The sequence below is a fragment of the Novosphingobium sp. genome, assembly GCF_030699305.1.
In the GTDB taxonomy this organism is placed as follows: domain Bacteria; phylum Pseudomonadota; class Alphaproteobacteria; order Sphingomonadales; family Sphingomonadaceae; genus Novosphingobium.
On the sequence record NZ_JAUYNB010000034.1, the window covers coordinates 57672 to 115342 of the forward strand.

General features: G+C 64.7%; 48 protein-coding genes and 1 tRNA gene (1 of these 49 only partly in view). 26 read left to right on the forward strand and 23 right to left on the reverse strand.

What is annotated here, in order from left to right; translation table 11 throughout:
* From Q8Q53_RS13615 to Q8Q53_RS13625, 3 genes are all read right to left on the reverse strand, one after another.
* Positions 1-778, reverse strand: the 5' portion of a protein-coding gene (locus tag Q8Q53_RS13615) for an amidohydrolase family protein (protein WP_305702326.1). It extends 473 nt beyond the left edge of the window; only the first 778 of its 1251 coding nucleotides appear in the window; its start codon is at positions 776-778; the stop codon falls past the left edge of the window.
* A 1-nt stretch (position 779) separates the two neighbouring features.
* On the reverse strand, positions 780-2195 hold the full coding sequence (locus Q8Q53_RS13620) for an amidohydrolase (protein WP_305702327.1): 1416 nt from the start codon (positions 2193-2195) through the stop codon (positions 780-782).
* Positions 2196-2273: 78 nt separating this feature from the next.
* The gene (locus Q8Q53_RS13625) at positions 2274-5354 is read right to left on the reverse strand and encodes a TonB-dependent receptor domain-containing protein (RefSeq protein ID WP_305702328.1); all 3081 of its coding nucleotides are present in this window, start codon (positions 5352-5354) and stop codon (positions 2274-2276) included.
* A 246-nt stretch (positions 5355-5600) separates the two neighbouring features.
* Here Q8Q53_RS13625 and Q8Q53_RS13630 point away from each other — a divergent pair, with 246 nt between their 5' ends.
* The gene (locus Q8Q53_RS13630; RefSeq protein WP_305702329.1) at positions 5601-7415 is read left to right on the forward strand and encodes an amidohydrolase family protein; all 1815 of its coding nucleotides are present in this window, start codon (positions 5601-5603) and stop codon (positions 7413-7415) included.
* 131 nt (positions 7416-7546) lie between these two features.
* Here Q8Q53_RS13630 and Q8Q53_RS13635 read toward each other — a convergent pair whose 3' ends face one another.
* Entirely contained in the window at positions 7547-9049 is a 1503-nt protein-coding gene (locus tag Q8Q53_RS13635; RefSeq protein ID WP_305702330.1) for an alkaline phosphatase, read from the reverse strand.
* Positions 9050-9090: 41 nt separating this feature from the next.
* On the reverse strand, positions 9091-9225 hold the full coding sequence (locus Q8Q53_RS13640) for a hypothetical protein (RefSeq protein WP_305702331.1): 135 nt from the start codon (positions 9223-9225) through the stop codon (positions 9091-9093).
* On the opposite strand from Q8Q53_RS13640, the gene Q8Q53_RS13645 reads away from it, so the two are divergent.
* From Q8Q53_RS13645 to arsB, 3 genes are all read left to right on the forward strand, one after another.
* On the forward strand, positions 9224-9616 hold the full coding sequence (locus Q8Q53_RS13645) for a helix-turn-helix transcriptional regulator (protein ID WP_305702332.1): 393 nt from the start codon (positions 9224-9226) through the stop codon (positions 9614-9616). The genes Q8Q53_RS13640 and Q8Q53_RS13645 overlap by 2 nt on opposite strands.
* 115 nt (positions 9617-9731) lie before the next feature.
* The gene (arsC, locus tag Q8Q53_RS13650; RefSeq protein WP_305702333.1) at positions 9732-10166 is read left to right on the forward strand and encodes an arsenate reductase (glutaredoxin); all 435 of its coding nucleotides are present in this window, start codon (positions 9732-9734) and stop codon (positions 10164-10166) included.
* 3 nt (positions 10167-10169) lie between these two features.
* A complete protein-coding gene (gene arsB, locus Q8Q53_RS13655) occupies positions 10170-11258 on the forward strand; it encodes an ACR3 family arsenite efflux transporter (RefSeq protein ID WP_305702334.1) in 1089 nt (362 codons plus the stop codon).
* 111 nt (positions 11259-11369) lie between these two features.
* On the opposite strand, the gene Q8Q53_RS13660 is transcribed toward arsB, so the two are convergent.
* The 5 genes from Q8Q53_RS13660 to Q8Q53_RS13680 all read right to left on the reverse strand — a co-directional run bounded on the left by Q8Q53_RS13660 (position 11370) and on the right by Q8Q53_RS13680 (position 15546).
* Positions 11370-11945, reverse strand: a complete 576-nt coding sequence (locus Q8Q53_RS13660) for a S41 family peptidase (RefSeq protein ID WP_371136566.1) — start codon at positions 11943-11945, stop codon at positions 11370-11372.
* A gap of 664 nt (positions 11946-12609) precedes the next feature.
* Entirely contained in the window at positions 12610-13008 is a 399-nt protein-coding gene (locus Q8Q53_RS13665; protein ID WP_305702335.1) for a very short patch repair endonuclease, read from the reverse strand.
* A gap of 2 nt (positions 13009-13010) precedes the next feature.
* Complete coding sequence (locus tag Q8Q53_RS13670) at positions 13011-13946, reverse strand: DUF4928 family protein (protein ID WP_305702336.1); 936 nt, start codon at positions 13944-13946, stop codon at positions 13011-13013.
* Positions 13943-15106, reverse strand: a complete 1164-nt coding sequence (locus Q8Q53_RS13675; protein WP_305702337.1) for a DNA cytosine methyltransferase — start codon at positions 15104-15106, stop codon at positions 13943-13945. Before Q8Q53_RS13675 ends, Q8Q53_RS13670 begins: the two co-directional genes overlap by 4 nt.
* A 347-nt stretch (positions 15107-15453) precedes the next feature.
* A tRNA-Ser gene (locus Q8Q53_RS13680) sits at positions 15454-15546 on the reverse strand.
* Between the two features lie 224 nt (positions 15547-15770).
* Between Q8Q53_RS13680 and Q8Q53_RS13685 the strand changes: the two genes are divergently transcribed.
* Positions 15771-16535 (forward strand): DUF1134 domain-containing protein, encoded by a 765-nt coding sequence (locus Q8Q53_RS13685; protein ID WP_305702338.1) that lies wholly within the window; start codon positions 15771-15773, stop codon positions 16533-16535.
* 45 nt (positions 16536-16580) lie between these two features.
* On the opposite strand, the gene Q8Q53_RS13690 is transcribed toward Q8Q53_RS13685, so the two are convergent.
* The 3 genes from Q8Q53_RS13690 to lptB form a co-directional block, all read right to left on the reverse strand.
* Entirely contained in the window at positions 16581-18596 is a 2016-nt protein-coding gene (locus Q8Q53_RS13690) for an amidohydrolase family protein (RefSeq protein WP_305702339.1), read from the reverse strand.
* Between the two features lie 137 nt (positions 18597-18733).
* Positions 18734-20215, reverse strand: coding sequence for an RNA polymerase factor sigma-54 (gene rpoN / locus Q8Q53_RS13695; RefSeq protein WP_305702340.1), 1482 nt, complete (start codon positions 20213-20215; stop codon positions 18734-18736).
* Between the two features lie 41 nt (positions 20216-20256).
* Positions 20257-21036 carry an LPS export ABC transporter ATP-binding protein gene (gene lptB / locus Q8Q53_RS13700; protein WP_305702341.1) on the reverse strand — a complete coding sequence of 260 codons (780 nt, stop codon included), beginning with the start codon at positions 21034-21036 and terminating at the stop codon, positions 20257-20259.
* Between the two features lie 187 nt (positions 21037-21223).
* On the opposite strand from lptB, the gene Q8Q53_RS13705 reads away from it, so the two are divergent.
* Positions 21224-21631 (forward strand): hypothetical protein, encoded by a 408-nt coding sequence (locus tag Q8Q53_RS13705; RefSeq protein ID WP_305702342.1) that lies wholly within the window; start codon positions 21224-21226, stop codon positions 21629-21631.
* Positions 21632-21717: 86 nt separating this feature from the next.
* Positions 21718-23064, forward strand: coding sequence for a TldD/PmbA family protein (locus Q8Q53_RS13710; protein WP_305702343.1), 1347 nt, complete (start codon positions 21718-21720; stop codon positions 23062-23064).
* Positions 23065-23305: 241 nt separating this feature from the next.
* Here Q8Q53_RS13710 and ppa read toward each other — a convergent pair whose 3' ends face one another.
* Both ppa and Q8Q53_RS13720 read right to left on the reverse strand, forming a co-directional pair.
* Positions 23306-23845, reverse strand: coding sequence for an inorganic diphosphatase (gene ppa / locus Q8Q53_RS13715; protein WP_305702344.1), 540 nt, complete (start codon positions 23843-23845; stop codon positions 23306-23308).
* 55 nt (positions 23846-23900) lie between these two features.
* Positions 23901-25862: a M61 family metallopeptidase gene (locus Q8Q53_RS13720; protein WP_305702345.1), complete on the reverse strand. Its 1962-nt coding sequence runs from the start codon at positions 25860-25862 to the stop codon at positions 23901-23903.
* Between the two features lie 99 nt (positions 25863-25961).
* On the opposite strand from Q8Q53_RS13720, the gene hisS reads away from it, so the two are divergent.
* The 6 genes from hisS to metK all read left to right on the forward strand — a co-directional run bounded on the left by hisS (position 25962) and on the right by metK (position 33184).
* A complete protein-coding gene (gene hisS, locus Q8Q53_RS13725; RefSeq protein WP_305702387.1) occupies positions 25962-27398 on the forward strand; it encodes a histidine--tRNA ligase in 1437 nt (478 codons plus the stop codon).
* The gene (gene prfA, locus Q8Q53_RS13730) at positions 27395-28459 is read left to right on the forward strand and encodes a peptide chain release factor 1 (RefSeq protein ID WP_305702346.1); all 1065 of its coding nucleotides are present in this window, start codon (positions 27395-27397) and stop codon (positions 28457-28459) included. Before hisS ends, prfA begins: the two co-directional genes overlap by 4 nt.
* Entirely contained in the window at positions 28456-29310 is an 855-nt protein-coding gene (gene prmC / locus Q8Q53_RS13735) for a peptide chain release factor N(5)-glutamine methyltransferase (protein WP_305702347.1), read from the forward strand. Before prfA ends, prmC begins: the two co-directional genes overlap by 4 nt.
* Before the next feature lie 226 nt (positions 29311-29536).
* Positions 29537-30361: a DUF4167 domain-containing protein gene (locus Q8Q53_RS13740; RefSeq protein ID WP_305702348.1), complete on the forward strand. Its 825-nt coding sequence runs from the start codon at positions 29537-29539 to the stop codon at positions 30359-30361.
* An 8-nt stretch (positions 30362-30369) separates the two neighbouring features.
* Positions 30370-31941, forward strand: coding sequence for an apolipoprotein N-acyltransferase (lnt, locus tag Q8Q53_RS13745; protein WP_371136565.1), 1572 nt, complete (start codon positions 30370-30372; stop codon positions 31939-31941).
* Positions 31942-31978: 37 nt separating this feature from the next.
* Complete coding sequence (metK, locus tag Q8Q53_RS13750; protein WP_305702350.1) at positions 31979-33184, forward strand: methionine adenosyltransferase; 1206 nt, start codon at positions 31979-31981, stop codon at positions 33182-33184.
* A gap of 195 nt (positions 33185-33379) precedes the next feature.
* Here metK and Q8Q53_RS13755 read toward each other — a convergent pair whose 3' ends face one another.
* The 4 genes from Q8Q53_RS13755 to Q8Q53_RS13770 all read right to left on the reverse strand — a co-directional run bounded on the left by Q8Q53_RS13755 (position 33380) and on the right by Q8Q53_RS13770 (position 36684).
* Positions 33380-34096 (reverse strand): glutathione S-transferase family protein, encoded by a 717-nt coding sequence (locus Q8Q53_RS13755; RefSeq protein ID WP_305702351.1) that lies wholly within the window; start codon positions 34094-34096, stop codon positions 33380-33382.
* Positions 34096-35232 carry a nitronate monooxygenase family protein gene (locus tag Q8Q53_RS13760; protein WP_305702352.1) on the reverse strand — a complete coding sequence of 379 codons (1137 nt, stop codon included), beginning with the start codon at positions 35230-35232 and terminating at the stop codon, positions 34096-34098. The genes Q8Q53_RS13755 and Q8Q53_RS13760 overlap by 1 nt, the downstream gene beginning before the upstream one ends.
* An 82-nt stretch (positions 35233-35314) precedes the next feature.
* Positions 35315-35974: a 3-oxoacid CoA-transferase subunit B gene (locus tag Q8Q53_RS13765; protein ID WP_305702353.1), complete on the reverse strand. Its 660-nt coding sequence runs from the start codon at positions 35972-35974 to the stop codon at positions 35315-35317.
* Complete coding sequence (locus tag Q8Q53_RS13770) at positions 35974-36684, reverse strand: CoA transferase subunit A (RefSeq protein ID WP_305702354.1); 711 nt, start codon at positions 36682-36684, stop codon at positions 35974-35976. The genes Q8Q53_RS13765 and Q8Q53_RS13770 overlap by 1 nt, the downstream gene beginning before the upstream one ends.
* 89 nt (positions 36685-36773) lie before the next feature.
* Here Q8Q53_RS13770 and Q8Q53_RS13775 point away from each other — a divergent pair, with 89 nt between their 5' ends.
* Entirely contained in the window at positions 36774-37643 is an 870-nt protein-coding gene (locus tag Q8Q53_RS13775; RefSeq protein ID WP_305702355.1) for a LysR family transcriptional regulator, read from the forward strand.
* A 7-nt stretch (positions 37644-37650) separates the two neighbouring features.
* On the opposite strand, the gene Q8Q53_RS13780 is transcribed toward Q8Q53_RS13775, so the two are convergent.
* Positions 37651-38313 (reverse strand): HAD-IA family hydrolase, encoded by a 663-nt coding sequence (locus Q8Q53_RS13780; protein ID WP_305702356.1) that lies wholly within the window; start codon positions 38311-38313, stop codon positions 37651-37653.
* A 121-nt stretch (positions 38314-38434) separates the two neighbouring features.
* Here Q8Q53_RS13780 and Q8Q53_RS13785 point away from each other — a divergent pair, with 121 nt between their 5' ends.
* Together Q8Q53_RS13785 and Q8Q53_RS13790 are read left to right on the forward strand one after the other, a co-directional pair.
* The gene (locus tag Q8Q53_RS13785; RefSeq protein ID WP_305702357.1) at positions 38435-39220 is read left to right on the forward strand and encodes a universal stress protein; all 786 of its coding nucleotides are present in this window, start codon (positions 38435-38437) and stop codon (positions 39218-39220) included.
* A gap of 379 nt (positions 39221-39599) precedes the next feature.
* The gene (locus Q8Q53_RS13790) at positions 39600-41909 is read left to right on the forward strand and encodes a CDC48 family AAA ATPase (RefSeq protein WP_305702358.1); all 2310 of its coding nucleotides are present in this window, start codon (positions 39600-39602) and stop codon (positions 41907-41909) included.
* Positions 41910-41932: 23 nt separating this feature from the next.
* Here the strand turns inward: Q8Q53_RS13790 and Q8Q53_RS13795 are convergent, their stop codons facing one another.
* Both Q8Q53_RS13795 and polA read right to left on the reverse strand, forming a co-directional pair.
* On the reverse strand, positions 41933-42976 hold the full coding sequence (locus tag Q8Q53_RS13795; RefSeq protein WP_305702359.1) for a mechanosensitive ion channel family protein: 1044 nt from the start codon (positions 42974-42976) through the stop codon (positions 41933-41935).
* A complete protein-coding gene (gene polA, locus Q8Q53_RS13800; protein ID WP_305702360.1) occupies positions 42976-45810 on the reverse strand; it encodes a DNA polymerase I in 2835 nt (944 codons plus the stop codon). The genes Q8Q53_RS13795 and polA overlap by 1 nt, the downstream gene beginning before the upstream one ends.
* A gap of 379 nt (positions 45811-46189) precedes the next feature.
* Between polA and Q8Q53_RS13805 the strand changes: the two genes are divergently transcribed.
* The 5 genes from Q8Q53_RS13805 (at position 46190) to rplL (ending at position 50493) form a co-directional block, all read left to right on the forward strand.
* Positions 46190-46591, forward strand: a complete 402-nt coding sequence (locus Q8Q53_RS13805; protein WP_305702361.1) for a hypothetical protein — start codon at positions 46190-46192, stop codon at positions 46589-46591.
* Positions 46564-47907, forward strand: a complete 1344-nt coding sequence (locus Q8Q53_RS13810; RefSeq protein WP_305702362.1) for a phosphotransferase — start codon at positions 46564-46566, stop codon at positions 47905-47907. The genes Q8Q53_RS13805 and Q8Q53_RS13810 overlap by 28 nt, the downstream gene beginning before the upstream one ends.
* A 1-nt stretch (position 47908) precedes the next feature.
* Positions 47909-49201 carry an acyl-CoA dehydrogenase family protein gene (locus Q8Q53_RS13815; RefSeq protein WP_305702363.1) on the forward strand — a complete coding sequence of 431 codons (1293 nt, stop codon included), beginning with the start codon at positions 47909-47911 and terminating at the stop codon, positions 49199-49201.
* A 329-nt stretch (positions 49202-49530) separates the two neighbouring features.
* The gene (gene rplJ, locus Q8Q53_RS13820; protein WP_305702364.1) at positions 49531-50043 is read left to right on the forward strand and encodes a 50S ribosomal protein L10; all 513 of its coding nucleotides are present in this window, start codon (positions 49531-49533) and stop codon (positions 50041-50043) included.
* Positions 50044-50121: 78 nt separating this feature from the next.
* Positions 50122-50493: a 50S ribosomal protein L7/L12 gene (gene rplL, locus Q8Q53_RS13825; protein ID WP_305702365.1), complete on the forward strand. Its 372-nt coding sequence runs from the start codon at positions 50122-50124 to the stop codon at positions 50491-50493.
* A gap of 162 nt (positions 50494-50655) precedes the next feature.
* Here the strand turns inward: rplL and Q8Q53_RS13830 are convergent, their stop codons facing one another.
* Entirely contained in the window at positions 50656-51117 is a 462-nt protein-coding gene (locus Q8Q53_RS13830; protein ID WP_305702366.1) for a cytochrome c family protein, read from the reverse strand.
* Between the two features lie 171 nt (positions 51118-51288).
* On the opposite strand from Q8Q53_RS13830, the gene Q8Q53_RS13835 reads away from it, so the two are divergent.
* The 5 genes from Q8Q53_RS13835 (at position 51289) to Q8Q53_RS13855 (ending at position 57619) form a co-directional block, all read left to right on the forward strand.
* On the forward strand, positions 51289-52668 hold the full coding sequence (locus Q8Q53_RS13835; RefSeq protein WP_305702367.1) for an MATE family efflux transporter: 1380 nt from the start codon (positions 51289-51291) through the stop codon (positions 52666-52668).
* A gap of 135 nt (positions 52669-52803) precedes the next feature.
* Positions 52804-53091 carry a co-chaperone GroES gene (gene groES / locus Q8Q53_RS13840; protein WP_305702368.1) on the forward strand — a complete coding sequence of 96 codons (288 nt, stop codon included), beginning with the start codon at positions 52804-52806 and terminating at the stop codon, positions 53089-53091.
* Positions 53092-53144: 53 nt separating this feature from the next.
* The gene (gene groL, locus Q8Q53_RS13845) at positions 53145-54788 is read left to right on the forward strand and encodes a chaperonin GroEL (protein WP_305702369.1); all 1644 of its coding nucleotides are present in this window, start codon (positions 53145-53147) and stop codon (positions 54786-54788) included.
* 152 nt (positions 54789-54940) lie between these two features.
* The gene (locus Q8Q53_RS13850) at positions 54941-56437 is read left to right on the forward strand and encodes a DUF2235 domain-containing protein (RefSeq protein WP_305702370.1); all 1497 of its coding nucleotides are present in this window, start codon (positions 54941-54943) and stop codon (positions 56435-56437) included.
* A 186-nt stretch (positions 56438-56623) separates the two neighbouring features.
* A complete protein-coding gene (locus Q8Q53_RS13855; protein ID WP_305702371.1) occupies positions 56624-57619 on the forward strand; it encodes a serine hydrolase in 996 nt (331 codons plus the stop codon).
* Positions 57620-57671: the final 52 nt, after the last annotated feature.

Below are 57671 nucleotides of genomic sequence, written 5' to 3' on the forward strand. Positions count from 1 at the left end.
GGCGGAAATCCCTGGCAAGGCTGAGCACCTGCCTGATGTCGGCAGCGCGACGAACCACGACAACCAGCGGCATAGCCCCCGATACAACCGGCGCAAGCGCCCGGTGATCGGCCTCTGACAGGCCCCAGTTGTTGTCGGTGGTCCACGTTTTCCGCAGGCTGGCGAACAGCTCGCGCAGCTGGACAAACTCCGACCCGCGCGATCCGCCGAGACGGGCCGCGCCGTCTTCACCCAGTTCAAGCACCATGCCTGCGCCTGCTCTGAACAGGATGTCCGGGCCTTCGCCAAGCGAAATGAGCGCGGCCTTGCCGGCGAAGAGCGCTTCGCGTTCCTTGTTGCTGTCATCATAGTCGGGCATCACCACCGCGCGGGTGATCCCGCCCAGCCGTGCGACCGGCAGCAGCGTCGATGCCGGGTTGAGCCCATACTGCACGTCGAATGCGGCGCTGATCCTGGTGCTGCTGGTTCGGGCATCCATTGTCCCGCTGACCGAGTTGACTTCGACCAGCCCCAGCGCTGTGTTCACGGCAATCAGGCCCGGCGTGACATAGCCGCCCCTGGCATCGACAATCGTGATGCCATCAGGCAGCGCCACATTGGCACCGGCGGCACTGATCTTGCCGTCGCGAACAACGATTGTCCCGCGTTCCACCTCACCGATCGGGCCGGGCGAAAGGATGTGCGCGTTCGTTATCGCAAAGGTCTGCGCTTGGGTTGCAGTGGAGCAGGCAAGGCCGGCCAATCCGGCCAGAACGAGTGAAAGCGGTCCGAACTTCATCTCACTGCGCTCCCACTGGCTGGCCAAGCTCGAAATCGCTGCGATAGATCGAGCCGGGATCAGACGTGTCGTGCATCAGCGCACCGTCGATGAACACCTTTTCAGCCACGGCATAGACACTGAAGGGGTTGCGGCTCCACAGCACGACGTCCGCCATCTTGCCTGGTTCCAGCGACCCCGTCCGGTCCGCGACGCCCATGATTCTGGCGGGATTGAGCGTGATCCACTTGATCGCTTCTTCCTGCGGGATGGCGATTCCCGCCCGCCGCCCGGCCGCAAGCGCAACTGCGGTTTCAACGTTGAGGCGCTGGATCAGGCCCTGCTCGTCCGAATGGATGGCAACGCATACCCCGCGGGCGGCAAGTATCGCGGCGTTCTCCTCGATCGCATCGAAGGCCTCCATCTTGAAGCCCCAGCGGGTAGCCCAGGTGGCGACGCAGGTTCCTTCGGCAGCAAGGAGATCGGCGATCTTGTATGCTTCCACGGCGTGGTGGAACGCGGCGGTCCTGTAGCCGAACTCGTGGCCGACATCGATCATGACGGCCATTTCGTCGGCCCGGTAACAATGGTTCTGCGTCAGGATTTCACCCTTCAGAACACCGGCCAGGGTTTCCAGCGCAAGCTCGCGCTTGGGCGCTTCGGCTGCATCGCCTTTGGCGCGCTTGCGGTCGTAGGTATCCCACTTGCGGGCATATTCGGCCGCATCGATCCAGCTGCGCCGGAACCCGGCGACATTGCCCATCCGCGTGGCCGGCGCCCGACCGCGGCTGCCATACCGGCCCTTCGGATTTTCGCCGCACGCCATCTTGAGCGTGTAGGGCGCGCCGGGAAACTTCATCTGCGCCACGGTCACGGCGGGAACGTTCTTGAGCGTCACCCCCCGGCCGCCGAACAGGTTTGCCGAACCCGGCAGGACGAGCAGGCTGGTAACCCCGCCTGCGCGTGCCTTGGTAAAGACCGGGTCCTGCGGCCAGACGGAATGTTCGGCCCAGACATTGGCGGTGTAGGGATCGATATTCTCGTTCCCGTCGGCGTGGCCGGCTACGCCCGGTGCGGGAAAGACCCCCAGATGCGAATGCGAATCGATGATGCCGGGCGTTACCCACTTGCCGGTGCCATCAATGCTGCGCGCGCCGGCGGGGACCGGGACATCCTTGCCAACGGCCACGATCCGGCCCCCCGACATCAGGATCGTGCCATTGTCGATCCGCACCCCGGTCGCCGTCAGGATCGAGGCATTGACGATCGCGGTGTCCGCCTCGGCGCGGGGGCGATAGGTGCTGGGGTATGCCGCCGGAGCCGGAGGGGCCGGACTGGCGGCTGTTTCACCGGAAGGGGCCGCTCCCAGGGGAGCGCTGATACAGATCGCCAGCGCCAGTGCCGGTTGCCCCAAAACGCGTCGAACGATGCTCTTCACAAAACCACCTTCCTGGACTGGAACCGTCTGGTCAGGCAGCCCCGTCGACCGACCAGGCCGAAGGGACTGCCTGGGCGCTCAGAAGTCCTTGCGGATGCTGGCGTACCAATACCGGGGGTTGGGCGAATCCAGCGAGCCCATATAGCCGAATGAGCCGGAATCGATCGGCGGACGGGAATTGGCGATGTTGCGAACGCCCAGGCGGATGGTGGTCCGATCGGCAATGCCGCCCATCAGATCATACTGCACATACAGGTTCGCCGTCGTGTAGCTCTTGACCGTCCAGTTCTGGCCGCTGACCGAAATGTCATCGTCGATCACGCTGCCGCGATGGCTGACGAACACACCGGTCGTGAACTGACCCAGCTTCCAGGTCAGCGAACCGGATGCGCGCCACTTCGGGAAGCCGTCGTTCCGGACCAGATCGCCGCCTTCCGGAATGATCGTGTCCTGATTGATCGTTCCGGCCGCGCGGGCATCGATCAGCACCTGGATGTCCGGCGAAGCATCGCGGTAATACTTGAGCAGATAGGCGACATTGGCGGACAGGGTGAAGTTGCCGATGCCGGTATCGCGCAGTCCGATATTGAGCCCGAAATCGAGCCCGCGCACGGTTTGCGGTTCAAGGTTGCGATAGAGATCGTCAACATAGGTCACGCGGCCGACCGGGGTCAGCCCGGTCCCGGCGAACAGGGCGATGTCATCAGCGGTTGGCGCGGCGCGGGTGACGTTCGGATCGTTCGACCCTTGGACGCGCTGCAGGTAGTCGTTGATCAGCGCATTGCCTTCGCCATAGACGCCTACAATCCCCTTCTGCTTCACCTGCCAGAAATCGGCCGTGAAGGTGGTGCGCAGCTTTCCGGTGTTGAGGAACGAAGGTTGCAGCACCGTGCCGAAGGTCCAGGTTTCCGAGGTTTCGGGTTCAAGGTTCGGGTTGCCGGCCCGCCGCGCGGTCGTGACAAATGCCTGGCCGCAGCTGCTGAAATTGGCAATCCGTCCGGCCCGCAGGTCGGCTTCGCAGCGGATGTAATCGGTCCGGGTGTTGCCGCGCGTGACAATCGTGGCATTGGTCTGTTCCAGGTTCGGCGCCCGGAAGCCCTGTGCCCACGAACCACGCAGGCGCAACCCTTCAACCACATCCCATGCGGCGGCGACCTTCGGCTTGGCGATGCTGCCGAAGTCGGAGTAGTGCTCATAGCGCCCCGCCGCCTGGAGCGTCAGGCTGCGGATCAGCGGCACGTCCATTTCTGGCGAAATGACCGGAATGGCGAGTTCGGAATAGGCTGCAAAGACAGTGCGTGCGCCGCGCGTGTCAGGCGTCGGGCTGACCCCGAACAGGTCGCTGTCCTGAACCACGCCAGTTACCGTGTCGGTCCACTTGATCGTGCCATCGACGCGCGGATCGCGGTCATCCAGCTGTGTGTCCCGGCGAATTTCAGCGCCGAATGCCATCCCGACGTCGCCGCCGGGCAGCGAAAACAGATCCGGCCGCGATGCCCGGAAATCCCATTCCGCCAGCGTCGATTTGCCCTTGCGGGTCGTCTTGATGCGAATGGCATCAAGTGCGGCCTGGCTGCTGACCGAGGTGTCCGGCCCGGTCGGATTGGTTGCGCTACCGCCGTTGAACGGGTTGTAGGCGTCAGGGGTCGACAGTGCCAGGTTCTTTTGCAGCAGGGTCGAGCTGATGCCGTCCTGCACGTCATTCACACTGGCTTCGGAATAGACCCCGGCGGTTTCCCACTTGAAGCCCAGCGCCTCGCCGCGCAGGCCCAGCACGGCCCGGAACTGCCGGTTGGTCACATCGACCACCGTCGGCCCCATGTCGACGAAGCGATAGCTCGACATGAAAATCGGCAAACCGGCCACAGGCGCATCGATCCCGGCCAGGCGGTTGGGATTGGCACTGCCGTTGGCAAACGTCACCGGACCGAACGGATTCCAGTAGTTCGACGCCGGAATGGTCATCTGGATCGACCCGATCGAGAACACGCTGTCCTGGATGCTCTTGGTCTTGCCGTAATAGTAACCCAGTTCGGTGAACATCGTCACGTCATCTGTCAGGTCATAGTGGCCCGATGCATAGAGATTGATCCGGTCAAGACTGGGCGAGATCGAGATCGGGAAATTGGCCTGCCCGTCCCAGCGGGTGTTGCGGTCAGCCCCGGTGGTCGCGCGGTTGCCGTCATCGATGCAGATGCCGGTGCCCAGATCGTAGGAACAACCGCCGTTGGCGGTCGGCTGGATCGAGAACACCCCGCCTGCCGTGGTGACATTGGTCGTGCCCCGGCGGACCCGCACCCCGCCCACGGTCGCAAAGTTGCCCCAGTGTGCCAGCGTGCTGGTGTCATCCAGGCTGTTCGATCCCGCAAAGATGGTGCCGGCGAACTCAGCGAACGCCCGGTGATCCGACGTGGCGGTAAAGGGCAGGTCCTGCGACGTCAGCGCGGTCCGGTTGGTATAGTTGAACAGGACCGAAAAGTTGCCGCGCCCGTTCGAGAAATCCGAGCCGAGATAGCCCGAAGCGTTGAATTCGCGCAGGCCGGTGCCTTCGGCCCCGCCATACTGGAGCGAGAGGCTGCCGCCGTTGATGTTGTCCCGCAGCACGGTGTTGACCACACCGGCCACCGCATCGGTGCCGTACAGCGCAGCGGCGCCATCGCGCAGCACTTCAACCCGCTTTACGCCGAACACCGGGATGGCGTTGGTGTTGTAGGTGGTGACCGGGGCGAGCGATGCGCTTGCCTGGCTGCTCGGGTGCTGGACGACCCGGCGACCGTTCAGCAGGACCAGGGTGTTGCCGACCCCAAGTCCGCGAAGGTCGATCGAGCCAACATCGCCGCGCGCGAAGTTGCTGCTGGTCTGACCGTTGCTGGTATTGAACGAAACGTCGCTCATTTGCGGGATCGAGCGGATCAGGTCATCACCGGAAACTGCCGCCGTCGCCGCAATCTCTTCCTCGCTGACCACGGTAACCGGCAGGGCTTCGGTGATCTTGGAACCGGCGATGCGGCTCCCCGTAACCACAATCTCGCTGCCTTTCGCGGTTTCTTCTGGCTGCGGCGGTGCCTCCTGCGCGGCCGCCTGCTGCGCGACAGCCAGGCCGATGAGCGATGCCGCGCACAGCACCTGCCTGCGGATGGAGTGTGATTTGCTGACCATTGAGAACCCCCTGTTCGTGCTGAGCCGTCCCTGACGCGGCCACACTTGTTGCCGCACCTGCCATGTTTGACGCAATGCAGCAATGAAACCCCACTTTAAATTTCCGGCGACGGCTGCGGGGTTAAAAGTCGGCCAATTCTGCCAGTTCTGCCGCCGCACCGGCTTGAACGGGGAAATGATGGGGTAAGCAGACAACGCTGCGTCATTGCGTTACGAACCCGGATTATCGGTTGATGGAGGTGCGGTGTGATCGCTCGCAAGTGTGGACTTTGTTCGGGGATGCTGGCGTCGAAGGCGCTGGCCGTGCTTGCATTCGGGATCGGCAGCCCGGCGCTTCTGGCGCAGACCAATGACCGGCCAGTGGCGATAACCGATGCCACCATTTTCGACGCCACCGGCAGAGAGCCGTTTCGCGGCACCGTCGTTATCCGCAGCGGCCGGATCGAAGCTGTCGGGCCGAATGTCCGGATTCCCAAAGGGGCAGTGGTCATCCGCGCCGAGGGCAAGGCCTTGCTGCCCGGCTTTGCCGACGTTCACACCCATTGGTCACCCAGCGGATCGCCCGCAGCGCTGCCCCAGATTGCCAGCGCCTATGTCGCCAGCGGCGTAACGACGGTGAACGATTTTCACCAGCAGCCCGAAGCTTTCGAACCGCTCCGCGCCTGGCTTCGGGGGATCGTTGCGCCGCATGTCAACTTCGTCGCCAGGATCAGCACCCCGGGTGGTCACGGTGCGGACTGGGCCGATACCAATACGACAAAATGGGTCGCCACCGCCGAAAGTGCCCGGCGCGCGGTGCAGGCGCTCCAGCCGTATCGCCCCGATCACATCAAGGTCTTCACCGACGGCTGGCGTTACGGCACCTTGCCCGAAGAAACCTCGATGAATGCAGAGACGCTGGGCGCGCTCACGGCTGAGGCGCGCAAGTACGGCCAGCGTGTGCTGACCCATACCGTGACAGTGGAGCGCGGGAGAATCGCGGCGAACGCATCGGTCGACATCATTGCCCACAGCATCCAGGACGCGCTGCTGGATGAAGCGACAGTCGCGGCGATCAAGGCGGCTGGCACCTTTTACGCGCCGACGCTGGCCATCTATCAGCTGAAGCCGGACGATCTTGATCCCGGCCGCAAGGACGATCCGGTCACCCGGCAGCGCATCCGCAAATGGGGCTTTGCGCAAGCGAACCTCAGAACGCTGTTTGCGGCTGGCGTGCCGATTGCGCTGGGTACCGATGCCGGGATCGGGGGCGCACGCCACGGCTATTCGAGCTTGCAGGAAATGGAACTGATGGTCGAGGCCGGGCTCAGCCCCAGGGCGGCGCTGCTGGCTGGCACGGCAAACAGTGCGCTCGCGCTGGGGATGGCCGATGATCGCGGCACCATCGAACGCGGCAAGCGCGCCGATCTTCTGCTGATCGATGGCAAGCCGTGGGAAACGATCGCCGATGTCCACAAGATCGACCGCGTGCTGATCGATGGCCGGGTTGCCTTCGGCGGCGGGGTCAAGCTGCCCGGCGGCAATTTCGAGACGGCGTTGCCCGCCGCGCTGGCTCCGCAACTGATCGACGATTTTGAGCGCGCCGATGGGCGCAGCGCGCTGGATACGCTGCGGCTGGCTGACATGGATGGCGGTGTCGAACGGTCCGCGGTGGTGGCCAACCGGGTGCCAGGGGCAGGCGGCGGCGCAGCGCTGGCGTTTGCCGTGCAGATGTCGCCCAAGGACAAGCCAGAGGGCGGCGTGCTGGTGCCGCTCTCACGCGGATCGGTGCGCCCCGCCGATGCCCGCCGCTTTGCCGGGATCCGGCTCAATCTGCGCGGCGCAGGCCAGTATGCGGTCGTGATCAACACGCTGGCGGGCAAGTGGACCGCACCGGTTGACGCGACCGGAACCTGGTCCGAGGTGCGCGTGCCGTTCAGCGCGTTCGCTCCGGTCAGGAACCGCGACGGCGCAGCGGCATGGCGCGGCGACAACCTGCTTGAAGTCGGGGTTGTCGCACGGCGCGAAGCTGGCGCGTCGGCCTGGGCCGAAGTCGACAATCTGGGCTTCTACCCGGATTGATCGCCGCCTGCGGGCGCGGTCAGCGCAGCGCCAAGCGCCACTGCCAGATCCCGCGCGGTCCGCGCCGCGCCGGTCCGTCAGCTCGCAGCCGCAATGCTCATCCGCGTCCGGCGCGATGCTGGATCTGAAATTTACTTCTGGGCCGCGCCGAACAGTGCTTCGCGGATCACATAGAAGATCGTGTGCTGTTCGATCGTGCCGCGCAGCAAATGCGCTCCCGGCCCGGACGCGCGCACCGCCACGTCCTCACCGGCATGCGTCTCGCTCGACAGCGGAACGGTGGCCTGCTGGCGGTAATCCGGCGCAGCGGTATCCACCGCGACCGGATCGTGCCGCGCGTGATCATGTCCGGCGCCCGGTCCGTTGGCATAGCCGAGCGTCGTATAGCCCTTGCCGTCCATGGCGAGCTGCGGCTTGCCCGGTGCTTCCGCGACGGCCCCGAGAATCGGATTGCCGCGCACCGGATAGCCACTGATCGTCAGGGTGTGACTGTGATCCGCCGTGGTCACGATCAGGGTGTCGTTGGCGCTGGTCAGGCGCAGCGCCGCGGCGACCGCTTCATCAAACGCCTTGGCATCGGTCAGCGCGCGAAACGCGTTGCCGGCGTGGTGGGCATGATCGATCCGGCCACCTTCGATCAGCAGCACATAGCCCTTGTCGCTGCGGGACAAGGCCCGAATCGCGGTCTCGGTCATTTCCACCAGCGACGGTTCACCCGCCGGATCCTTTGCGCGATCCGCTTCAAACTGCATGTGGTTCGGTTCAAACAGGCCCAGCAGACGCGTATGCCGGGCTGGATCGAAGGTCAGAAACTGGGCGCGGTTCCAGGCATAATGCCCGTTCGGATTGGCGCGCTGCCAGGCCGCGATCAGATCGCGGCCATCGCCGCGCGCACCCGATTTCCCGGCATGTTCCGGGTCGCGTACGGATTTGGGCAGGAAGTGCGTCCGGCCCCCGCCCAGCACCACGTTGAGCCGTGCGCCGGTGCTGCCCTCGATCAGTTGCCGGGCGATATCGGTGCAGCCCTGATCTTTCGCGGCTTGCGGCATGTCAGCGTCGGATTCCCAATCGCGCTGGACCGTTTGGGCATAGGCGGACGCGGGCGTGGCGTGGGTGATGCCGGTGGTGGTGACCACGCCCGTGGCGAGGCCGCGGTCCTGCGCCAGGCCGATCAGCGACGGGACAAGCTGGCCCTTGCCCGAAGCGCAGTTGCCGACCTGGGCTTCGGGGCCAACCCCGATCATGCCGTTGCGCGTTTTGATCCCGGCCATGATGGCGGTCGCCGTGGGCGCGGAATCGGACACTTGCGCATCGTGCGAGTAGGTCTTGACCAGCGCCGCATAGGGCAGGGCGTCCATCGCGGTTTCAAAGGATTCGCCGTCTTTGCCAGCCGCTTGCCCGGCAAAAATCCGCGCGGCGGTGATCGTCGATACACCCATCCCGTCACCGATGAAGATGATGACATTACGCGCTCTGGAGGGCGGGACCGGTTCGCGCTTGAGCCGCTCCAGCGCCGCCTCGCCCTGCGCGCGGTAGGCTGCGGTATCTGCCGCCGCATCTGCTGCCGTCTGGGCATAGGCGGGAACGGCAAGGCACACAGCAGCAATCAGGCAGGCAGGACGGTAAAGGCGCATGGGACACTCCGGTTTTGCGGCTCCCTAGCAGTCACCTCGTGTCACTTGCGTGACAAGCCGCCAGCGCCGCCAGCGCCGCCATCCGCGCCATCAACCGGTTCAGCGCCGCGCCGAATTACCGTTTGACTATCCGGCCGGGTTTCGTATTTCGATATTTCTAGAAGGATGCCGTTCATGAATAGTCCGGAGTCGCAGGATTGGGCGATCGACGCGCTGGGTGCGCTGGCCCATGAAACCCGGCTATCGGTGTTCCGCGCGCTGGTGAAAGCCGGTCCGGACGGTATGATTGCCGGCGCAATTGCTGAATCCCAGAACGTCCCGCCGTCCACCTTGTCGCACCATCTGGCGACGCTTGAGCGGGCCGGGCTGGTGCAGTCAGAGCGGGAAAGCCGGCTGATCCATTACCGCGCCGATTTTTCCGGCATGCGCCGCCTGCTGACGTTCCTGATGCAGGATTGTTGCCAGGGAGCGCCGGAAATGTGCGGCGACCTGCTTGGTGAACTGGTCTGCAACCCGCCGCAGCGCCGGGACGCCGCAAGGTCTGGAGCGCCGGGAGCCAGCCCATGACCGCGCACCGGGGGAGCGAACACCCCGCAGCGGCCTGAAGCATCGGCAAACTGGCGATGCCCCAGCAACTCAACACAATTGGCAGGGCCGCAGCGGCCAGCACAGGAGCAAGCGCATGACCGACATGATTATCTACCACAACCCGGCGTGCGGCACGTCGCGCAATGCGCTGGCCATGATCCGCAATGCGGGGATTGAGCCGCATGTCGTCGAATACCTCAAGACGCCGCCGTCGCGGGCGCTGCTGGAAAGCCTGATCGCCCGCGCCGGAACCACCGCGCGCGCGCTGCTGCGCGAAAAGGGCACGCCCTATGCCGAACTGGGGCTGGACAACGCGGACCTGACCGACGCTCAGCTGATCGACGCGATGATGGCGCATCCGGCGCTGATCAACCGCCCGTTGGTGGTCTCGCCGCTGGGGGTGAAGCTGTGCCGCCCTTCGGAAGAAGTGCTGGATCTGATCCCGGCAGACCAGCGCGCCGCCTTTGCCAAGGAAGACGGCGAACAGGTGATCGACGCCAGCGGCAACCGCGTGAAGCAGGAAGGCTGAACCATGGCCGATACCGCGACCGCCCCGCCGCCCGCACTGTCGCCTGCCCCGTCGCCATTAGGCATTTTCGAACGCTGGCTGTCGCTGTGGGTGGCGCTCGCCATTGTCGCGGGCATGATCCTTGGCAACCTGGCACCGGACGCCATTTCCGCGCTCGCCGCGCTGGAAGTGGCATCGGTCAACCTGGTCGTGGCCGTGCTGATCTGGGCGATGATCTACCCGATGATGGTCGGGGTCGATTTTGCCAGCATCCGCGATATCCGCCGCAAGCCGCGCGGGTTGATCATCACGCTGGTGATCAACTGGTTGATCAAGCCGTTCACGATGGCCGCTATCGCGGTGCTGTTCTTCGACACCCTGTATGCGGGGCTGCTCCCCCACGATGATGCGCAGCAATATATCGCGGGGCTGATCCTGCTCGGCGCGGCGCCCTGCACCGCGATGGTGTTTGTCTGGTCGCAGATGACCAGGGGCGATCCGGCCTATACGCTGGTGCAGGTCGCGGTGAACGATCTGGTGATGATCGCGGCGTTTGCGCCGATCGTGGCCCTGCTGCTGGGCGTGACCGACATCGTGGTCCCGTGGGAAACCCTGCTGCTGTCGGTCGTGCTGTATGTGGTGATCCCGCTGGCCGCCGGAGCGTTCACCCGGCGGCGCGTGATTGCGGCGCACGGCGGGGCTGTAACCGCCGTCGATGCGTTCACCGCGCGGCTCAAGCCCTGGTCGGTGATCGGCCTGCTTGCCACCGTGGTGTTGTTGTTCGCGTTTCAGGCGGAAACGATCGTGGCCAATCCGCTGCTGATCGTGCTGATTGCGATCCCGATCATCATCCAGTCCTATGGTATTTTCGCGATTGCCTATGCCTGGGCCTTTGCGTGGAAAGTGCCGCACAACATCGCCGCACCTTGCGCCATGATCGGCACGTCCAACTTCTTCGAACTGGCCGTGGCGGTGGCGATCGGGTTGTTCGGCCTGTCGAGCGGGGCCGCGCTGGCAACCGTGGTGGGCGTGCTGGTGGAAGTGCCGGTGATGCTTTCGCTGGTGGCCTTTGCCAATGCCACACGGCACCGCTTCACCGGGAACGCGGCATGACCGGCAGCGAAGCGCACCAGCGCGCTGGGCCTGGGCAATGGCCGGGCCGACCGCTGCATGCTCCAAAGCCCCGCCGCCGCCCATGACGGCTCCCCGGCGAGCAGCCTGGAATCAGACTCCGCCCCCGTTGTGAATCGTTTTTGCCGACACGGTCTTGCGCTTGTCTGGCATGATCGTGGGCAGCGCTGCGGCCCGTTGCATCAGCGCCAGCAGGTCAGCCGGCCCGGATTCGGCCCCGAGCGGCAGGTCGGGTATGACCGGTCCGACCCGCAAGTCGCCGCTCGGGCGGACGAATTCGCGGGTCGCGATGTAGGCGGTGAAGCCGGTATTCGGCAATCGGCTCGGCATCATGTTGCCGGTCTGGTTGGCAAATCCGCCGGTCGGTCGGCCTGCGAGCACCGCCAGACCGTGATCCTGCAGGGTGGTGGCAAACAGGATCCCGGCCGAATAGGTCAGCTCGTCGATCAGGACAGCGACCGGGCCGCTGAAGTGTTTCTGCGGGTCAGCCGGTTCGATTACCTTGTCGGTCAGGTCGAATGCGACCATTTTTCCCGGCTGACCACGATAGCCCAGCAGACCGTTGTTGTCTGCGTTAAGCCGCTCGCGGGCCTGCGCCACCTGCGCGACCGGCTGACGCAGAAGGTAACGGATGACCTGCGCACCAGCATCGCTCTGCCCGCCGGTGATCGACGCAGGCGAGTAGAGGCAATGCGGCTAGAACGCTTCAACGATAAAGCGCACGTTATCCTACAGGACATGCTCGATTACGCCGAAGAAGAGGTCGTACGGCTTGGCCTGTGCGAACGCTGCAACGCCGTCGAATATCTCGCGCTTGACTACATCAAGACGTGCGCCGAATTCATCGAACACAGCGCGCAATATCTCGAAAACGACGAACGTATCGGGGCGGACCTGTTTCTAGCGAAGCTGGCGAAGGGACCGCTTGCCGCACGCTTCGAACGGAACAAGAGCATGTGCGCGTTACAGCTATCGACGAACACCCGCATGTACTTCCCAGAGTATCCGAAGCTGTTGCGGCTCGCCATGATGCACGTAATCCAGTCGGCAGCGGACGCGCAGGCGGTGCGTTGGAACGGCGTCGTACTGCTAGCCGCCGCGTCGCTGCCGAACGTGCGTACCGACGTTCGCCGCGAACTTCGCAGGCGGGGCATGAATTACGACGTAACGCTAGTCGGCGATGCAACCGTAGCGCGGCGGATCGGACGCAACACAGGGTTTCTTATCAAGAATTTGTAGGTAGGATTGTAGTATGATCATTTCGCAATCCCTAAATAGACGTATTATCAGCAATTTAGTGGACATAGGCGGCGGAACCGTGCTCCGCTTGTCTCTATCCAAGGAACGCCGATAGCCGTTGGGAAAGCGCATCGCCGTCGCGCGTTTCGCATTCCCAAATAACGAGTGTTTCCCAACCGCTCGTTTCCAGCGCAGCAATCGAACGCGCGTCGCGCTCGCGATTCCCCCCGACCTTGGCGTACCAGTAATCTGCATTAGTCTTCGGCTGTCGTGCGCCCCGCTTGCAGTCGTGCCCATGCCAGAAACAGCCGTGTACGAAGATCACTTTTTGACGCGACGCGAAAACAAGATCGGGCTTGCCCGGCAATGTCGCCTTGTGAAGCCGATAACGGTATCCGAGTGCAGTAGCGGCACGCCGAACGATCATTTCGGGCTTTGTGTCGCGAGACTTCACAGCGCGCATTACACGGCTGCGCTGTTCGGCCGTTTCCATCGCTAGGTTTTGAATTCGATCTTTAGGCTTGGATCGGTTTCGTATTCTTCGACGACTTCGTTGTAGCGCGTGACAAGATCGCCAACCGCGACGCGCCGCCCTTCCGCTGCAAACTTACCCAATTCATACAGGTTCAAAGCGATGAACTGTTCGATTTCGAACACGTCAACCCGGTCGCCAATGCCCGCGTTATCGGCAAGCGCTTCGGCAACGGTAAGCCCGCGCTGCATCGTAACAAGGATTGGCCTGTAGCCATCGTTCAAATTGTCGCGGCAGCGCTCGATAACCGCTTCGCCCGGCGACGTGGTGACGTGAATTGCTACGTCGCCGATAAAGAAATCGCCCGCCCGTCCCGATTGTGCGTCGGAAGTCGAATAGCTGTTGTGCGAAAAGCCACCTGCGCCAAGCGCGCAATCGAGTTTCGCGCCGACTAAGTGTTGCAGGACAGCGCCAGCGTATTGAGTGCCCGGCGTAGTTTTTTGGCGTTCCTCCGCCTGTGCGATAACGTCGCGAACGACGGTGCGTAAGCTGCGCGAGGCATCCAGCCGGATTTTGAACGGCTTTGCGGCGAAGAATTCATGAACGCGCTCGATCCAGTAGCGTTCGATTGCGTCAAGATCGGAAGCACCTTGCGTCGCTAGATCGTTCAGAAACGCGACGTAGCTTTGCATGTTGCCAATGCTGCCCCGGCTCGTACGTCCGCCTTCGGAAGCAAGTACGCGCGTTATGCCGTGGCGGTTCAAAATGCTTTGAACTGCACCTTTCCCCAATCCAAGCACCTGCCCGCCGCCGTCCGTTAGCAGCTTTGTCGAATCGAGCGGCAAAGTGGTGCGAGCGTGATTTGTGACCACTAGAGCCACGCAAAGCGGACCTTTGCCTATGAAACGCCGATCTTTGGCAAACGTCGAAAGTGCGTCCTTCAATTCGTCGGCCGTCACGCGGCGGCTCGCGCTTCGACGTTAAGCCCTAGAATTGGTTCGATAAGCTGTGCGGCAATGTGCCGAACAACGGGCACGCATACGCCGTCGCCCGCGACGTGGTATGCATCATTGTAACGATCCGGCAGTACGTATTCGTCGTCCAGCCCCATGAGGCGCGCCGCTTCGCGTGGCGAAAGCAAGCGGGATCGGATCGACTGCCCCTCGACGACGACGATAGCTTGCCGACTAGACCCGCCTGCGGGCGTACGTAGGCAACCGGCAATGTCATCGAACCGCACTTCGGCACGCTGGCGCTTCACGCCATTTTCGTCCGGCCGCGTGCGCTTGTACACGCCGCCGACGCAGCGCTTTCCCGTCGCGCGGGCCTGTTCGATCTTCGCAAGGTGAAGCGGTGCCATCATTGCAAGAAGGCGGTTTGTTTCGGCCTTCGAATGCCAGCGGCAGTGCGTCGGCTTTTCTTCGATTATGTCGGCAAAGCCAATGTTACGTGCGGGCGGCTTCGCTATGCTCCACCAAACCCATTGCGACTTAGCTTTGCCGCGAAGGCGCGCTTGTGCAGTGCGTAGCGCGGCCGGGTGCCACGTCTCGTCCGGTTCGCTCCGCTTCAACCCTGTGGGCACTGTAACGTCGTCCGCGACAGCCACGAAAAACAGGCGCGGGCGGCTTTGCGGTACGAAGTGCTTGGCGTCGATCACGACAGCACCGTAGCGATAGCCTGCGTCTGAAAGTGCCGCGCAGATCGCTTCGAAATCTTTGCCATCGCGCGACGTAATTGCGCCAGTGACGTTTTCGAGAATGATGGTGCGAGGCGCGCGGCCTTCCGTGCGAAGCTGCGTCATTAGCCGCCAGAACGGCCAAAACGTGCCGGATCGCGTCATTACGGCCGACGACGCTTCGCCTAGCCCGCGATACTTGCCCGCAAGCGATAAATCTTGGCAAGGGAACGACGCCCACGTGAGATCGGCGCGGCCGGGGAGATCGGCGGTTGTTACCTTTCCTACGTCACCGGGTACGAAATCGCCTTCGCCCCAATTTTCGATATAGGTCCGGGCTTTCATTTCGCTGAAATCATTCGCGAACGCGCAGTGCCAGCCTTCGCCAAGGCCCGCTCGCGCCATTCCGCCGCCTGCGAAGAACTCGTAAAACGTAGGGTTCAAGCGCGGCCTCCCTTTCAACGTCGAACACGAAGTCGTTTCATGTTCTCCGTGTGTTCTCATATGTCGAAACGTCGTCGCGATCAACGGCGTTCATCGCAGATTCGTCGCACCCTAGCCCGTACGTGCTACCGAAGGGAATCCCCTTTATCGACGGGACGGCTCGACGAACCGAACCCGTTCGGCAGTGGCAGGGATAACCGCACGGCATATTTCGTGTTCGACGTTGCCGAACGGACACACAGCAAAAACCCCGTTGAACGGCAAATTCGATTGTAGGTAGCTTTGCTGATCGCCCTTGCCCCTTCGGGCGATTTCGTTGCGAAATCAAGCTTTTAGGGGGGTGAAATTGGCGGAGACGGAGAGATTCGAACTCTCGGTACCGGATTTACCAGTACGACGGTTTAGCAAACCGTTGGTTTCAGCCACTCACCCACGTCTCCGGATCGCTGCGGCGAAGCGCGGCTATAGCGACGGGTTTTTGAGCGGGCAAGGGGGGCGGCGCGGAATCTTTGCCGGGGCGGTTGGGGGCTGTGTGGGGGTGAGGGGGACTCGTCTGGCCGCAAATGCGACTCGACTCATCGCCGGTTCATTGTGGCGGGGCCAGCGTTGGATTCTGGTAGGATGCGGATCGCCGCGCGTCGGCAATGGTGATGGGACGGATATGATGACGGCAGGTTTCACTTCGGCACTGCGCGGCGCGCTGTTGGCGGTGCTGGGGGCAGCGGCGCTGATCGGCGGGGTGCCGGTGGCGGCGCAGGTCCAGGCGATCGATCCGGACAAGGCGATTGACGCCGATCTGACGAAGACCGCTGTTCCGGCGCCGACACCGGTGCAGGCACCGACCCCGTCTGACGCCCCCGTGGCGGTGCAGGCGCCCGCTGCGGTCCCGGCCGAAGCGGTGCCGGGGGGCGGAATGGCCGATCCGGCGCCGACCGAAGCCCCGCCCGGCACCTACAAGCAGGACGATCTGATCGGCGCGGCCGAAGGGGTGTTCGGCAAGGGGGCCAAAGGGCTGGCGCAGATGATTGAGGACCTGCTGAAAAAGCAGGGTGAGCCGAACGGTTACATCGTCGGGCGCGAAGGCGGCGGGGCGCTGGTGATCGGGGTGCGCTATGGCTCCGGCACACTGCACCACAAGGTTGAGGGGCAGAAGCCGGTCTACTGGACCGGGCCGTCGATCGGGTTCGATGCCGGGGCGAACGCGGGCAGCACGTTCGTGCTGGTCTACAACCTCTACAACACCGAAGACCTCTACAAGCGGTTCCCGGCGGGCGAGGGGCAGGCCTATCTGGTCGGCGGGTTCAACGCCAGCTACCTGCGGCGCGGCGACACGGTGCTGATCCCGATCCGGATGGGCGCGGGCCTGCGGCTGGGCGTCAATGCGGGCTACATGAAGTTTTCAAAAAAGCAGAAGTGGCTGCCGTTTTGATGGCGCGGTCCGAAACCAGGGTTCCGGACCGCACAACCTATCTTCTTACTTAACCTGCGGCGCGGTGGCGAAGGGCTTGATGCCCAGGCGCGGGTAGATTTCGGGCGGGTAATAGAACGCGCCGTCCTTCACCACCATGCGGATCGCCTTGATCGCTTTCAGGTCCTTGGTCGGATCGCCGGGGATCAGGAAGAAGTCGGCCAGCTTGCCGCGTTCAATGCTGCCCAGCTGCTGATCCTGATCCAGCAATTGCGCCATTTCCAGCGTCGCGCGGGACAGCACGTCAGCCGGGGTCATCCCCAGCTGGCCGAACAGTTCCAGTTCGCGGTGATAGGTGAACGCGCCGCCGGTATCGGTGCCGGGGATCAGCAGGATGCCCTTGCGGTGCATTTCGCTGAGCGTTTCGATGATCTTGGCATAGGCGGCGACATATTCGGCGCGCTGCTGGGGCGTGTCCGCGCCGAACAGGGCCTGCTTCAGCTGGCGCTGCTCGGCCGGCGGCATATGGTCGATATAGTCGATCGCGCCGGGGTTGGGCTTGCCGTCGAGCGCGGTCAGGCCGAGTTCGTGGATGCCGATGGTCGGCTCATGCGCGACTTTGTTTTTCACCATCGCATCGAGCGTGGCCTGCACTTTGGCCGATTTCACATCGAGCGCGGGGAAGCGTCGCATCGCGGTGAAGCGGAACAAGGTGCGGGTGTCCTCGCCCGGGTTGAGCACCCAGCCCAGCATCAGCTGGTTGACGTGGGTGATTTCGTCAAATCCGGCGGCGATCATCGCGTCGGCGGATGAAAAGGCAGGGACGTGGCCCGCCACTTTCAGGCCCAGCCGGTGCGCCTCGGCGGTGACGGCCGGCGACCATTCGGGGTTCATCGAGTTGTAGAGCTTGGCCTGCCAGAACCCGCGCGCGGCGTATTTGCGCACCGCGTCCAGAGCCTCGACCTGCGTTGCCACCAGCGAGCCGGTCATCGAGCTGAACGGGCTTTTGCCTTCGATAAAGCCGCTGCGCACGATCCGCGGTCCGGCCACTTCGCCCGCTTCGATCCGGGCGACCAGCTTATCGAGCACCGCGTCGTCGTTACCCATGTCGCGGGTGGAGGTAACGCCCGCCAGCACGTTGAGCAGGGCGTCTTCCTGCCCGATGTGGCCGTGCATTTCATAGAGGCCCGGAACCAGCGTGCCGCCCGCGCCGTCCACGGTGGTTTCGCCCGGCGTGGCGATGCTGCCCGTGGGGACGATTTCGGAAATCTTCTGGCCGAACACCACGACGTCGCGCGGCTCGGTCAGCGCCTTGGCTGCAGGGTCGAACAGGCGGACGTTGCGAATCCGGACCGGACCGGCGTAGCGTTTCGCGCCGTCCTTTTGCAGCATCGCAAAGCGGTCCGACGCCAGCTTTTCGGACAGTTCACGCAGCGGCTGGTCGGCGGCCTTTTCATAGCCTGCGCGGGCGATGATGAACCCGGCGCTGGCCAGCGCGAACAAGTCGCCTTGCGCATCCAGCGTGATGTAGGCCGGGTTGAGCGAGAGGCCCGACAGCTCATAGGTGACGACATCGAGCTTGCCATCCGGGCCGTCAAAGCTGCTGCGCGCGCGTTCGGTCAGGGTCGCCGTGCCGCCGGGGGCGACGGGCATGGTCTTGTCCGGATCGGCCAGCAGCGCCTTGGCCAGCGCGGCGACATCGAACGGCGATCCGTTCTGCGTGGCATAGTAACGCGGCGCGTCCTTGCCCCTGATGCTGCCGGGACCGGCCAGATCCTTCCATTCCACGCCCTTGCCGGTGCGGCGGAAGCTTTCGCTGACCGCGTTGCCGAACGTGGTGCGCCCGGTGATCGTCCAGTCGAGCGGCGCGCCGTCCTGGTCGAGCCGGATCGTTTCCTTGATCGTCGGACCGCGCCCATTCTGCTTGAAATCGTAATCGATGCTGACGGCGGTGCCCTCGCGGTCGACCTTGAAGTGGCCGATGTCGCGGCTTTGGGTGAGGACGCGGTATTCGACCGGCTTGGCGGCGAGCGGCGCAGCGCAGGCGGCCACCGCGACGGCGGCGAGCAAACGGAACTTCATGGATATTCTCCCCCTGGGGTTATGGGAGGCAGCTTAGAGCAACGTTGCGAAAATCGTAAACACATCCGTTCGTGTCTCGACTTCGCTCGACACGAACGGGAAGTTTGTGAGTAGTTCCAACATCTTGATCGAATGGATCAGCGCCCGCCCGCCAGCGCCTTTTGCCGCCGCCGCTGGACCGAACTGCCAAGGCCAATCGCCTCGCGGTATTTGGCCACGGTGCGGCGGGCCAGATCATAGCCGCGCGCTTTCAGCAGATCGACCAGCGCATCGTCCGACAGGATCGCCTTGGCGTCTTCCGCGTCGATCAGCTGCTTGATCGCGGCTTTGACCGCCTCCGCCGATGCGCCGCCTTCGCCATCGGCCCCGCCGACGCCGGAGGTGAAGAAGTATTTCAGCTCGAACGTCCCACGCTCACACAGCAGGTATTTGTTCGATGTCACGCGGCTGACGGTCGATTCGTGCATGCTGATCGCCTCGGCGACGGTGCGCAGGGTCAGCGGCCGCAGCTGCGATACGCCGTGGCGGAAGAACCCGTCCTGCTGCTTCACCAGTTCGCTGGCGACTTTCAGGATGGTCTTCTGCCGCTGGTCGAGCGCCTTCACCAGCCAGTTGGCATCGGCCAGCTTGTCCGACAGCCAGCCGCGCGCGGCCTTGTCATCGCAGGCGCCGCGCATTTCGACGTAATAGCTGCGGTTGACGATCAGGCGCGGCAGGGTCGCCTGATTGAGCTGGATGTTCCAGCCGCCATCGGCGCGCGGGGTGATCAGGATATCGGGGGTGACCGGTTCGCCGCCGCCCGACCCGAACCGCCGCCCCGGCTTGGGATCATAGCCGCGCAGTTCGGCCAGCATATCGGCAAAGTCTTCGTCATCGACCCCGCACATCCGCTTCAGCCGGGGGATTTCCCCGCGCGCCAGCAGTTCCAGATTGTCGATCAGGCGGGCCATGCACGGATCGTAGCGGTCCGCCTCCTTCGCTTGCAGCGCCAGGCATTCGGACAGCGAGCGTGCGCCGACCCCGGTGGGATCGAAGGTCTGCACCAGCGCCAGCGCGGCTTCCACTTCCGCGAGCGCCACGCCCAGTTCGGCGGCAATGTCGCGCAGGGGGGCGATCAGGTATCCGGCCTCGTCCAGCTGGCCGATCAGGTGGCGGGCGATGAATGCGGTGCGCGGATCGCGGGTGGCGGGGCCGACCTGGGCGTGCAGGTGTTCGGCCAGCGTGGGTTCGCCCGCGCCGCGCTCGTCGATTTCCGGGCCAGCCTCACCGGACTGGATGCGCGAATCGGCGCTCCAGTCGCCGGTGTCCCGGTCGCGGTCGAGCGCGGCGGCATCGATATCGAGCGGGCGGTCCTCATCCGCGCGGCCTTCGCTGACCAGTTGGTCGACGGGGGAGGTTTCCAGTGTGGTGCGGCGGAAATCGGGATCATCCGGCAGGGGTTCCGCCGGGGAGGGGGCATTGTCGCCGATTTCCAGCAGCGGATTGGCGTCCAGCGCATCGCCGATGAAGGTCTCGATCTCAAGGTTCGACAGCGCCAGCAGCTTGATCGCCTGCTGCAACTGGGGCGTCATCACCAGCGACTGGCTTTGTCTCAGGTCGAGGCGCGGCCCCAATGCCATCGTTCAGTCGCCGCAGCGCAGCCTGTGGACGACCGCGGCGGTCACAGCGTGAAGCCTTCGCCCAGATAGAGGCGGCGGACGTTTTCGTCGGCCACCAGCGCTTCGGGGCTGCCCGCGAACAGCACTTGCCCGCCATAGATAATGCAGGCCCGGTCAACGATATCCAGCGTTTCGCGGACGTTGTGATCGGTAATCAGCACGCCGATGCCGCGCTGTTTCAGGTCTTTCACCAGATCGCGGATGTCGCTGATCGACAGCGGGTCGATCCCGGCAAACGGTTCGTCCAGCAGCATGATCGAAGGTTTGGCCGCCAGCGCGCGGGCGATTTCGCAGCGGCGGCGTTCCCCGCCGGACAGCGCCATCGCCGGGCTTTCGCGCAGCCGGGTCAGGCCGAACTCTTCCAGCAGCCGTTCCAGTTCCGAGGCCCGGACGTCCCTGTCCGGCTCAATCAGTTCGAGCACGCAGTTGATGTTCTGTTCGACCGTCATCGCGCGGAAGATCGAGGTTTCCTGCGGCAGGTAACCCAGCCCCAGGATCGCGCGGCGATACATCGGCAGGTTGGTGACATCCACCCCGTCCATCAGGATGCGGCCCGAATCCGGGCGCACCAGCCCCATGATCGAATAGAAACAGGTGGTCTTGCCCGCGCCGTTCGGCCCCAGCAGGCCCAGCACTTCGCCTTTGCCGACCGACAGCGAGATGTCGGTCAGGACCGCCCGCTTGTCATAGCTCTTGGCGATCGAGATTACTTCCAGCCCGCCTTGCGGGATGGGCGGCGCGGCGTTGCCGCGGGGCTGTTCTGACGGTTCGGTTTCGGTCATGTTGTGCGTCATTTAGAGTGGCGCGCGGGCCGGGGCAAGCGCACTTGGCAAGCTTCATGCATGACAGGCGCGGGGGTGTGCCCTGGCAGCCACTTTGCAGCGCAGGCGGGAAGTTTGGTAAACCGGGCTTGATCACGGCGGGGTTCGGTGATTTACTCATTGTTCGGGGAATAAAAGGGGAGTGCCGATGATCAAGGCATTGAACGGCGCCAACGCTGCGCAAATCAAGGATGGCAGCGCCAGCGGTGCCGCCAAGGGCAAGCCGCTCGACTGGCGCAAGCGGATGAGCGATCACGTCGCCTACGCGCTGCTGGTTTATACGGCCTTGCAGATCTTCGTCACGATGGGCGCGCTCCATGCCAAAGGCACGACGATGCTGCCCTATTTCGCGCTGGTCATGCTGGTCGCCGCGATCATCCCCGCCTGCCGCCGGTTCGAACGCCGCTGGGCGCGACTCAGCGATGCACAGGCCGCCGACCCGGCCTTCGCCCCTGATTACCGCCGCGACCGGATGTGGCTGTGGGTGCTGGCGATCGGCCTGCCGTTTGCGGTGACCGGGCTGTTCAAGGCGCTGGCCTATATGTTCGGCGGCTGATTGCCCCCACTGGCCATCGGCCGATTGCCCTTAGCCTGATCAATCCCTAGATCGAGCGCTCCTGATACCGGAGCCTGCGTTACCCTATGCTTTCTGCCCAACAAGCCCAGGATCGCGCCGCCGCGCTGATCGACCTTGCCCGCGCCGCTGGTGCCGATGCTGCCGATGCCGTCTATTCGGGCGGATCGTCCGAAGGGGTGCAGGTGCGGCTGGGTAAGCTGGAAGACGTCGAACGCTCTGAAAGCGAACATCTCGACCTGCGCGTGTTCGTCGGGCGGCGTTCGGCCAGCATCGGCTCGAGCGACCTCAGCGATGCGGCGCTGAAGGAACTGGCGGAGCGCGCCGTCGCAATGGCCAGCGCCGCGCCGGAAGACCAGTATGCCGGTCTTGCCCCCGAAGACCGCCTGCTGCGCGGGTCCGTCCCCGATCTCGACCTTGACGAAACGGCTGAACCCAGCCCGCAGGAACTGCTCCATCTGGCGCAGGCGGCAGAAGACGCCGCGCGCGCAGTCAGCGGCGTGACCAACAGCGAAGGCGGCAGCGCCGGGGCGGGGCGGCGCGTGTTCGCGCTGGTCACCAGCCACGGGTTTGCCGGAGCCTATGGCGGGACCACCCGCTCGCTCAGCGCCAGCGTGCTGGCGGGTGAGGGCGCGAACATGCAGCGCGACTATGCCTGGCGCACCGCGCACCACGGCGCGGACCTGCCCCCACCTGAGGAAATTGGCCAGCAGGCCGGGGAACGCGCGGTGGCGCGGATGAATCCGGGCCGGGTCAAGAGCGGGGCGATGCCGGTGGTGTTCGATCCGCGCGTCGGCGGGTCGCTGATCGCGCATCTCGCGGGCGGCATGTCGGGCAACGGGATTGCGCGGCGCGCCAGCTTCCTGCTCGACCATGCCGAGGGACAAGTGTTTGCCCCCGGCATCACCATCACCGATGATCCGCTGCGTCCGCGCGGGCTGTCATCGCGCCCGTTCGACGGCGAAGGCCTGCCGACCGGCCCGCGCAACCTGGTGGAAGACGGGCGGCTGACCGGCTGGCTGATGGACAGCGCCGCCGCGCGCCAGCTGGGCGGCCAGCCCACCGGCCATGCGGTGCGCGGCGCGGGCGGATCGCCGGGCGTTTCGGTCAGCAACCTGCACCTGGCGGCGGGGGCCGTTTCACCGGCCGAGTTAATGGCGGATATTGCCGACGGGGTTTATCTGACCGAACTGATCGGCCACGGCGTGAACCCGGTCACCGGCGATTACAGCCGGGGCGCGTCGGGCTTCCGGATCGTCAACGGGCAGCTCGCCGGGCCGGTGGCAGAGTTCACCATCGCGGGCAACCTGATCCCGATGTTCGCGAGCCTGAGCTGCGCGAACGACCTGGAATGGCACCGCGCGGTCAACGTGCCGACCATCCGCATCGACGGAATGATGATCGCGGGGGATTAAGCTGAACCGCTCCCCTCCCGCACCCGGGAGGGGATTAAGTCCGCTTCCTCCCCTCCCGGGTGCGGGAGGGGCTGGGGGAGGGCCTGTTACCGCGTCAGAAAACCTATCCGTTCGTGTCGAGCGAAGTCGAGACACGTGCGAGCAATGTCTCGACTTCGCTCGACACGAACGGATAGGTGGAGGGCTGTCTAAAACAGGCCATCCCCTGACCCCTCCCGCAAGCGGGAGGGGATGCGCAGGCTTACTTGGCCTTGTCGGCCTCATAGCGTTCGATGCATTCCAGCACGACGCGCTTGGCGTCGGCGGCATCGCCCCACTTGCCGATCCGGACCCACTTTTCGGCTTCGAGATCCTTGTAGTGGGTAAAGAAGTGTTCGATCTGCTGGAGCACGATCGAGGGCAGGTCTTTCTGTTCGCCGATGTCGGAATAATACGGGAAGGTCGAATCGACCGGAACGCAGATCAGCTTTTCATCGCCGCCGTGTTCGTCTTCCAGGTTCAGCACGCCGACCGGGCGGGCGCGCACCACGCAGCCCGGCACGAAGGGCGAGCGGGCGATGACGAGCGCGTCGAGCGGATCGCCGTCGTCCGACAGGGTGTGGGGGACGAAGCCATAGTTCGCCGGATACCGCATCGGCGTGTGCAGGATGCGGTCCACGAACAGCGCGCCGGACGCCTTGTCGAACTCGTATTTCACGGGTTCGCCGCCGACGGGCACTTCGATGATGACGTTCAGGCTATTGGGCGGGTCATCGCCCACGGGGATCATGTCGATACGCATGGCCGGGGCCTTAGCCCCGACTATGTTGCACTGCAACGACAGACCAAGGTCTAATTCACTTTTTTCCCTTGGTTGCCGTAACGGCGCGCTTTGGCAGCAGCAGCAGGTCCAGCCCGGTGGGGGCGGTGCCGGGGGCAGCGCGTTCCAGCCAGGGATAGCGCAGGCCGCCGCGGTAATCGATCTTCACCGTCTGGAACTTGTCCCCGCGCTGGAACAGCAGGTCCACCCCGCGCCCGTCCTTGGCCGCGGTGATCGCCTTTTTCAGCTCGTCAGCAGTATAGGCGATGCCGTTCACGGCCAGCACCTTGGACCCGGTCACAACTCCGGCGTTGAAGGCCGGGCTGTCCCACTGGGTGGACGTTACCTTGGCGTCCTTGTCGATCGAAACGCCCAGCGACCAGGTCAGCGGCAGGTTCTTCGCCTCGGCGATGCGGGCCTTGTCGAAGGGGTTGGGGGCATCCTTCCAGACCAGCTTGTAGCCGCCCTTTTCGATCCCGCCGAGCGGCGCGGGCTGGCCCGGCTGGTTCAGGCGGGTGTCCAGAAAGGTTGCCCAGTCATAAGGATGGACCTGCCCCAGCTTGGTGATGATTTCATCGACCTCGAAAGTCAGCTGGCCCCAGTCGCCATCGCGCATCCCGAAGAACAGCTTGGCGAAATCGTCGATGCTTTTCTTGCCGCCGGTTCCGGCGCGGATGATCTGGTCGGCTTCCAGCCAGACCAGCGCGCCTTCGGTGTAATAGTCCTCATTCCGGGCGAGCGAGGCATAGGGCTTGGCCTTGCGCCCGCCGAACACCGGATCGAACCCGGTATCCTCGACCGAGCGCCAGCGCCGTCCGGGCTGTTCGGAAAAGTTTCCGGCCCAGCCCGCCAGCATTCCCAGCACCATGTCCTTGCCCTGAAGGCCCGACCGCGCGGCCAGGACGAGGCCCCAGAACTGGTCCTGCCCTTCATAGGTCCACAGCAGGTCGCCCTGCATCGGCTGGCGGTAATCGGGCGTCCACAGCCGCGCCGGACGGCGGAACTTGCCGGCCCAGCTGTGCGCATATTCGTGCGGCAGCAGGTTGCGGTCGAATTCGTTCTTGTCCCACTCCAGGAACGAGTCCGGTTCCAGCTGGTTCTCGCTGGAACGGTGATGTTCCAGCCCGATCCCGCCCATCCGGTCGGTCAGCGCCAGCAGGAATTCATAGCGGTCGAAATGGTTGGCCCCGAACGCCAGCCGCGCTTCGGTGACGAGGTTGCGGTGCAGTTCGATATGCTCCGGCTTGGCCGCCAGCTGCTCCGGCTTGTCGGCCACGACGTTGAGCGTGACGTTCTGGCCCAGGTCCCACTTGGCGAAATGCTTGCCTGCAAAGATCGGCGAATCGACCAGCACTTCATAGTTGGTTTCAGCCCACGCCAGGCGGTTGCCCTGCGCGCTCTGCCCGTCCAGCGCGACCGCGGCGGTCCAGCCCTGCGGCAAGGTGACGCTGGGCTTCACCCGGATCTGGCGGACGTAATGCCCGGCGGGATAGAGGCTCATCTTCTCCCACTGGAGGTTGAGCATTTCCTGCGTCATCGTGATCCGGCCTTCGCTCGATTGCAGCGGGCTGGTGTGGAGGAAGCGGGCGACCACATCTTTCGCCCCGGCGGGCAAAGTTACATGGAACGCGTTCACTTCCACCCGGTCACGCTTCCAGTCCAGCTTTTGCCCGTTCGCGGTGAACGACAGGTCGACCAGTTCGGCCATCGGCCCGCGCGGGGCGTGGTTGCCGGGCAGCCACTGCGGCAGCAGCAGGGTCAGCTTCTTTGTGCCGGGGGCAACCGGGATGGTCTGCGTCACGCGGTAGACGCCGCGCACGGTATCGCTGGCGTCGATGTCCAGCTGCATCGTCCCGCCGGGATAAGGGACGTCCGCCGCATCGGGCACGGTCGCCACAATCGGCACGGCGGCCGGGGCGGACAGCGTGGCGGCCAGCGAGGCGGTGGAGGTCGCCAGAGCGAGGGCGGCCAGCAGACGGCCAGTCGTGGTCTTGATCATCACCTGCCCATGCAAAAAACCCGCGTGCGCGGTCAATCCCGGTGCGACGCAAACCAGACGGCTTTTCGACAAAGTGCAAACCGGGTAGGGGCGAGCGCCATGAGCAACACACCACAGGCCATACCCAAGGCGATCAGGGGCACCCAGGACATTTTCGGCCCCGAAGCCGAGGCGTTCGCCCACGTTGTCGAAACGTTCGAGCGCGTGCGCAAACTTTACCGGTTCCGCCGCGCGGAAATGCCGGTGTTCGAAAAGACCGAAGTGTTCAGCCGCTCGATCGGCGAAACCACCGACGTCGTCTCCAAAGAGATGTACAGCTTCAAGGATCGCGGCGACGAATCGCTGACGTTGCGGCCCGAATTCACCGCGGGAATCGCGCGCGCCTACCTGACCAACGGCTGGCAGCAGTTCGCGCCGCTGAAAGTGGCGACCCACGGTCCGCTGTTCCGCTATGAGCGCCCGCAAAAGGGCCGCTATCGCCAGTTCCACCAGATCGACGCCGAGATTATCGGCGCGGGTGAACCGCAGGCCGATGTCGAGCTGCTGGTGATGGCCGATCAGCTGCTGCACGAGTTGGGCATTGCCGACGGGGTGACGCTGCAACTCAATACGCTGGGGGATGGGGCGAGCCGTGAGGCATGGCGCGCCGCGCTGGTCGAATACTTCCGCGCGCACCGCGCCGACTTGTCGGAAGATTCGCAGGACCGGCTGGAACGCAACCCGCTGCGCATCCTCGATTCCAAGGATTCGCGCGACAAGGTCTTTACCGCCGCCGCGCCGAAGATCGACGATTACCTGAGCGCCGAGGCGCAGGACTTTTTCGGGCAGGTCACCTCCGGGCTGGACGCGGCGGGCGTCGACTGGACCCGCGCCCCGGCACTGGTGCGCGGGCTGGACTACTATCGCCACACCGCGTTCGAATTCGTCACCGACCGGCTGGGCGCGCAAGGCACCGTGCTGGGCGGCGGGCGTTATGACGGACTGATGGAAAGCCTTGGCGGCGCGCCGACCCCGGCGGTCGGCTGGGCTGCGGGGATTGAGCGGCTGGCGATGCTGGTCGCCGATGCGGGCAATCATTTTAAATTACCAGAGGCGCTTGTGGTGCTTCCGGACGGTCCCAATGCAATTCAAAAAGCTACTGCGTTAGCCGCATATCTGCGCAGCAGGCTTCCCGAGTTGATCAAGAAGATCGACCGAGAGCGTTGGAATCGTAACTTCGCGATTGATAATGCGAGTGTGGGTGGATTTGTTGCAAATGGCGACGACGGTTTTAATCCATCAATTGAGATTGCTTTTAAGCATAATCAGAGAAAGCAGTTCGAGAAAGCGAAACGCGACGGTGCCTCGGTAATTGTAACGGTAAGAGACGACGGGCAGCCGTCGCCGCGCACCATGTTGGTGAGCAGCCATCGCACTAAGAAGGACATGGAGTTGGGCGCGTTGGGGATGCACGCTCTGTGGTCGCTAGTTGAAATAGAGTTGGGCGAGGGCGAGTACTCGCTCGTCCACGACACCCGAATCATACTGCCGGAATGAGCGTTTCCGACGCCCGTCTGGCCCAACTCGCCGCGCGGTTTGCGCAGCTTGAGGCGCGGCTGGCGTCTGGCACGCTGGAGGGGGCGGAGTTTGTCGCGGCGAGCCGGGATTACTCCGAACTGGAGCCGGTTGCCCGGATCGCCGCCGACGTCACCGCGATGCGCGCCGAGCTGGCCAGTCTGGCCGAGCTGGACGATCCCGAAATGCGCGAACTGGCCGAGGAGGAAATCGCCCGGCTGAAGGAGGCGCTGCCCGCCGCCGAGCACCAGCTGGCCATCGCCATGCTGCCGCGCGACAGCGCCGATGCGCGTTCGGCCATGCTGGAAATCCGGGCCGGGACCGGCGGCGATGAAGCCGCGCTGTTCGCGGGCGACCTCTACCGGATGTACGAACGCTTTGCCGCTGAGCAGGGCTGGCGGATCGAGCCGGTCAGCATGAGCGCTTCGGAAGTCGGCGGGTTCAAGGAAGTGGTGGCCCAGATCACCGGCAATGGCGTGTTTGCCCGGCTGAAGTTCGAAAGCGGGGTCCACCGGGTGCAGCGCGTGCCGGTGACCGAAAGCGGCGGGCGCATCCACACCAGCGCGGCGACGGTTGCGGTGTTGCCCCAGCCGGACGAAGTGGACGTGCAGATCGAGGACAAGGACCTCAAGATCGACGTCTATCGCGCGTCGGGTGCGGGCGGGCAGCACGTGAACACCACCGATTCGGCGGTGCGCATCACCCACTTGCCGACGAACACCGTCGTCACCTGTCAGGACGCCCGCAGCCAGCACAAGAACAAGGAAAAGGCGATGCAGGTGCTGCGCGCCCGGATCTATGAGCAGATGCGCGAAGCCGCCCACGGCGCCGAGGCCGAGGCGCGCAAGGCGATGGTCGGATCGGGCGACCGGTCCGAACGGATCCGGACCTACAACTTCCCGCAGGGGCGCGTCACCGATCACCGCATCAACCTGACCCTGCACCGCCTGCCGGAAATTCTGGAAGGGCCGGGGCTCGGCGAACTGGTCGACGCGCTGATCGCGGAGGATCAGGCCAAGCGGCTGGCGGCGATGGGTGAGTGACCGCCGCTGACGCCATCCGCGCCGCCACCGCCGCGCTGGCGCAAACCAGCGATACCGCGCGGCTCGATGCCGAAGTGCTGATGGCTCATGCGCTGGGCGTCACCCGGTCGGAACTGTTGCTGCGGCATATGCGCGATGCCGTTCCGGCCACTTTTGCGGCGCTGATCGAACGGCGACAGGGGCACGAGCCGGTGGCCTATATCGTCGGCGAGCAGGAGTTTTTCGGCCTGCCATTCCGCGTCTCGCCCGCTGTGCTGATCCCGCGCGGGGACAGCGAGGTGCTGGTCGAAGCTGCGCTGGCGGCCCGGCCCGATGCGGCGCGGGTGCTCGATTGCGGGACCGGTTCGGGCGCGCTGCTGCTGGCCGTGCTGCATGAACTGCCCGGCGCGACCGGCGTGGGGATTGATCGCAGCGCCGCCGCGCTGGCGGTGGCGAGCGCCAATGCGCAGGCGCTGGGGCTGGCGAACCGGGCGATGCTGGTGCAGGCCGACTGGCACAGCGCAGGCTGGGCCGATGCGCTGGGCGGACCGTTCGATCTGGTGCTGGCCAACCCGCCCTATGTCGAGGATGCCGCCGACCTTGCTGCGTCAGTGCGCGCGCATGAACCGGCAGGCGCGCTGTTTGCCGGGGCGGACGGGCTGGACGATTACCGCGTGCTGGTTCCGCAGTTGCCGACCCTGCTGGCCCCCGGCGGGGCGGCGCTGGTGGAGATCGGCTACACCCAGGCCGAAGCCGTCACGGCCATGGCCGTGCAGGCCGGGATGACCGCCGGGTTGCACCGTGATCTGGGGGGACGGGCGCGCGTGCTGGAAATCAAGATTCCGCTTGGCAAGGGCAGTGCCACCGCGTAAGCGCCGGATCAGACCAGCGCAGGCCGGCCCAATCGGGGCGCGGCGCGGGTCAAATCCAACATTTGCGAACCGCGTGGCACACCGTCACGCAAGCTTGCAGATGGTGGGGCCGCGCTGGCACATTGGGTGTCCGTGGCGATGGGTCATGCACCGGCGTGTTGGCAAATCCCTGGGGTAACCCGGTGGGGCAGCAGGCAGCCGGTAGCTGGATTAGGGACTATCACCCTTGAACAACATTAGCCGTGGCAACAATAACAACAACAATCGTCGGCGTGGCCGGAGCAACCGTCCGGGCGGTACTGGCGGCGGCGGCGGCGGCGGCGGTGGCCAGCAGCAGAACCGGATCGACAGCCGCGCGCGCGGCAATGCGCCCCAGCTGCTCGAAAAGTATCGCAAGCTGGCGCAGGACGCGCACCTCAACGGGGACCGCGTCCAGGCCGAATATTACCTCCAGTTCGCCGACCACTATTTCCGCGTGATCGCCGATGCGCGCGTGCGCCAGGAAGAACAGCGCAAGCCGCGCGATGAGCGCTGGCCGGACGCCGGTGACGAGGGCGACGACAGCGGTGAATTCCATGTCGATAACGATTTCCCCGCGTTCGACCCCCCCGCCAACAACCGCCCCCCGCGCGAAGAGCGGGTCCGCCGGGCAGAGCGTGATGCGCGTGAAGAACGCGAAGATCGCGATGAGCGGGACGAACGCCCCAGCCGCGCCGAACCGGTCGAATCGGCCGCTCCGGCCGTTGATGAAGTGGTTGAGGCGAATCCGTTTGAGTCGCCGGAAAATCCGTTTGTGCGCGAAAATCGCGGCACGCGCGGTCTGCGTCCGCGCCGGGAAGACCGTCTTCCGCGCCGGGATGAACGCCCCGCTGCCGACGATGCCGAACCCGCCGGGCTGGACCCCGCTTCGCTGCCCCCCGCGATCAGCGCGCGGCGCGAAGAACCGGTTGCGGATGCCGCAGCGGATGCCGAAGCCAAGCCCAAGCGTCCCCGCGTCCGGCGCAAGCCTGCGGCGGATGGTGCCGGTGAAGCGCTCGAATCGGTAGGTTGATCGCGCGCTTGGGCCGCTTGGTAACTCTTGCGACCCGCTATCCGCGCCTTGGTGCCCTGGTGCTGGGTGCGGGTGCGGCGTGCGGTTTTCAACCGCTGGCGCTCTGGCCGCTGACCCTGCTGGGCCTCGCCGGACTGATCGCTTTGGTTCACCGCGCCGCCGACTGGCGGCAGGCAGCGCTGATCGGCTGGGCGTTTGGGGTCGGGCACTTCACGGTCGGCAATTTCTGGATCGCCACCGCGTTCACCTATCAGGCGGCCATGCCCGGCTGGCTGGGCGCCATCGCGGTGGTGCTCCTCTCGATTTACCTGGCGGTCTATCCCGCGCTGGCGACTTTGACGGCCTGGCTGATCGCCCGCCGCCACCGGGGTGCGCTGGTGCTGGCACTGGCAGGCGGCTGGACGATCACCGAATGGCTGAGAAGCTGGGTGTTCACCGGCTTCGCCTGGAACCCGCTGGGGATCACCGCGCTGGGGTCGTTCGGGCGGCCGGGACTGGCGGGGCTGGCTCCCTATCTGGGCACGTATGCGCTCTCCGCGCTGATCGTGCTGCTGGCGGCGTGCTGGTGGATCGCGGCAGTGCGCGCCAAGGCTGATTGGCGGGGGATTGCCCTGACCTTGGTGCCGGTCGCGGCCTTGCTGGTGCCGCTTGGCTCCGGTCCGGACAAGGCAGCGACGGGGCGGCCGTTCACGCTGGTCCAGCCCAATATTCCGCAGGATGAACTGAACGATTACACCATGTACGAGGCGAACTATCAGCGTCTCGCCAAGCTTTCTCCAGCGCGCGCCGGGCAAGGCAAACGCTTGTTGCTCTGGCCCGAATCCGGCGTGCCGGATTACCTGCGCGAAGGGTATCCGGACCGCTATTACCTCGATAACTACGGGGCTGATCCGGTGCTGGCCCGCCAGCGACTGGGCCGACTGGCCGGTCCCGGCACGCTGCTGCTGAGCGGGACGACCGACCTTGAAGTGCGCGGCCGCAAGGCCGTTGCGGCGCGCAATTCCGTCACCGCGCTGGATGCAACCGGCACGATCCGCGCCAGCTATGCCAAGGCCCATCTGGTGCCCTACGGCGAATACCTGCCGATGCGCGCGATCCTGACGCCGCTGGGTCTGTCGCGGCTGGTGCCGGGGGCGCTGGACTTCTGGCCGGGACCGGGGCCGCGCACGCTGGAACTGGGCGACTGGGGCCGGGTGGGCGTGCAGGTGTGTTATGAAATAATCTTTTCCGGACAAGTGGTTGACCAAAAGAATCGGCCCGACTTCCTGTTCAATCCATCCAACGATGGCTGGTTTGGCGCCTGGGGTCCGCCGCAGCATCTGGCGCAGGCCCGGCTTCGCGCGATCGAGGAAGGGCTGCCGGTGCTGCGCGCCACGACCACCGGCATCAGCGCCGTGATTGCTGCCGACGGGACGGTCGGCCAGTACATTCCGCACCAGACCGCCGGGCGGATCGACGCCGCTTTGCCGCCTGCATTGGCGCCAACGCTGTTTGCCCGAACGGGCAACGTGCTTCCGCTTGGCTGGGCCGCAGTTCTTCTTGTGCTCTCGTTGGTTGCCAGCCGCCGCAGACGCGGTTAGTAAGCGGACATAAAGATTCCTTTATATCGAGAGAACCATGCGCACCGACTATCTCTTCACTTCCGAAAGCGTCTCCGAAGGTCATCCGGACAAGGTTTCTGACCAGATCTCGGATTCGATTGTCGACCTGTTCCTCTCGAAAGACCCCGAAGCCCGGATCGCCTGCGAAACGCTGACGACGACCCAGCTGGTCGTGCTGGCCGGTGAAATCCGCTGCAAGGGCGTCTACGAAAACGGTGAATGGGCCCCCGGCGCGCAGGAAGAAATCGAAGCCACGGTGCGCCGCACCGTGAAGGAAATCGGTTACGAGCAGGACGGTTTCCATTGGGAAAGCCTTGAATTCATCAACCGCCTGCATGGCCAGTCGGAGCATATTGCGCAGGGCGTGGACGCCGGTGCAAACAAGGATGAAGGCGCGGGCGACCAGGGCATCATGTTCGGTTACGCCACCGACGAAACGCCCGATCTGATGCCCGCGACGCTGTATTACAGCCACAAGATCCTGGAGCGCATGGCGGCAGATCGCCATTCCGGCGCGGCTCCGTTCCTCGAACCTGACGCGAAGAGCCAGGTTACGCTGCGCTACGAAGGCAGCCTGCCGGTCGCCGCGACGGCGGTCGTCGTTTCGACCCAGCACGCACCGGGCTATGACGAGGGCGATAAGGAAGCTGAACTCCACGCCTATGTGAAGCGCGTCGTTGCCGATGTGATCCCGCCCGTGCTGCTGCGCGAAACCGAATATCACATTAACCCGACCGGCAGCTTCGAAATTGGCGGCCCCGATGGCGATGCTGGCCTGACCGGCCGCAAGATCATCGTTGATACTTACGGCGGCGCGGCTCCGCATGGCGGCGGTGCGTTTTCGGGCAAGGATCCGACCAAGGTTGACCGTTCGGCGGCCTATATCACGCGCTATCTGGCCAAGAACATCGTTGCGGCAGGCCTCGCCACGCGCTGCACGATCCAGCTGGCTTATGCCATCGGCGTGTCAAAGCCGCTATCGCTCTATGTCGACACCCATGAAACCGGCACGGTTGGCGATGACAAGATCGAAGCGGCGATCATGCAGATCCAGAAGCTGGGCGGCCTGACCCCGCGCAGCATCCGCACGCATCTCGGCCTGAACAAGCCGATCTATCGCCAGACGGCGGCATACGGTCACTTCGGCCGCAAGCCCGAAGGCGACAGCTTCCCGTGGGAGCGCACCGATCTGATCGATGACCTGAAGGCCGCGCTGGGCTGAACGAAGCGCGCTTCTGAACACGGACAGGGCGGCCATTGGCCGCCCTGTTGCGTTTCAAGCCTTGCTTACCGGCCCACGGAGACTGCACCACTCCCGCTCATGGTGAGGAGAGACTGAGCTTGTCGAAGGCTCGTCTCGAACCACCCGCGCCGCGTTCGTCCTTCAAGACGCCATTTCGGCAGGCGCAATGGCTCCTCAGGATGAGCGGGGCTGGTCGGCTACACCCAGTCCCTGGCGCCGATAATCCGCCGTAATTGCCCCGGCGGCGGCCAATTCTTCCTCGTGGCTGGCCTCGCGCCAGTCCTCTGCCAGCGCGGCGGCTTCCCATTCCAGCATGGCGGGATGCGCCAGAATGTGGTCGACCCACGCCTGTCCCTTGCCAACGTCCAGTCCGTATGTCCGAATGCGATAGGCGACCGGGGCATAGAACGCATCGGCAGCGCTGAACTCCGCGCCAGCCAGCCACGGTCCGCCAAAGCGGGCAAGGCCCGTTTCGAACAGTTCCCGCACGCGCACGACATTGCGCCGCAACCCTTCGCTCATCGGCTTGGGGGTGACCCGCACACCGACGTTCATGGTGCAATCGCTGCGCAAATGCCCGAACCCGCCGTGCATCTCCGCGACCGCGCCCTGTGCGAAAATCAGCGCGTCCTCTTGCGCTGGCCAGACGCCGGGATGGCGCTCGGCCAGATAGAGCGTGATGCCGAGCGAATCCGCGATCTTGCGGTCGCCATCAATCAGCAACGGCACTTGCCCGGTGGGCGAGAACCGGCGGAAGTCCTCGTAGTTGTCGGGCTTGGTGAACGGTTCCAGCCGGTCGGCAAAGGGAATGCCCAGCGCCTTCATCAGCACCCACGGGCGCAGGCTCCAGCTGGAATAGTTCCGGTTCGCGGTGATCAGGGTATAGGCCATCAGTCCCCCAGCATGGCGTTCAGGCCCATGACGGCCTCGGCGAATTCCTCGCGGAAGTCCTGCACCACCTGACGGCAGCTGCGCTCCGCTTCGATCAGGCCGACCCCCTGACCGACGAAGTAGCTGACCAGATCGCGCGCCTCGGCATTGCCGTTGACCACCGCCTTTTCGATGTGGGCAAAGCTGGGTTCGGATACCATGCCCATCAGCGGCATCGGCAGGGTGCCGGGGCTGTCGGGACCGTCCCAGGCTTCGTGCCAGGCTGTTTTCAGCTGGCGCGCGGGTTTGCCGGTGCGGGCCTTTGAGCGGACGGTATCGCGGCTCCGCGCGGCGACCATCTTGGCGCGGAAGGTCTCGCTGGTTTCCGCCTCAGGCGTGGACAACCAGACCGATCCGCACCACGCGCCTTGCGCGCCCGCCGTCATCATCGCCGCCATCTGCCCGCCGGTCATGATCCCGCCCGCGGCCAGCACCGGAATGTCATGCCCGCCTTGCTTGAGCGCGCGGACGACTTCGGGGACCAGCACCAGCGTCGATACTTCGCCGCAGTGCCCGCCAGCTTCACCGCCCTGCGCAACGATGATGTCCACCCCCGCTGCCGCCTGCCGCAGCGCGTGTTCCTTGGCGCCGACCAGTGCCGCGACGGGAATCCCGCGCCGCTTGCCCTCGGCGATCATCTGCGGCGGGGCGATGCCCAGCGCGTTGGCGATCAGCTTGATCGGGTGGCGGAACGCGACTTCGAGCAGCGCTGCGCCGTTTTCAGGTGTGATCCCGGCACCTTCGCGCATCCGGGTGGCCTCATCCGGGGCAATCCGAACGCCGTATTGCCCCAGCAGATCGGCGGTAAAGCGCTTGTGCTCATCCGAAATCGCAGCGGCGCGCTGGGCGTTGCTGGTGAATTCAGTGACGCGCGGGTCAACCGTTTCGGGCACCAGCACATCGACGCCGTAGGGGCGGCCATCGATGTGCGCGTCGATCCACGCCAGTTCCTGCTCAAACTGTTCGGGCGTATAGGCCGCCGCGCCGAACACGCCGAAGCCGCCAGCCTTGCTGACCGCCACGACCACGTCGCGGCAATGGCTGAACGCAAACAGCGGAAAATCGCAGCCGGTCATCCGGCACAGGGCATTATCCATTTTTCTCTCCCAGGTTGGGAGCGATCATGGCGCGCAAGATAAGTTGCGGCAAGCCACCTTTCAGTGGTTGCCGCAACCCGGTTCAGGCGATGTAATGCGCGGTCGTGCGGCTGGCCAGTTCCTCCGCCGTCACGCCCGGCGCCAGCTCGATCAGCTGGAACGGCGAGGCATGATCGGGGCGGCGGAATACGGCCAGATCGGTGATCAGCAGATCGACCACGTTGCGGCCCGTCAGCGGCAGGGTGCAGGCGGGCACGAACTTGGGCGTGCCGTCCTTGGCGCAGTGTTCCATCACGACGATGATCTTCTTCACCCCCGCGACCAGATCCATCGCGCCGCCCATGCCCTTGATCATCTTGCCGGGCACCATCCAGTTGGCGATGTCGCCGGTTTCGGACACTTCCATGCCGCCCAGCACCGTCAGGTCGATCTTGCCGCCGCGAATCATAGCAAAGCTGGCCGCGCTGTCGAAATAGGCCGAGTGCGGCAACTCGCTGATCGTCTGCTTGCCCGCGTTGACCAGGTCAGCATCGATTGCGTCCTCGGTCGGGAAGGGACCAATGCCCAGCATCCCGTTTTCCGATTGCAGCGTCACGGTCATGCCGGCCGGCACGTGGTTCGCCACCAGCGTCGGGATGCCGATGCCCAGGTTCACATAGAACCCGTCCTGCAGTTCCTGCGCGGCGCGGGCCGCCATCTGGTCGCGGGTCCAGCCCTTGGTCAGTCCATCATGCTTGGTCATCAGCCGACATCCGTGGTGCGAGTGGTGCGAAACTCGATTTTCTTGTCGTACGGCGCGCCGCAGATCAGGCGCTGGACGTAGACGCCCGGCAAGTGGATCGCATCGGGATCGAGCTGGCCCGGTTCGACGATTTCCTCCACTTCAACCACGCAGACCTTGCCGCACTGCGCAGCCGGCACGTTGAAATTGCGTGCGGTCTTGCGGAACACGACGTTGCCGGTGGTGTCGGCCTTCCAGGCCTTGACCAGCGCCAGATCGGCGAAGATGCCCTGTTCAAGGATATATTCCTCGCCGCCAAAGGTCTTCGTTTCCTTGCCGTCGGCCACGAGCGTGCCAACGCCGGTCTTGGTGTAGAAGCCCGGAATCCCGGCCCCGGCGGCGCGCATCCGTTCGGCCAGCGTCCCTTGCGGGCTGAATTCGACTTCGAGTTCGCCCGACAGATACTGACGCTCGAACTCTTTGTTCTCGCCCACATAGCTGGCGATCATTTTCTTGACCTGGCGGGTACGCAGCAGCTTGCCGATGCCTTCGTTGTCGATGCCCGCGTTGTTGCTGGCAAAGGTCAGGCCGGTCACCCCGGAATCGCGGACCGCATCGAGCAAGCGTTCGGGGATGCCACACAGGCCAAAACCGCCGCACGCGATCAGCAGGTCGTTGCGCAACAGGCCATCAAGCGCGGCTGCGGCGTCGGGGTAGATTTTGCTGGCCATGTGCCCTCCCAAGGTTCCGGACGATCTCTAGCGCGCCTGATCAATCCGGACTAATGATTGTTTGTTTCTGAAATCGATAAGAGTTGTTGATGCGTAAGCTGGCCATCTATCACCTTGAAACGCTGGCGTGGATTGCCCGGCTGGGCACGTTCCGCGCGGCGGCAGAGCGGCTCAACACCACCCAGCCTGCCATATCGGCGCGGGTGCGTGAAATCGAAAACCAGCTGGGGATCGAGATTTTTCGCCGCGAAGGGCGCGGGGTGGTGCTGACTGCGCGCGGGCGGCAGCTGGTGCAGGATTGCGAGCCGCTGCTGGCCGGGTTCGAACGCGCACTGATGGAGGCCGGCGGCTTTGCCGGGGCAACCGGGGTGGTGCGGATCGGCGCTGGTGAAATCGCGGCGGCCAGCTGTTTGCCGGGGTTTGTGCAGGAACTGGAACGCGACCTCCCGGGCGTCACGCTGGAGGTCGATCTCGATCTGACCGCGCGGATGCTCCAGCACTTGCTGGGCGGCACGCGCGATATGGTGTTTCTGGCCGGGCCCGTCGCCAGTCCGGGGTTGCAGACGGCGCCGATCGGCGCGGTCGGGCTGGTCTGGCTGGCCAGTGCGGCGACGGTTGCGGCAGGCGGGTTTGCACAGGCCCTGCCGGTGTGGTCGGTGGGGGAGCATTCCCCGATCCACCGCGTGATGGTGCAGTCGCTGGCGGACGGTCAGGTGCCGTATCGCTCGATCAACACCTGCAACAACGTCCAGACGATGATCGAGATCATCGCGCAGGGGCTGGGCGCGGCGATCTTTCCCGAAACGATGGTCCGCCCGCAGATCGAGACCGGGGTGCTGGCCGAAGTCCTGCCGCCTCCCGCAGCGCAGCTTCAGTTCGAAGCCGCGATCCGGGCGGGTGAGCGCGATCCGGTCATTCTGGAACTGTTCCGCCGGGCGGGAAGCCTGCGGATCGAATAGGGCGGCGTCAGCCCAGCGTCAGCCCCAGCACCGCCGACAAGTCGGTCAGCGCCTGCTCGCCGCTGGTTACCTTGATCGCGTGCATGCCCAGGTGCGCAGCGGGTTTACAGTTGATGCCCAGGTCATCGAGATAAATACAGGCAGCCGGTTCCAGCCCCAGCTTTTCACACATCATCAGGTAAATCCGCGGATCGGGCTTGCGCACGCCGGCCTTGCTGCTTTCGATCACGTGTTCGAACCGTGCAAATACCAGTTCATAGGCGTCGGCCTTGTCCCCGCTGCGCGCCATTCCGGCGCCGTGGCCGGAGGGGACGTTGTTGGTGATGCAGCCCAGCCGGTATCCGGCGCCTGCCAATGTATCCAGCGCACTCACCATCGCGGGGCGGATGCTGCCGGATAGCACCGCCAGTACCGCGCTGCCTTCCAGTGCATGACCCAGCGCGGCAGCCTCGGCTGCGAATCGTGTGTTAAACGTCGCCGCATCGATCTCTGCCCGCTCAAACAGCGCCCAGGCGTTGGTATCGGGATTGGCGGCGTTGACGCGGCGCACGAAATCCTGCGGCAGGCCACGTTCGGCTTCCAGGCGGTTGAAGGCCTCGAACGGGGAAGCGGTAATGACGCCGCCAAAATCGAAAATCACGGCCTCGAAGCGGCGAACCATCTCTGACATCCTATTTTGCTTTCATACAGTAATCGGGGCCGCAGTGGCCGATCGAGAAAATTGACGCAAGTCATGGTGCGTGGTGGTATGATTTGCCACGGTTGCAGGAAGTAAAAAGGGAGACACTGTCATGCGTTCCATCCTTGTCCAGGCCGGTCGTGATCCGGGCATGTCGGCTCGGCTCGACACGGCGATGAATATTGCGCGGGCGCATGAGGGGCATGTGACCTTGCTGCTCGATACGCCGATCGACCGCTACGTTACGGTCGATCCTTATGGCGGCACTTATGTCGCGCGCGATGCGCTGGAGGCGGCGCTGAAAGAGGATGACGCTTTGGCCGAGGCATTTGCCGGCCGATTGCAGAACGACGACGTCCCGTTCGATATCGCCCAGTATGAATTACCGCCGGTGGATGCGCTGGCCAGCGGCGCGCGGCTGGCGGACATAACGGTGGTTTCGCGTAGCGGCGGACTTTCCGGAGATCTGGCGATGGTGTCCCGCACGCCAGTGCTGGCGTTGCCTGATTCCAGGGCACTCCAGCTGCCGATCGGTGTTGCCTGCATCGCCTGGGACGGCGGTGATGAGGCTGCGCATGCGCTGCGTGCTGCGGTGCCGCTGCTTCAGGGGGCCGGGGCCGTGCATGTTTTGACAGTGCTGACCGACAAGGCGGAGGGTTTCCCGCCGACCGATGCACTGCGTTATCTGGCGCGGCACGATATCAAGGCGGAACTGCACGAACTGCCGCGCGGCAATTCGATCGAAGAAACCCTGGCCACGGCGTCGGCACAAATGGGCGTGCAATTGATGGTCATGGGTGCTTACGGCCACAGCCGGGTGCGCGAGTTCCTGTTTGGCGGCGTAACGCGATACTTCCTTGAGGAGCAGGCCGCGCCGCCGCTGCTGTTGGCGCATTGAGCGACGGCGATTCGCCCACCACATTTTGGTGCAGCGCATCATAACTTAAGTGGTAGTAATTAAATCGAGTGGGAAAGGGGCGGGTAACTCCGCCCTTTTTCCTTGAAAAATATGGCTTATTGCGTGGATGTGAACAGATGTTGCAAAATACGCAACACCGAATGATCTTTTCGCACTTGCACAAAATCAGGTCTGGAGGCACTTAGATCGTGCCTTTCAGGCATCCTCTCCCAAAACTTCAATGGCCCGGTCGGCAACGACCGGGCCTTTTTTTGTCCGCGATTCGCGGGGGTAGATCGGGTGCCCATTTGCAAACCTGTCCGGCAGTTCCTAGCTTTGTATCGGACGGTCCATCACGGATCGGTGCAGGACAAATCACATGGCCGATGCAGGCACCCCGGTTAACACCGCCATCAAACTTCAGGTTGCCGCCGCGCGCCAGGAAGAAAGCGGGCAGGGCATTGCGCGCCTGCCCAAATCGACGTTTGCCGCGCTGGGCATCATCGAGGGCGATGTCGTGGAAATCGCGGGCAAGCGCAACACGGCGGCCCGCGCGGTCGTCGCCTATGCCGAGGATGAAGGGCTGGAGGTGATTCGGCTGGACGGGTTGCAGCGCGCCAATGCCGAAGTCGGATCGGGCGACCATGTTCAGGTCAGCAAGGGCGAATCGCGGCCCGCCCAGCGCGTCGTGTTCGCGCCCGCCCAGCGCGAAATGCGGCTGCAGGGGCCGGGACAGGCGCTGAAGCGCAACTTTTTCGGTCGTCCGCTGGTCGCGGGCGATCTGGTCGCGACGACGGGTCAGACCCAGGTGCGCGATATGCCGCCCGAAGTCGCCAGGATGCTGAATGCGCCCGCCTTTGCCTTGACGCAGATTCGCCTGACTGTGGTGGCGACCGTGCCCAAGGGCGTGGTCCACATCGACGAAACCACCGAAGTCGAACTGCGTGAGGAGTTCGAGGAAGCGAGCACCGGGCGCGGCGACGTGAACTATGACGACGTTGGAGGAATGGGGGACACGATCCGCCAGCTGCGCGAAATGGTCGAACTGCCGCTGCGTTACCCGGAATTGTTTACCCGGCTGGGGGTCGATCCGCCCAAGGGCGTGTTGCTGCACGGCCCGCCGGGAACCGGCAAGACGCGCCTGGCCAAAGCCGTGGCGAACGAAAGCGATGCCAGTTTTTTCACCATCAACGGGCCCGAAATCATGGGCTCTGCCTATGGCGAGAGCGAACGGCGCCTGCGCGAAGTGTTCGAGGAAGCGGCCAAGGCTGCGCCGTCGATCATTTTCATGGACGAAATCGATTCGATTGCGCCCAAGCGCTCCGGCACGCCGGGCGAAGCGGAAAAGCGGCTGGTCGCGCAATTGCTCACGCTGATGGACGGGCTGCATTCCCGTTCAAACATCGTGGTGATCGCGGCCACCAACCGCCCGGACGCGCTTGACGAGGCGCTGCGCCGCCCCGGCCGGTTTGACCGGGAAATCGTGATCGGCGTGCCGGATGAAGGCGGACGGCGCGAAATCCTGGGCATCCACACCCGCGGGATGCCGCTGGCCGAAGGCGTGGATCTGGATGAACTGGCGCGTACCACGCACGGTTTTGTCGGAGCAGACCTGGGCGCACTGGCGCGTGAAGCCGCGATCGAAGCCGTGCGCCGGATCATGCCGCAGCTCGATCTGGAAGCACAGACGATCCCGCCCGACGTGCTGGAAGCGCTGAATGTCACGCTTGATGATTTCCGGGCTGCGCTCAAGCGGGTCCAGCCTTCGGCGATGCGTGAAGTGATGGTGCAGGTGCCCAATATCGGCTGGTCCGACATTGGCGGCGCGGGCGATGCGCAGGATAAACTGCGCGAGGGGATCGAACTCCCGCTCAAGAACCCCGAGGCGTTCCGGCGGCTGGGCATCCGTCCGGCCAAGGGGTTCCTGCTCTATGGCCCGCCCGGAACCGGCAAGACCTTGCTGGCCAAGGCCGTGGCGAAAGAGAGCGAAGCGAACTTCATCTCGATCAAGTCGTCCGACCTCTTGTCCAAGTGGTTCGGTGAAAGCGAACAGCAGATCAGCCGCCTGTTCGCCCGGGCGCGGCAGGTTGCCCCGTGCGTGATCTTCATTGATGAAATCGACAGTCTGGTCCCCGCGCGCGGCAGCAGCGGGAACGAACCGCAGGTCACGGCCCGCGTCGTGAATACGATCCTGGCTGAAATGGACGGGATGGAGGAATTGTCCAGCGTGGTCCTGATCGGCGCGACCAACCGGCCGGGACTGGTCGATCCGGCGCTGCTGCGGCCGGGGCGGCTGGACGAGCTGGTCTATGTCGGCACGCCCGATGTGGCCGGGCGCGAACATATCCTGAAAATTCACACCGCGAAAATGCCGCTGGCTGCCGATGTCGATCTGGCGAAAATCGCACACCAAGCCCATCGCTTCACCGGCGCAGATCTGGAAGACGTGGTGCGCCGCGCCGGCCTGTGCGCCATCCGCCGGAGCGGCGCGGAAGCGGACGAGGTGACGGGGGCTGACTTTGTCGCGGCCCTGGCCGATTCGCGCGCGACCGTCAGCGCCGAGATGGAAAGCGAATACCTGAAACTGAAAGGTGAGCTGAAAAAGCGCGCGGCTGAAGTTACCGCGACGCAGATCGGGTTCCTGTCACCGGGCATGGTCAGTTCAACGCGGGAAAAGAAGCACAGCTGATCCTCCTCCCGCCGGGGGGAGGATCACGTTTCGGTGCAGAGTGCGCTCGGCATATTCTCGCGCAGCCATTCCAGCATGGCCTCGCGCATGGCGTGACGCAGGCGGGCCAGTTCGGTCGGTCCGTCGGCGCTCATCACCAGCTTGAGCTCGACCGAACCGACGCGGGCTTCGGACACTTGCAGCGCGGCGGTGCGCTTGTCCCAATCGGGATTGGCGGCCAGCGCGGCCTCGTAAGCCGCCCGGATCGGCGCGATTTCGCTGCCGGGGCGCACTGGCAGCACCACCGATCCCGTCAGCCCCAGCCCGACGCGGGTCCAGTTCTGGAAGCTGGAATCGAGGAACTTGGCCGTTGGCACGATGATCCGGCGTTCGTCGGCGGTGCGGATCACCACGTAGCTCAGGCGGATGTCCTCGATCCGTCCGCTTTCATTGTCGATTACCACGAAATCACCGATCCGGATCGGCTCGGTCAGCGCGATCTGTATCCCCGCGATCAGCGACTTCAGTGCCGGCTGTGCGGCCAGACCGAATGTCAGGGTGGCAAACCCCGCCGATGCGATCAACGTCACGCCGACGTTGCGCACGGCCGGAATGCTGAACAGGATCAGCGCCACGGTCACGAACACGACCATGAACCCGGCCGAGCGCGAAAATAACGCAATCCGGGTGCGGCGGCTGCGCGCGGCGACGGGATCGGCGTGCACCCCGGCATGGACTTCCAGCGCCGCAGCAAGCGCCTTGACCATTGCAAAGGCAACCCAGCCCATCAGTGCGGGCACCAGGAAGCGGGCCACCGTATCCCAGCCGCGACCGATCAGCCCGTTGGCTTCCGCCGCGACGGAAATCGCCACTGCCACCAGCGACCAGCGCAGCGGGTGGCGCAGGCGGGCAAAGACCAGTTCGTCAGCGGTGGAGGCGGATAACCGGGCGGCGCGGTCAAGCAGCTTGAACAGCACAAAATGAAAACCCAGCGCCGCGCCAGCCGCGATGGCAACATGAATGCCAGCCAGGGTCAGCGCTTCGGACCAATCCAGCATCTGGCTGACAGAAGGGAGCCTGTCCGACATCAGTGCGCCGCCCCCCAGCTGGCGCCGGTCCCGATTTCCACGCCCAGCGGGATTGACAGCGGCACCGACGGTTCGGCCGCTCCGGCCATCACGGCGCGGATCACGTCGGACGTGGCGGCCACATCGGCCTGCGGCAATTCGAACACCAGCTCGTCATGGACCTGCAGCAGCATCCGGACATGGCCCAGCCCAGCCGCCGCCAGCGCGGGCATCATCCGCACCATCGCGCGCTTGATGATATCGGCGCTGGTCCCCTGGATCGGCGCGTTGATCGCGGCGCGCTCGCTGCCCATGCGTTCGTTCGGGTTGCTCGATCCGATGCGCGGGAACCAGCATTTGCGGCCAAACAGCGTCTGCGAATAGCCGTTGGTGCGCACGCTTTCGAGCGTGGCGTGGATGTAGGCCCGGATGCCGGGGAAGCGCTCGAAATAGCGGTCGATCATCGCCTGCGCCTCATCCGAGGAGACCCCAAGCCGACCGGCCAGCCCCCAGCGGCTGATGCCATACAGGATTGCAAAGTTGATCGTCTTGGCGCGTCCGCGCGTGTCGCGGTTGACTTCTCCGAACATTTCCAGCGCGGTGCGGGCGTGGATGTCCTCACCGGCGGCGAAGGCTTCCTTGAGCGCGGGCACGTCGGCCATGTGCGCGGCGAGCCGCAGTTCGATCTGGCTGTAGTCCGCCGCCAGGATCACGTTGCCGGGTTCGGCGACGAAGGCGTCACGGATCTGGCGCCCCAGTTCGGTCCGGATCGGGATGTTCTGGAGGTTGGGTTCGGTTGAGGACAGCCGCCCGGTCTGCGCGCCGACCAGGCTGTAGCTGGTGTGGACCCGCCCGGTATCCGGGTTGATAGCGGCCTGCAACGCTTCGGTATAGGTTGAGCGCAGCTTGGAAAGTTGCCGCCATTCCAGCACCTTGTTCGCGATTTCGGCGCCTTCGCCCGCCAGCCGCTCCAGCACGCTCAGGTCGGTCGAATACTGCCCGGTCTTGCCTTTCTTGCCGCCTTTGTAGCCCAGCTTTTCGAACAGGATTTCACCCAGTTGCTTCGGACTGCCGATGGTGAATTCCTGTCCGGCCAGCGCATGAATCTCGCCGTCCAGCTTGGCGATTTCGGCGGCGAACGTGGCGGACAGGCTGGCCAGCCGTTCGCGGTCGACCCTGATCCCGTGGCGTTCCATCTGCGCGACGACCGGCACCAGCGGGCGGTCAACGCGCTCATAGACGCGCGTGGCGGCCTCTGAGGAGAGCCGGGGCCGCAGCAAGGCGTGCAGCCGCCAGGTCACGTCGGCATCTTCGGCGGCATATTCGGTCGCACGGTCCAGCGGGACTTCACCGAACGGGATCGCCTTCTTGCCGGTGCCGCACACGTCCTTGAACGCCAGGGTGGTGTGGCCGAGGTGGCGGGCGGCCAGTTCGTCCATCCCGTGGCCGCCGCCAATGCCGTCCTCGCCGCGCCCGGCGTCCAGATCGAAGCTCATCACCATCGTGTCATCGACCGGGCTGACGGCGATGCCGTAACGGGTCAGGACATTCAGATCGTATTTCGCGTTCTGGCCGATTTTCAGCACTGCATCGCTTTCCAGCAGCGGCTTCAGCCGGGCGAGTGCGGCGGCGCGGTCCACCTGCAGGGGTTTTTCCGCGAACATGTCGGTTCCGCCGTGGGCAAGCGGGATATAGCACGCCTGATTCGGACCGACTGCCAGGCTGATCCCGACCAGATCGGCACGCATCGCGTCCAGCGCGCTGGTTTCCGTGTCGAACGCCACCACCCGTGCGGCGAACGCGCGGGCGATCCACTGGTCAAGCTCATCCAGCGTCTGCACGCAGGCATAGCCGCTGCGGTCCACCGCGGGCATATAGGGCAGCGGCTGGCGCGTGCCTTCGGTGCTGGCCCCGGCCCCGGCGGTGACCGGTTTGGCGGGATTGAGCTGGGTCTTGCGTTCGGGGCTGCCGCGCCCGCCGTCCAGCCGTTTCAGCAGACTGGTGAACCCGTGGTCTTCCAGGAACGACACCAGCGGCGCGGGCGGAATTGCGCCCAGCTTGAAATCATCAAGCGGCACCGGCAGGACGCAATCTTCCTTGAGCGTGACCAGCACGCGGCTGAGCCGCGCCATATCCGCGTGTTCGATCAGGTTTTCGCGCAGCTTCGATGGCTTCATGCCGTCTGCCGCCGCCAGCGCGGCTTCAAGGCTGCCGTGTTCCTGAATCAGCTTGGTTGCGGTCTTGGGACCGATTCCGCGAATGCCGGGGATATTGTCGACCGCATCACCCATCAGCGCGAGGACATCGCCGACCAGGGTGGGGGGCACGCCGAACTTTTCCTGGACCTCCGGTTCCTCGATCCGCTGGTTCTTCATCGTGTCCAGCATCTCGATCCGCCCACCCGCATGGGGGCCGATCAGTTGCATCAGATCCTTGTCCGATGAGACGATCGTCACGTCCCAGCCGCGTTCGCACGCGGCGCGGGCATAGCTGGCGATCAGGTCGTCGGCTTCCAGCCCCTGTTGCTCGATGCACGGCAGGCTGAACGCGCGGGTGGCATCGCGGATCAGCGGGAACTGCGGCTTCAGGTCTTCGGGCGGCGGCGGGCGATTCGCCTTGTAGAGCGGATAGATGTCATTCCGGAACGATTTGCCGGACGCATCGAGGATCACCGCCAGATGCGTTGGCCCTTCGGCCTTGTTGAGGTCATCCGCCAGCCGCCACAGCATGGTGGTGTAACCATAGACCGCGCCGACCGGCACGCCATGCTGGTTGGTGAGCGGCGGCAGGCGGTGATAGGCCCGGAAAATATAGGCCGAGCCATCAACGAGATAGAGGTGCTGCTTGGATTCCATCGCGCCAGCCTAGCAGCGCCGGGGCGATAGCGGTAGCGACCGCGCGGCCGTATCAACCGCCATCTTGCGCATGGATTCGGGGTCAATCGGGCAACTGGCCACGCCCTTGCCACATTCTGTCGCCACACTCTTGCACAACGGTTCACCGCAATGAATGGGTTGCAGCATCACAAGTGCTTGCATCGCGGCACGAACGCGACTATTTGCGGCGTGAAGTCTACCGATATGGTTGGCTTTCCGGTCGGCCCAATGCCCTGCCCTTTCAATGGCATGGCAGGAAATCGGTCGGGGTCCACTCGCTGTTCAAGGAATACATTCATGCGCAAGATCGTTCTCGCTGCTGCCGCCGCCGGCGCCGCTCTCGCCCTTTCGGCCTGCGGTGAAAAGGCTGAAGACACCGCTGCTGCTGCTTCGGAAGTCGCCACCGACGCCGCTGCCGACGCTTCGGCTGCTGCCACCGACGCTGCTGCTGCCGCCACCGACGCTGCCGCCGCTGCTGGCGCTGCTGGTGAAGCCGCTGCTACGGCCGTTGAAGGCGCTGCTGATGCCGCTGCCGACGCTGCTGCGGACGCTGCCAAGAAGATGTAATCTTCGCCGCACGGCACAAGAATCGGGGCGCGGAGGGGAAACCTTCCGCGCCCCTTTTCTTTGCCCGCCGCAGCCGCAGCCGTTTTTTCCGCCGACCGCGCTTGATCTTTTTAATCGCGCGATTAAACGTTCTGGCCGATTGCAGGTCGAAGGAGAGCGGCGGATTTGTCCGGATTATCAGATCATCCTCTGACCGCAGGGCTGACCCGCGCGCTGGCCCGCGCCGGGATGCCTGCGCCGTCCGCGCTGGAGCGGCTGTCGGGCGGGGCCAACATGGAAAGCTGGCGCTTCATCGCGGGCGAGGAAACCTGCATCCTGCGCCGCGCCCCGTCGCTGGAGATGATGGCGGGGCGGCCGATGGACCATGCGGGCGAAGCCGCGCTGATCCGCGCCGCGCGGGCTGCAGGGGTGCTGGCCCCGGAAATTCTGGTCGAACTGGAGCCGGAGGACGAAATCGGTTCCGGCTTTATCATGCGCGCCATTCCCGGCACGCCCGATCCGAATGCGATTCTGGCGGTGGCCGATCCGCAAGTGTTGATCCGCGACATTGCCCGCGAACTCGCCGCGACCCACCGTACCGATCCCACCGGCATTCCGGTTCCGGTGATGGACACCGCGCAGGCGCTGGCCGACCTGAAGGCGCGTTTCATCAGTTATGGCGCGGATCGCCCGATCCTGGCGCTGGCGGTGCGCTGGCTGGAACAGAACCTGCCCGCCCCGGTGCCGCCCCGGCTGGTCCACGGCGATTTCCGGCTGGGCAACCTGCTGGTCGACGATGGGCGGCTGTCGGGCGTGCTCGATTGGGAGCTGGCCCATCTGGGCGATCCACACGAGGATATCGCGTTCGGCTGCATGACCGTGTGGCGCTTTTCGCGGCCCGACCGGCCGGGGTACGGGCTGACGTCCATCGCGGAACTGGTGCAGGCCTATGAAGAGGCTGGCGGGCAGGCGTTCGATTATGACCGGTTCCGGTTCTGGACCGTCTATCGCACGTTCTGGTGGGCGCTCGGCTGCCTGCAGATGGGCGGATACTGGCGCGACGGGCATGACCGCTCGATCGAGCGGGTGGTCGTGGCGCGGCGCACGTCGGAGCAGGAACTCGATCTGTTGCTGCTGCTGGAGGATCTCGCACCAGAGGCCGAGCGGAAGCGTCCTTTGCCCCCAGCGCTGGAGCCGCTGCAACCCGGTACGGGCGAGCCGAGCGGAGCCGAAATCCTGACTGCCATTTCCGAATGGCTGACGAACGATATCAAGCCGCTGGTCAGCGGGCGCGGGCGGTTCGATCTGGCGGTCGCGCGCAATGCGCTGGGGATCGTTGCGCGTGAACTCGATCAGCGCCCGGTTGCGACCGACGCCGCGCTCGCCGCCGATCTGATGGCGGGCCGGGCCGATCTGGCGACACCCGGCCTGCTGGCCCGGCTGCGCCGGATGGCGCTGAATAAACTGATTGCCGATGTGCCGAAATATCCCGCGCTGGCCAACGCGCGGGCTCGCTGGGAAGGGAACTGACATGGATTTTGCACTGCCTGAGGACCTCAAGGCCTACCTTGCCGAACTCGATGCGTTCATCGCGGCCGAGATCAAGCCGCTGGAGCAGCAGGACGACAACATCCGCTTCTTCGATCACCGCCGCGAATATGCCCGCACCGATTTTGAAAATCAGGGCCTGCCCCGGCATGACTGGGAAGAGCTGCTGCGCGAAGCCAGCCTGCGCGCCGACAAGGCCGGGTACTGGCGCTTTTCCGCGCCCAAGAAATACGGCGGCAAGGACGGGTCCAACCTGTGGATGGCGGTGATCCGCGATCACTTCACCCAGATGGGGCTGGGGCTGCACAACGATCTGCAAAACGAGCACTCGATCGTCGGCAACTTCCCGTTCGTGAACATGTTCGAACACTTCGGGACCGAGGAGCAGCAGAAGGAATTCATCACCGGCGGGTTCGAACGCAACCGCCGCGTCGCGTTCGGCCTGACCGAGCCGCACCACGGATCGGACGCGACCCACATGGAAACCCGCGCGGTCCGCGAAACCCGTGATGGCGTGCCGGGCTGGCGCATCGACGGGGAAAAGATGTGGATCACCGGCATGCACGTCGCCACCCACTGCGCCGCGTTCTGCCGGACGTCGGGCAAGGCGGGCGATGCCAAGGGGATCAGCTGCCTGCTGGTTCCGACCGGCACGCCGGGCATGGTCGTCGATGAATATATGTGGACGTTCAACATGCCCACCGACCACCCCCGGATGCATTTCGAGAATTGCTGGGTGCCGGACAGCGCGATGCTCGGACCGGTCGACGGCGGGCTGTCGATCGCGCAGAGCTTCGTCCACCAGAACCGCATTCGCCAGGCCGCCAGCTCGCTCGGCGCGGCGACCTATTGCGTTGAGGAATCAGTGAAATATGCGCGCGAGCGCAAGCCGTTCGGCGCGGAACTGGCGCGCAACCAGGGGATCCAGTTCCCGCTGGTGGAACTGGCCACGCAGTGCGAAATGCTGCGCACGCTGATCTACAAGACCGCCTGGGAAATGGATCACATGGAGCACAAGGAAGTCGAACAGAAACTGTCCGACAAGATTTCGATGTGCAACTATTACGCCAACCGGCTGGTCTGCGAAGCAGCCGACCGGGCGATGCAGGTCCACGGCGGGATCGGCTATTCGCGGCACAAGCCGTTCGAGCATATCTATCGCCACCACCGCCGCTATCGGATTACCGAAGGGGCGGAGGAAATCCAGATGCGCAAGGTCGGGGCATACCTGTTCGGCTACCTTGGGCCGCGGAAAGCGATGTTCGCGAAAGGGTAATTGGGGCTGCGCCGGGGCGGGGGAAACGCCCTCCCGGCGCGGGTTCGCTTGACTTTGGGGTGCGCGCTGGTAATTGCGCGGCCTGACCGGCGGGGATTCGTCCCGGCCGTTCATCCGTCCGAGACAGTTGGTGTGCGGAATATGCCGCACTTAATTTCCAGCCTAGACGGGGAAAAGAGAATTCGCGCTTCGGCCCTGTGCCGCCGCGCTACCGGCGTGTTTCACGCCCCTCCTTCCCCTTCAACGGACTCGCCCGTTCCGGTTTGCCGGAGCGGACAACGCAGCCCGGCCTTGTGCTTCATGCACATGGCCATCGTGAAGGAGTAAGCATGGATCGTTCGCAGAAAGCCGATGCGGTCGCAGCTCTGAACGCAACCTTCAATGAGGTCGGCGTGGTGGTGATCACCCGCAACCTCGGCATGTCCGTGGCTCAAACCACGGCCCTGCGCGTGAAGATGCGTGAAGCCGGTGCGTCGTTCAAGGTTTCCAAGAACAGTCTTGCCAAGCTGGCCATCGCGGACACGAACTATGCTGATATCGGTGACATGCTCACCGGTCCGGTTGCCCTGGCGACTTCGGTCGACCCGGTCACCGCAGCAAAGATCGCTGTCGAATTCGCCAAGACCAACGACAAGTTGGAAATCGTTGGCGGCGCGATGGGTTCGCAGGTGCTCGATGCCGACGGGATCAAGGCGCTCGCCTCGATGCCTTCGCTCGACGAACTGCGCGCCAAGCTTATCGGCCTTGTCCAGGCACCGGCGACCAAGATCGCTCAGGTTGTCACGGCACCGGCAGGCAAGCTGGCCCGCGTCTTTGGCGCCTACGCCAAGGAAGCCGCATAAGACTGATCAAACGTTTTGCCGGACCAGACACTTCAAGCCGAAGGGTCCGGCAGCCATCAAATTGTGGAGTGAAACATCATGGCTGATATTGCCAAGCTCGTTGAAGAACTTTCGAAGCTGACCGTCCTCGAAGCCGCTGACCTCGCCAAGGCGCTTGAAGAAGCTTGGGGCGTTTCGGCTGCTGCTGCTGTTGCCGTGGCTGCTGCCCCGGCCGCTGCTGCTGAAGCTGCTGAAGAGCAGACCGAATTCGACGTTATCCTGACCGGCGACGGCGGCAACAAGATCGCCGTCATCAAGGAAGTGCGTGCGATCACGCAGCTCGGCCTGACCGAAGCCAAGGCGCTGGTGGAAGCCGCTCCGAAGGCTGTCAAGGAAGCCGTCTCGAAGACGGAAGCCGAAGAAATCAAGGCGAAGATCACCGCTGCCGGTGGTACCGTCGAAATCAAGTAAGCCTCAACAGCTTACCCAGTTTCAGGAAAGGGCGGCTCCGCAAGGGGCCGCCCTTTTCGTTTGGGCGGTGCGGCTGGACGCCGCAGCTCCGCCGCCAACAACAAACAGGGCCGGAAAGGTTGCCCTTCCGACCCTGCCGCGCGACCCGAATTCGCTGAAGGGTTACTTCAGCGTCTTCATGTATTCGATCAGTTCCTTGCGCTTGGCGGCATCGGCCATCCCGGCGTAAGTCATCTTGGTGCCGGGGACCATTTTCATCGGTCCGGCGAGCCACTGGTCCAGCGTCGCATCGTCCCACGTCAGGCCCGAAGCGAGCAACTTGTCAGAGAACGTATAACCGGCCAGTTCGCCCGCCTTGGTGCCATAGACACCGGCCAGGCTGGGGCCGATCCCATGCTTGCCGGGTTCGACTGCGTGGCACGCGGCGCACTGCGCGAACGCGGCGGGCTTGCCCCCGGCGTCGGCTACGGCAGGTGCGGCTGCAGGCGCAGCGACATCAGCCGCAGGCGCAGCGACATCAGCCGCAGGGCTGCCGGCCGCAGACTTGTCCTCGCTCGGCGACCCGCAAGCCGCCAGTCCAAGGGCCAGCGCCGAACCAATCATCATCCTGCCGGAAAAACGCATCTTTCACTCCTTCAACCCGTCAGGCGCTGCGTTAGCTGGCCCGCTGCTGCTGTGGAAGTGCGTTTGTTACGTCAGCCGTTGCAATAACTGCACGCCCGGCGCGGTAACTGCCCGCATAGTGGCGATTATCCTTCCCCTTGCGGCCTGCCCCGCCTATCCGGTGCCACCCTTATGGCTGAAGCTGTCCCGCACTCTCCCTGGCGCATCGAAATGGGCGCGACGCTGCGGCTGGCGGTGCCGCTGGCGGCGGCCAACCTGATGCAGATGCTGGTCTATGCGATCGACGTGATCTTCGTCGCGCGGCTGGGGGAAACGGCGCTGGCCGCGTCGAGCCTGTCGATCAGCCTGTTCGGGCTGATGATGTGGTGCTTTTCGGGCCTGACCGGGGCCTGCGCGCCGCTGATCGCCGCCGAACTGGGCCGCCGCGCCCATGCCATGCGCGAAGTGCGGCGCAGCGTGCGGATGGCGCTGTGGCTGGCGGTGCTGTCCGGCCTGCTGGGCATGGCGGTGGCGGCCAATGGTGAACAGATCCTGCTGCTGTCGGGCCAGGACCCGGAAGTCGCGCGGCTGGCGGGCGGGTTCCTGAGCGTGCTGCTGTGGGCGATGATCCCGATGATCCTCAGCAATGTGCTGCGCACCTTCGTATCGGCGCTGGGCCGCCCGATCTTTGCAACCGCGATCACCGCGCTGGCAATCGGCGTCAACGCGCTGGGCAACTGGGTGTTCGTGTTCGGCAACCTGGGGGCACCGGCGCTGGGGCTGGAAGGGTCCGCGCTGTCGAGCATTCTGACCGCGCTGGCGATGCTCGCGGCCTATGTCGTGGCGATCCAGCGCGACCGCCGCCTGCGGCGCTACCGCATTTTCGGGCGCTGGTGGCGGCCGGAATGGACCCGGCTGCGTGAAATCATGCTGATCGGCACGCCGATCACGCTCACGATCCTGGCCGAAGCCGGACTGTTCAGCGGCGCGGCGTTCCTGATGGGGCTGATCGGCCCGGCCCAGCTGGCCGGACACACCGTGGCGCTGCAAGTCGCCGCGCTGGCGTTTCAGGTGCCGTTCGGGCTGGGCCAGGCCGCAACGATCCGGGTCGGCTATCACTTTGGCGCGGGCGACCGCGCGGCGGCCGGGCGGGCCGGGTGGGCGGCGCTGGTGCTGTCAGTCAGCTTCATGGCGATCACCGCCAGCGCGATGCTGCTGGCACCGCACGCGATCCTGGCGCTCTATGTCGATCCCGCTGCGCCGCAGAACGCCGCGATGGTGGCCTTTGCCGTGCAATACATGGTGATCGCCGCCGCGTTCCAGTTGTTCGACGGGGTTCAGGCGGTGGCGGCGGGTGCGCTGCGCGGGCTTCAGGATACCCGCGTGCCGATGGCGATTGCGCTGTTCGGATACTGGGTGCCGGGCCTCGGCACTTCGGTCGGGCTGGGCTTTTTCACGGCGCTGTCGGGCATCGGGATCTGGCTGGGGCTGGCGGCGGGGCTGGTCGTGGTCGCGGGCCTGCTGCTGTGGCGCTGGCATGCGCGCGAGCGGCTGGGGCTGTTCGGCGCTTAACCTCGCTTCGAAAAAATTTCGGGGCGAGTCTGCTTGACGACCCTCTGGTGCGCACCCATATGCGCCGTGCTGGCACTCTCCGCGTGAGAGTGCCAATTCACATCTGTTCGTAGATAAAAGAGAGGGAACCAACCCATGTCATTCCGTCCGTTGCACGACCGCGTGCTCGTGCGCCGCGTTGAGGCCGAAGAAAAAACCGCAGGCGGCATCATCATTCCTGACAGCGCCAAGGAAAAGCCCGCTGAAGGCGAAGTCGTTTCCATCGGCACCGGCGCCCGCGCCGAAAACGGCACCATCACCCCGCTGGACGTCAAGGTTGGCGACCGCGTGCTGTTCGGCAAGTGGTCGGGCACCGAAGTGAAGGTCGCCGGTGAAGACCTGCTGATCATGAAGGAAAGCGACATCCTCGGCGTTATCGGCTGAGTGACTGCTGCTTCCTGAACCTACCCCTATTCTAGACATTCAAGGAATTTGAAATGGCTGCCAAGGACGTGAAATTCGGGCGCGACGCGCGCGAACGCATTCTCGCTGGTGTCGACATCCTCGCCAATGCGGTGAAGGTTACGCTGGGGCCGAAGGGCCGCAACGTCGTGATCGACAAGAGCTTCGGCGCACCGCGCATCACCAAGGACGGTGTTTCGGTCGCCAAGGAAATCGAACTGAAGGACAAGTTCGAAAACATGGGCGCCCAGATGCTGCGCGAAGTGGCCTCGAAGGCCAACGACGCAGCCGGTGACGGCACCACCACCGCCACCGTGCTGGCCCAGGCGATCGTGCGTGAAGGCATGACCTCGGTCGCTGCCGGCATGAACCCGATGGATCTGAAGCGCGGCATCGATCTGGCCGTGACCAAGGTTGTTGCAGACCTCAAGGCGCGTTCGACCCCGGTTACCGGCACGCAGGAAATCGCCCAGGTCGGCATCATTTCGGCCAATGGCGACGTCGAAGTCGGCCAGAAGATCGCCGAAGCGATGGAAAAGGTCGGCAAGGAAGGCGTGATCACCGTGGAAGAGGCCAAGGGCCTCGAATTCGAACTCGATGTCGTTGAAGGCATGCAGTTCGACCGTGGTTACCTGTCGCCCTACTTCGTGACCAACCCGGAAAAGATGACGGTCGAACTCGAAAACCCGTACATCCTGATCCACGAAAAGAAGCTGTCGAACCTGCAGTCGATGCTGCCGGTGCTCGAAGCCGTGGTCCAGTCGGGCCGTCCGCTGCTCATCATCGCTGAAGACATCGAAGGCGAAGCGCTGGCGACCCTGGTGGTCAACAAGCTGCGCGGCGGCCTGAAGGTTGCTGCGGTCAAGGCTCCGGGCTTCGGCGATCGCCGCAAGGCCATGCTGCAGGACATCGCGATCCTCACCGCCGGTGAAATGATCAGCGAAGACCTGGGCATCAAGCTGGAAACCGTCACGCTCGGCATGCTCGGTCAGGCCAAGAAGGTGTCGATCGACAAGGACAACACCACCATCGTCGACGGCGCTGGCGCTGCTGACGACATCAAGGCCCGCGTCGAACAGATCCGCGCCCAGATCGACACGACCAGCAGCGACTACGACAAGGAAAAGCTGCAGGAACGTCTGGCCAAGCTGGCTGGCGGCGTGGCCGTGATCAAGGTTGGCGGTGCGACCGAAGTCGAAGTGAAGGAACGCAAGGACCGCGTTGACGACGCGCTGCACGCCACCCGTGCGGCCGTTGAAGAAGGCATCGTCCCCGGTGGCGGCACGGCGCTGCTCTATGCCACCAAGGCGCTTGAAGGCATGAAGGGCGCGAACGACGACCAGACCAAGGGTATCGACATCGTGCGCCGCGCGATCCTGACCCCGCTGCGTCAGATCGCCCAGAACGCGGGCCATGACGGCGCCGTGGTTTCGGGCAACCTGCTGCGCGAAGGCGACGAATCGATGGGCTTCAACGCCGCGACCGACGTCTACGAAAACCTCAAGGCAGCCGGCGTGATCGACCCGACCAAGGTTGTGCGCACTGCCCTGCAGGACGCCGCTTCGGTATCGGGCCTGCTGATCACCACTGAAGCCGCCATTGCGGAGCGTGCGGACGACAAGCCCGCGATGCCCCCGATGGGTGGCGGCATGGGCGGCATGGGTGACATGGGCTTCTAAGCCCGGACACCAGTCGCAAGTAACGAAGGCCGGGGGGAGCGATCCCTCCGGCCTTTTGTTTTGTCTGCGAAATTTACATCTGCCGACAAACAGTTCACCATCCCCTGACGCAAGAGCAGGGGGCCGGGGTGCAGCGATTTTGGATAATGCTGTTGGCATTGCTGCTGGGTGGCTGTGCCACGACGAATATCGGCAGCCTCTATTTCGTCAACGAAACGCCCACGGCACTGCCGCCCGCAGGCAAGGATATTTTCCTGACGATCGACGGGACTGGCAACAGCGGGATTTCCCGCACCAACGCCGCCCGCCTGTTCGAGATTGTCGATGCCTCCAGCGGGATGCGCACCCGCCCCGGCAATGAGCTTTCAGGAGCAACCGGGCAGCAGGCCGGGGCAATCCCCTCAACCTCCGATCGCCGCCTTGCCACGTATTACGCCGAAGGCGTCGGCAGCCGGGGCAACGTGGCCGGGCTGGCGCTGGGGCAGGGAATGGATCAGGATGTGCAGCAGGCCTATGCTTTCCTGATCCGCAACTATCGCCCCGGTGACCGGATCTATCTCTCGGGCTTCAGCCGGGGGGCGTACGGTGTGCGCATCCTTGCCGGGCTGGTCGCGCTGGCGGGCATTCCCGATGCCGCCAGCGCGGGCATTCGCGGCGCGGAAGTTGACCGGTTGGCGAAAGAGCTGTTCGCGGCCCACAAGTGGAAAGGGCGCAGCGGCTCGGTTCGGGTGCGCAATCGGGAGCGCACCGCGCGGATCAACACCGTGCTGGCCGCACGCAATCTGCCCGCCGCCCCGCCGCTGGCCCGTGTCCGGATCGAGGCGCTGGCGATCTGGGATACCGTGGCCGCGCTGAACATGCCGGACCGGACCAAGGACCCGACCGAATACCGCGCGGAATTCTTTGATCAGACCTGCAACATCAACGCCGTGTTCCACGCGCTCGCGCTGGACGACAACCGGGCCTATTCGTTCACGCCGATCCTGGCGCGGGGCGAGCGGCTACGCGCGGGCTGTCCGGATGGCATGCCGCCACCGCTGGTGCGCGAGGTGTGGTTTGCAGGGGCGCATGCCGATGTCGGCGGGGGCTATACCCGCCATGCGCAAGTGGACGGCCATTTGCAGGGCGTGTCGCTCAACTGGATGCTGGACCAGCTGCGCAGCGAATTCCTGTTCGCGCCCGAAGCGCGGGTGTTCGAAGACCCCCTTGGACCGATCCGCGCGGCGAAGGAATCGAATGTATTCTACAAGGGGCTGAGCCGCTTTTTCCGCCGCCCGCTCAGTTACGAGGCCCAAACCGTGGGATACGACTCGCGGCCTGTCATTCACATCTCCGCGCTGGAGCGGCTGCTGCGCCTGACCGATCTGGATGCCCGGTTTGACAATTGCCGGGATCGCGGCGGATCGCGCAAGGTTGGGCCGGTGCAATTGTGTTCCGCCGACTTGCCCGAATACGGCTTCATCCCGGAAATGGGTGATTGCCTCTATCGGTCGGTCGGCGGCTATGCGTTGAAGCCCGGTCAGCAGTGCATCACGGTTGAATGCGAAGGCGGCGGACCTGCCGCGCGGCGCGATGACGGGTACTGCGGGCGCGAAGCGTTGCTGGCTGACCGGTTGCGGCAGCGCCCGCCCGAATTGCCCGCAGGATAGGGCGATCACGCCCATGACGGGAGGGATTCCTCGCTTTCCCGCAGCAGCGGGGCAGTTCGTCGCGCGGCGGATTGAGTGCGCGTTTCGGTGCGTTAGACAAATCGAAAGCATCTGAGGGTTAATGCGTAAACCGTGACGACAAGGCGCCTCTTGAACTTTGTGGCCAGGCTGGCATTTGCCGGGGCCATGGTTTTGCCCGCTGCCGCGCAGGCCAGCAGCGACGCACTTGAGTTTGATTTCGACCGCGTCCTGGGCAGTGAAGCGCGCGCTCCGCGGCAGGTTCCCTCCACCGTCCAGCAATTCGTCCCCGTGCCCGCCACCCCGCAAGTGCATGGCGGCTGGCTGGAAGGGCAACTGGCCACGCTCGCCGGGGCGCAGCAGGGCCGGATCGGCGTTGCCGCGCTGGATCTGGCGACCGGGCGAACCGTGTCGGTGCTGGGCGATCAGCCGTTCCCGATGGCCAGCACCAGCAAGATCGCCGTGGTCGCGACATTCCTCGACGGGGTGGAACAGGGGCGCTGGAAGCTTTCCGATCAGTTCCCGCTGATGATCCCCCAGCCCTCGGCCAAGTTTTCCACGACCGCAGCGCCGGTCAGGCCCGGTGCCATGATGTCGGCTCAGGGGCTGATTGAGCTGGCAATCTCGCGCAGCAGCAACCCCGCCACCGATGCGCTGCTGGCCGTGGTGGGCGGGCCGCAGGCGGTGAACCGGTGGCTGCACAAGGCCGGGATTTCCGGGATGCGGATGGACCGCGATATCGCCACGCTGGTGCGCGACGATGGCGAACACAATCCGGCCAGCACGATCGACCACCGCGACAGCGCCACGCCGATGGCGATGGTTGAGCTGCTGGGCGGCTTGTATCAGGGCCAGTGGCTCAGCCCGCAAAGCCGCGCTGTCCTGCTCGGCGCGATGGGCCGGACGGTGACCGGCAAGGGCCGCCTGCGCGCGCAACTGCCCGAAGGCGCGGACATCGCGCACAAGACCGGCACGTTGTTCAACACCTCCAGCGATGTCGGGATCATCCAGACTCCCGATGGCCGGGCCATCGCGATTGCGGTTTATGCCACCGGGCAGGGCGGCAAGCCGCAGCGCGATGCCCGGATCGCCACGATCGCGCGCGTCGTCTATGACGGCTACCAGACCGAAGCATCCAGCGTCCGCCGCACCGCTTCGCGCTGATTTCCCGGTTTGTAAGGTGACCGTATCACCCACGAGTGAACGCGTCTTTTGC

Excerpts from the sequence above, each read along its gene's own strand:
- Q8Q53_RS13625 (WP_305702328.1), bottom strand. The coding sequence starts at position 5,354 with ATGGTCAGCAAATCACACTCCATCCGCAGGCAGGTGCTGTGCGCGGCA.
- Q8Q53_RS13635 (WP_305702330.1), bottom strand. The coding sequence starts at position 9,049 with ATGCGCCTTTACCGTCCTGCCTGCCTGATTGCTGCTGTGTGCCTTGCC.
- Q8Q53_RS13645 (WP_305702332.1), top strand. The coding sequence starts at position 9,224 with ATGAATAGTCCGGAGTCGCAGGATTGGGCGATCGACGCGCTGGGTGCG.
- Q8Q53_RS13640 (WP_305702331.1), bottom strand. The coding sequence starts at position 9,225 with ATGAACGGCATCCTTCTAGAAATATCGAAATACGAAACCCGGCCGGAT.
- arsC (WP_305702333.1), top strand. The coding sequence starts at position 9,732 with ATGACCGACATGATTATCTACCACAACCCGGCGTGCGGCACGTCGCGC.
- arsB (WP_305702334.1), top strand. The coding sequence starts at position 10,170 with ATGGCCGATACCGCGACCGCCCCGCCGCCCGCACTGTCGCCTGCCCCG.
- Q8Q53_RS13665 (WP_305702335.1), bottom strand. The coding sequence starts at position 13,008 with ATGGAAACGGCCGAACAGCGCAGCCGTGTAATGCGCGCTGTGAAGTCT.
- Q8Q53_RS13685 (WP_305702338.1), top strand. The coding sequence starts at position 15,771 with ATGACGGCAGGTTTCACTTCGGCACTGCGCGGCGCGCTGTTGGCGGTG.
- Q8Q53_RS13690 (WP_305702339.1), bottom strand. The coding sequence starts at position 18,596 with ATGAAGTTCCGTTTGCTCGCCGCCGTCGCGGTGGCCGCCTGCGCTGCG.
- rpoN (WP_305702340.1), bottom strand. The coding sequence starts at position 20,215 with ATGGCATTGGGGCCGCGCCTCGACCTGAGACAAAGCCAGTCGCTGGTG.
- lptB (WP_305702341.1), bottom strand. The coding sequence starts at position 21,036 with ATGACCGAAACCGAACCGTCAGAACAGCCCCGCGGCAACGCCGCGCCG.
- Q8Q53_RS13705 (WP_305702342.1), top strand. The coding sequence starts at position 21,224 with ATGATCAAGGCATTGAACGGCGCCAACGCTGCGCAAATCAAGGATGGC.
- Q8Q53_RS13710 (WP_305702343.1), top strand. The coding sequence starts at position 21,718 with ATGCTTTCTGCCCAACAAGCCCAGGATCGCGCCGCCGCGCTGATCGAC.
- ppa (WP_305702344.1), bottom strand. The coding sequence starts at position 23,845 with ATGCGTATCGACATGATCCCCGTGGGCGATGACCCGCCCAATAGCCTG.
- Q8Q53_RS13720 (WP_305702345.1), bottom strand. The coding sequence starts at position 25,862 with ATGATCAAGACCACGACTGGCCGTCTGCTGGCCGCCCTCGCTCTGGCG.
- hisS (WP_305702387.1), top strand. The coding sequence starts at position 25,962 with ATGAGCAACACACCACAGGCCATACCCAAGGCGATCAGGGGCACCCAG.
- prfA (WP_305702346.1), top strand. The coding sequence starts at position 27,395 with ATGAGCGTTTCCGACGCCCGTCTGGCCCAACTCGCCGCGCGGTTTGCG.
- metK (WP_305702350.1), top strand. The coding sequence starts at position 31,979 with ATGCGCACCGACTATCTCTTCACTTCCGAAAGCGTCTCCGAAGGTCAT.
- Q8Q53_RS13755 (WP_305702351.1), bottom strand. The coding sequence starts at position 34,096 with ATGGCCTATACCCTGATCACCGCGAACCGGAACTATTCCAGCTGGAGC.
- Q8Q53_RS13760 (WP_305702352.1), bottom strand. The coding sequence starts at position 35,232 with ATGGATAATGCCCTGTGCCGGATGACCGGCTGCGATTTTCCGCTGTTT.
- Q8Q53_RS13765 (WP_305702353.1), bottom strand. The coding sequence starts at position 35,974 with ATGACCAAGCATGATGGACTGACCAAGGGCTGGACCCGCGACCAGATG.
- Q8Q53_RS13770 (WP_305702354.1), bottom strand. The coding sequence starts at position 36,684 with ATGGCCAGCAAAATCTACCCCGACGCCGCAGCCGCGCTTGATGGCCTG.
- Q8Q53_RS13775 (WP_305702355.1), top strand. The coding sequence starts at position 36,774 with ATGCGTAAGCTGGCCATCTATCACCTTGAAACGCTGGCGTGGATTGCC.
- Q8Q53_RS13780 (WP_305702356.1), bottom strand. The coding sequence starts at position 38,313 with ATGTCAGAGATGGTTCGCCGCTTCGAGGCCGTGATTTTCGATTTTGGC.
- Q8Q53_RS13785 (WP_305702357.1), top strand. The coding sequence starts at position 38,435 with ATGCGTTCCATCCTTGTCCAGGCCGGTCGTGATCCGGGCATGTCGGCT.
- Q8Q53_RS13790 (WP_305702358.1), top strand. The coding sequence starts at position 39,600 with ATGGCCGATGCAGGCACCCCGGTTAACACCGCCATCAAACTTCAGGTT.
- Q8Q53_RS13795 (WP_305702359.1), bottom strand. The coding sequence starts at position 42,976 with ATGTCGGACAGGCTCCCTTCTGTCAGCCAGATGCTGGATTGGTCCGAA.
- polA (WP_305702360.1), bottom strand. The coding sequence starts at position 45,810 with ATGGAATCCAAGCAGCACCTCTATCTCGTTGATGGCTCGGCCTATATT.
- Q8Q53_RS13815 (WP_305702363.1), top strand. The coding sequence starts at position 47,909 with ATGGATTTTGCACTGCCTGAGGACCTCAAGGCCTACCTTGCCGAACTC.
- rplJ (WP_305702364.1), top strand. The coding sequence starts at position 49,531 with ATGGATCGTTCGCAGAAAGCCGATGCGGTCGCAGCTCTGAACGCAACC.
- rplL (WP_305702365.1), top strand. The coding sequence starts at position 50,122 with ATGGCTGATATTGCCAAGCTCGTTGAAGAACTTTCGAAGCTGACCGTC.
- Q8Q53_RS13830 (WP_305702366.1), bottom strand. The coding sequence starts at position 51,117 with ATGCGTTTTTCCGGCAGGATGATGATTGGTTCGGCGCTGGCCCTTGGA.
- Q8Q53_RS13835 (WP_305702367.1), top strand. The coding sequence starts at position 51,289 with ATGGCTGAAGCTGTCCCGCACTCTCCCTGGCGCATCGAAATGGGCGCG.
- groES (WP_305702368.1), top strand. The coding sequence starts at position 52,804 with ATGTCATTCCGTCCGTTGCACGACCGCGTGCTCGTGCGCCGCGTTGAG.
- groL (WP_305702369.1), top strand. The coding sequence starts at position 53,145 with ATGGCTGCCAAGGACGTGAAATTCGGGCGCGACGCGCGCGAACGCATT.
- Q8Q53_RS13855 (WP_305702371.1), top strand. The coding sequence starts at position 56,624 with ATGGTTTTGCCCGCTGCCGCGCAGGCCAGCAGCGACGCACTTGAGTTT.